52 protein-coding genes and 1 pseudogene (2 of these 53 cut by a window edge) are annotated in these 57,671 nt (G+C 37.8%); 14 read left to right on the top strand and 39 right to left on the bottom strand.

All coding sequences use genetic code 11. The annotated features are described in order from the left end of the window. The 6 genes from IC621_RS12135 to IC621_RS12110 form a co-directional block, all read right to left on the bottom strand. Positions 1-783 carry the 5' portion of a sigma 54-interacting transcriptional regulator gene (locus IC621_RS12135; protein ID WP_191158574.1) on the bottom strand. 1,302 nt of this gene lie to the left of the window's left edge, so 783 of the gene's 2,085 nt are visible here — the first part of the coding sequence; its start codon is at positions 781-783; the stop codon falls past the left edge of the window. A 346-nt stretch (positions 784-1,129) separates the two neighbouring features. Then, the gene (locus IC621_RS12130; RefSeq protein WP_191158573.1) at positions 1,130-3,196 is read right to left on the bottom strand and encodes a (Fe-S)-binding protein; all 2,067 of its coding nucleotides are present in this window, start codon (positions 3,194-3,196) and stop codon (positions 1,130-1,132) included. Positions 3,197-3,434: 238 nt separating this feature from the next. Beyond that, positions 3,435-3,647 (bottom strand): aspartyl-phosphate phosphatase Spo0E family protein, encoded by a 213-nt coding sequence (locus tag IC621_RS12125; protein WP_191158572.1) that lies wholly within the window; start codon positions 3,645-3,647, stop codon positions 3,435-3,437. A 126-nt stretch (positions 3,648-3,773) separates the two neighbouring features. After that, the gene (locus tag IC621_RS12120; protein ID WP_191158571.1) at positions 3,774-4,634 is read right to left on the bottom strand and encodes a hydroxymethylglutaryl-CoA lyase; all 861 of its coding nucleotides are present in this window, start codon (positions 4,632-4,634) and stop codon (positions 3,774-3,776) included. Positions 4,635-4,650: 16 nt separating this feature from the next. Further along, positions 4,651-5,811, bottom strand: a complete 1,161-nt coding sequence (locus IC621_RS12115) for an acyl-CoA dehydrogenase family protein (protein WP_191158570.1) — start codon at positions 5,809-5,811, stop codon at positions 4,651-4,653. Positions 5,812-6,073: 262 nt separating this feature from the next. Next, the gene (locus IC621_RS12110) at positions 6,074-6,856 is read right to left on the bottom strand and encodes an enoyl-CoA hydratase/isomerase family protein (protein WP_191158569.1); all 783 of its coding nucleotides are present in this window, start codon (positions 6,854-6,856) and stop codon (positions 6,074-6,076) included. A gap of 1,073 nt (positions 6,857-7,929) precedes the next feature. On the opposite strand from IC621_RS12110, the gene IC621_RS12105 reads away from it, so the two are divergent. Further along, positions 7,930-8,199 (top strand): hypothetical protein, encoded by a 270-nt coding sequence (locus IC621_RS12105; RefSeq protein WP_191158568.1) that lies wholly within the window; start codon positions 7,930-7,932, stop codon positions 8,197-8,199. Positions 8,200-9,114: 915 nt separating this feature from the next. On the opposite strand, the gene IC621_RS27010 is transcribed toward IC621_RS12105, so the two are convergent. Further along, positions 9,115-10,254 carry a (R)-mandelonitrile lyase gene (locus tag IC621_RS27010; RefSeq protein ID WP_191158567.1) on the bottom strand — a complete coding sequence of 380 codons (1,140 nt, stop codon included), beginning with the start codon at positions 10,252-10,254 and terminating at the stop codon, positions 9,115-9,117. 373 nt (positions 10,255-10,627) lie between these two features. On the opposite strand from IC621_RS27010, the pseudogene IC621_RS12095 reads away from it, so the two are divergent. Beyond that, positions 10,628-11,170: pseudogene (locus IC621_RS12095) on the top strand (TetR/AcrR family transcriptional regulator). A 145-nt stretch (positions 11,171-11,315) separates the two neighbouring features. Here the strand turns inward: IC621_RS12095 and IC621_RS12090 are convergent. The 3 genes from IC621_RS12090 to IC621_RS12080 form a co-directional block, all read right to left on the bottom strand. Beyond that, complete coding sequence (locus IC621_RS12090; protein WP_191158566.1) at positions 11,316-12,278, bottom strand: cyclophilin-like fold protein; 963 nt, start codon at positions 12,276-12,278, stop codon at positions 11,316-11,318. A 310-nt stretch (positions 12,279-12,588) separates the two neighbouring features. Continuing rightward, positions 12,589-12,744, bottom strand: coding sequence for a hypothetical protein (locus tag IC621_RS12085; RefSeq protein WP_191158565.1), 156 nt, complete (start codon positions 12,742-12,744; stop codon positions 12,589-12,591). A 248-nt stretch (positions 12,745-12,992) separates the two neighbouring features. Next, positions 12,993-13,391, bottom strand: a complete 399-nt coding sequence (locus IC621_RS12080) for a cupin domain-containing protein (RefSeq protein WP_191158564.1) — start codon at positions 13,389-13,391, stop codon at positions 12,993-12,995. Between the two features lie 423 nt (positions 13,392-13,814). On the opposite strand from IC621_RS12080, the gene IC621_RS12075 reads away from it, so the two are divergent. Next, positions 13,815-14,363 (top strand): TetR/AcrR family transcriptional regulator, encoded by a 549-nt coding sequence (locus tag IC621_RS12075; protein WP_191158563.1) that lies wholly within the window; start codon positions 13,815-13,817, stop codon positions 14,361-14,363. A 249-nt stretch (positions 14,364-14,612) separates the two neighbouring features. On the opposite strand, the gene coaD is transcribed toward IC621_RS12075, so the two are convergent. Together coaD and rsmD are read right to left on the bottom strand one after the other, a co-directional pair. Then, complete coding sequence (coaD, locus tag IC621_RS12070; RefSeq protein WP_191158562.1) at positions 14,613-15,095, bottom strand: pantetheine-phosphate adenylyltransferase; 483 nt, start codon at positions 15,093-15,095, stop codon at positions 14,613-14,615. Beyond that, positions 15,095-15,667 carry a 16S rRNA (guanine(966)-N(2))-methyltransferase RsmD gene (gene rsmD / locus IC621_RS12065; RefSeq protein WP_191158561.1) on the bottom strand — a complete coding sequence of 191 codons (573 nt, stop codon included), beginning with the start codon at positions 15,665-15,667 and terminating at the stop codon, positions 15,095-15,097. Before rsmD ends, coaD begins: the two co-directional genes overlap by 1 nt. Positions 15,668-16,402: 735 nt before the next feature. Between rsmD and IC621_RS12060 the strand changes: the two genes are divergently transcribed. Further along, positions 16,403-16,792: a DUF7147 family protein gene (locus tag IC621_RS12060; RefSeq protein WP_191158560.1), complete on the top strand. Its 390-nt coding sequence runs from the start codon at positions 16,403-16,405 to the stop codon at positions 16,790-16,792. A gap of 136 nt (positions 16,793-16,928) precedes the next feature. Here the strand turns inward: IC621_RS12060 and IC621_RS12055 are convergent, their stop codons facing one another. After that, entirely contained in the window at positions 16,929-17,201 is a 273-nt protein-coding gene (locus IC621_RS12055; protein ID WP_191158559.1) for a YlbG family protein, read from the bottom strand. A gap of 91 nt (positions 17,202-17,292) precedes the next feature. Here IC621_RS12055 and IC621_RS12050 point away from each other — a divergent pair, with 91 nt between their 5' ends. After that, the gene (locus IC621_RS12050) at positions 17,293-17,613 is read left to right on the top strand and encodes a hypothetical protein (RefSeq protein WP_191158558.1); all 321 of its coding nucleotides are present in this window, start codon (positions 17,293-17,295) and stop codon (positions 17,611-17,613) included. Between the two features lie 438 nt (positions 17,614-18,051). On the opposite strand, the gene IC621_RS12045 is transcribed toward IC621_RS12050, so the two are convergent. From IC621_RS12045 to IC621_RS12030, 4 genes are all read right to left on the bottom strand, one after another. Beyond that, positions 18,052-18,498, bottom strand: coding sequence for a YlbF family regulator (locus IC621_RS12045; RefSeq protein WP_191158610.1), 447 nt, complete (start codon positions 18,496-18,498; stop codon positions 18,052-18,054). Between the two features lie 68 nt (positions 18,499-18,566). Next, positions 18,567-18,983 carry a hypothetical protein gene (locus IC621_RS12040; protein WP_191158557.1) on the bottom strand — a complete coding sequence of 139 codons (417 nt, stop codon included), beginning with the start codon at positions 18,981-18,983 and terminating at the stop codon, positions 18,567-18,569. A gap of 255 nt (positions 18,984-19,238) precedes the next feature. Beyond that, complete coding sequence (locus tag IC621_RS12035; RefSeq protein WP_191158556.1) at positions 19,239-19,478, bottom strand: YlbE-like family protein; 240 nt, start codon at positions 19,476-19,478, stop codon at positions 19,239-19,241. Between the two features lie 8 nt (positions 19,479-19,486). Then, complete coding sequence (locus IC621_RS12030) at positions 19,487-19,882, bottom strand: YlbD family protein (RefSeq protein WP_191158555.1); 396 nt, start codon at positions 19,880-19,882, stop codon at positions 19,487-19,489. A gap of 178 nt (positions 19,883-20,060) precedes the next feature. Between IC621_RS12030 and IC621_RS12025 the strand changes: the two genes are divergently transcribed. Then, a complete protein-coding gene (locus IC621_RS12025) occupies positions 20,061-20,549 on the top strand; it encodes a PaaI family thioesterase (RefSeq protein WP_191158554.1) in 489 nt (162 codons plus the stop codon). Positions 20,550-20,913: 364 nt separating this feature from the next. Here the strand turns inward: IC621_RS12025 and IC621_RS12020 are convergent, their stop codons facing one another. Next, the gene (locus tag IC621_RS12020; RefSeq protein WP_191158609.1) at positions 20,914-21,972 is read right to left on the bottom strand and encodes a CAP domain-containing protein; all 1,059 of its coding nucleotides are present in this window, start codon (positions 21,970-21,972) and stop codon (positions 20,914-20,916) included. Positions 21,973-22,602: 630 nt separating this feature from the next. On the opposite strand from IC621_RS12020, the gene IC621_RS12015 reads away from it, so the two are divergent. Then, the gene (locus tag IC621_RS12015) at positions 22,603-22,959 is read left to right on the top strand and encodes a YugN family protein (RefSeq protein ID WP_191158553.1); all 357 of its coding nucleotides are present in this window, start codon (positions 22,603-22,605) and stop codon (positions 22,957-22,959) included. Positions 22,960-23,799: 840 nt separating this feature from the next. Here the strand turns inward: IC621_RS12015 and IC621_RS12010 are convergent. The 7 genes from IC621_RS12010 to cyoE all read right to left on the bottom strand — a co-directional run bounded on the left by IC621_RS12010 (position 23,800) and on the right by cyoE (position 30,783). Further along, positions 23,800-24,267 carry a DUF420 domain-containing protein gene (locus tag IC621_RS12010; protein ID WP_191158552.1) on the bottom strand — a complete coding sequence of 156 codons (468 nt, stop codon included), beginning with the start codon at positions 24,265-24,267 and terminating at the stop codon, positions 23,800-23,802. A gap of 35 nt (positions 24,268-24,302) precedes the next feature. Beyond that, complete coding sequence (gene ctaG, locus IC621_RS12005) at positions 24,303-25,208, bottom strand: cytochrome c oxidase assembly factor CtaG (RefSeq protein WP_191158551.1); 906 nt, start codon at positions 25,206-25,208, stop codon at positions 24,303-24,305. 434 nt (positions 25,209-25,642) lie between these two features. Further along, a complete protein-coding gene (gene ctaF / locus IC621_RS12000) occupies positions 25,643-25,975 on the bottom strand; it encodes a cytochrome c oxidase subunit IVB (protein WP_191158550.1) in 333 nt (110 codons plus the stop codon). A 4-nt stretch (positions 25,976-25,979) separates the two neighbouring features. Next, positions 25,980-26,603, bottom strand: coding sequence for a cytochrome c oxidase subunit III (ctaE, locus tag IC621_RS11995; protein ID WP_191158549.1), 624 nt, complete (start codon positions 26,601-26,603; stop codon positions 25,980-25,982). After that, a complete protein-coding gene (gene ctaD, locus IC621_RS11990; RefSeq protein WP_191158548.1) occupies positions 26,603-28,474 on the bottom strand; it encodes a cytochrome c oxidase subunit I in 1,872 nt (623 codons plus the stop codon). The genes ctaE and ctaD overlap by 1 nt, the downstream gene beginning before the upstream one ends. A 34-nt stretch (positions 28,475-28,508) precedes the next feature. Then, on the bottom strand, positions 28,509-29,591 hold the full coding sequence (gene coxB, locus IC621_RS11985) for a cytochrome c oxidase subunit II (RefSeq protein WP_191158547.1): 1,083 nt from the start codon (positions 29,589-29,591) through the stop codon (positions 28,509-28,511). 262 nt (positions 29,592-29,853) lie between these two features. Next, a complete protein-coding gene (cyoE, locus tag IC621_RS11980; RefSeq protein ID WP_191158546.1) occupies positions 29,854-30,783 on the bottom strand; it encodes a heme o synthase in 930 nt (309 codons plus the stop codon). A 986-nt stretch (positions 30,784-31,769) separates the two neighbouring features. On the opposite strand from cyoE, the gene IC621_RS11975 reads away from it, so the two are divergent. Continuing rightward, positions 31,770-32,678 (top strand): COX15/CtaA family protein, encoded by a 909-nt coding sequence (locus IC621_RS11975; RefSeq protein ID WP_191158545.1) that lies wholly within the window; start codon positions 31,770-31,772, stop codon positions 32,676-32,678. Between the two features lie 337 nt (positions 32,679-33,015). Here the strand turns inward: IC621_RS11975 and pyc are convergent, their stop codons facing one another. The 4 genes from pyc to glsA form a co-directional block, all read right to left on the bottom strand. Further along, a complete protein-coding gene (gene pyc / locus IC621_RS11970) occupies positions 33,016-36,456 on the bottom strand; it encodes a pyruvate carboxylase (protein WP_191158544.1) in 3,441 nt (1,146 codons plus the stop codon). A 69-nt stretch (positions 36,457-36,525) separates the two neighbouring features. Continuing rightward, complete coding sequence (locus tag IC621_RS11965; protein WP_191158543.1) at positions 36,526-37,734, bottom strand: FtsW/RodA/SpoVE family cell cycle protein; 1,209 nt, start codon at positions 37,732-37,734, stop codon at positions 36,526-36,528. A 267-nt stretch (positions 37,735-38,001) separates the two neighbouring features. Then, a complete protein-coding gene (locus IC621_RS11960) occupies positions 38,002-38,283 on the bottom strand; it encodes a YlaN family protein (protein ID WP_191158542.1) in 282 nt (93 codons plus the stop codon). Between the two features lie 516 nt (positions 38,284-38,799). Continuing rightward, positions 38,800-39,729 (bottom strand): glutaminase A, encoded by a 930-nt coding sequence (gene glsA, locus IC621_RS11955; RefSeq protein ID WP_191158541.1) that lies wholly within the window; start codon positions 39,727-39,729, stop codon positions 38,800-38,802. Between the two features lie 92 nt (positions 39,730-39,821). On the opposite strand from glsA, the gene IC621_RS11950 reads away from it, so the two are divergent. After that, positions 39,822-40,325, top strand: coding sequence for a molybdopterin-binding protein (locus IC621_RS11950; protein ID WP_191158540.1), 504 nt, complete (start codon positions 39,822-39,824; stop codon positions 40,323-40,325). Between the two features lie 451 nt (positions 40,326-40,776). Here the strand turns inward: IC621_RS11950 and IC621_RS11945 are convergent, their stop codons facing one another. Further along, positions 40,777-42,105, bottom strand: a complete 1,329-nt coding sequence (locus IC621_RS11945) for a PhoH family protein (RefSeq protein WP_191158608.1) — start codon at positions 42,103-42,105, stop codon at positions 40,777-40,779. 206 nt (positions 42,106-42,311) lie between these two features. On the opposite strand from IC621_RS11945, the gene IC621_RS11940 reads away from it, so the two are divergent. After that, positions 42,312-42,923: a YhcN/YlaJ family sporulation lipoprotein gene (locus IC621_RS11940; RefSeq protein ID WP_191158539.1), complete on the top strand. Its 612-nt coding sequence runs from the start codon at positions 42,312-42,314 to the stop codon at positions 42,921-42,923. A 33-nt stretch (positions 42,924-42,956) separates the two neighbouring features. Here IC621_RS11940 and IC621_RS11935 read toward each other — a convergent pair whose 3' ends face one another. Then, complete coding sequence (locus IC621_RS11935) at positions 42,957-43,412, bottom strand: pyridoxamine 5'-phosphate oxidase family protein (protein ID WP_191158538.1); 456 nt, start codon at positions 43,410-43,412, stop codon at positions 42,957-42,959. Between the two features lie 160 nt (positions 43,413-43,572). Here IC621_RS11935 and IC621_RS11930 point away from each other — a divergent pair, with 160 nt between their 5' ends. Beyond that, positions 43,573-43,773: a YlaI family protein gene (locus tag IC621_RS11930; protein WP_191158537.1), complete on the top strand. Its 201-nt coding sequence runs from the start codon at positions 43,573-43,575 to the stop codon at positions 43,771-43,773. A gap of 1,372 nt (positions 43,774-45,145) precedes the next feature. Here IC621_RS11930 and IC621_RS11925 read toward each other — a convergent pair. From IC621_RS11925 to typA, 3 genes are read right to left on the bottom strand one after another with little or no spacing between them, the layout of a single operon-like run. Continuing rightward, entirely contained in the window at positions 45,146-45,448 is a 303-nt protein-coding gene (locus IC621_RS11925) for a hypothetical protein (RefSeq protein WP_191158536.1), read from the bottom strand. Beyond that, positions 45,445-45,762, bottom strand: coding sequence for a YlaH-like family protein (locus tag IC621_RS11920; protein ID WP_191158535.1), 318 nt, complete (start codon positions 45,760-45,762; stop codon positions 45,445-45,447). The genes IC621_RS11925 and IC621_RS11920 overlap by 4 nt, the downstream gene beginning before the upstream one ends. A 42-nt stretch (positions 45,763-45,804) precedes the next feature. Next, positions 45,805-47,649 (bottom strand): translational GTPase TypA, encoded by a 1,845-nt coding sequence (typA, locus tag IC621_RS11915; RefSeq protein ID WP_191158534.1) that lies wholly within the window; start codon positions 47,647-47,649, stop codon positions 45,805-45,807. A 190-nt stretch (positions 47,650-47,839) separates the two neighbouring features. Between typA and IC621_RS11910 the strand changes: the two genes are divergently transcribed. Continuing rightward, the gene (locus IC621_RS11910; protein WP_191158533.1) at positions 47,840-48,025 is read left to right on the top strand and encodes a YlaF family protein; all 186 of its coding nucleotides are present in this window, start codon (positions 47,840-47,842) and stop codon (positions 48,023-48,025) included. A 529-nt stretch (positions 48,026-48,554) separates the two neighbouring features. Here IC621_RS11910 and IC621_RS11905 read toward each other — a convergent pair. From IC621_RS11905 to IC621_RS11895, 3 genes are read right to left on the bottom strand one after another with little or no spacing between them, the layout of a single operon-like run. Continuing rightward, positions 48,555-48,800 carry a hypothetical protein gene (locus IC621_RS11905; RefSeq protein WP_191158532.1) on the bottom strand — a complete coding sequence of 82 codons (246 nt, stop codon included), beginning with the start codon at positions 48,798-48,800 and terminating at the stop codon, positions 48,555-48,557. A 27-nt stretch (positions 48,801-48,827) separates the two neighbouring features. Continuing rightward, positions 48,828-49,085 carry a hypothetical protein gene (locus IC621_RS11900; RefSeq protein WP_191158531.1) on the bottom strand — a complete coding sequence of 86 codons (258 nt, stop codon included), beginning with the start codon at positions 49,083-49,085 and terminating at the stop codon, positions 48,828-48,830. A 41-nt stretch (positions 49,086-49,126) separates the two neighbouring features. After that, positions 49,127-53,311 carry a cation-translocating P-type ATPase gene (locus IC621_RS11895; protein WP_191158530.1) on the bottom strand — a complete coding sequence of 1,395 codons (4,185 nt, stop codon included), beginning with the start codon at positions 53,309-53,311 and terminating at the stop codon, positions 49,127-49,129. Positions 53,312-53,472: 161 nt separating this feature from the next. Between IC621_RS11895 and IC621_RS11890 the strand changes: the two genes are divergently transcribed. After that, the gene (locus IC621_RS11890; RefSeq protein ID WP_191158529.1) at positions 53,473-53,907 is read left to right on the top strand and encodes a hypothetical protein; all 435 of its coding nucleotides are present in this window, start codon (positions 53,473-53,475) and stop codon (positions 53,905-53,907) included. A gap of 162 nt (positions 53,908-54,069) precedes the next feature. Here IC621_RS11890 and IC621_RS11885 read toward each other — a convergent pair whose 3' ends face one another. After that, positions 54,070-54,360, bottom strand: coding sequence for a glycine zipper domain-containing protein (locus IC621_RS11885; RefSeq protein ID WP_191158528.1), 291 nt, complete (start codon positions 54,358-54,360; stop codon positions 54,070-54,072). Positions 54,361-54,788: 428 nt separating this feature from the next. On the opposite strand from IC621_RS11885, the gene IC621_RS11880 reads away from it, so the two are divergent. Further along, on the top strand, positions 54,789-56,891 hold the full coding sequence (locus tag IC621_RS11880; RefSeq protein WP_191158527.1) for an RNA degradosome polyphosphate kinase: 2,103 nt from the start codon (positions 54,789-54,791) through the stop codon (positions 56,889-56,891). Between the two features lie 301 nt (positions 56,892-57,192). On the opposite strand, the gene IC621_RS11875 is transcribed toward IC621_RS11880, so the two are convergent. Continuing rightward, positions 57,193-57,671: the 3' portion of an enoyl-CoA hydratase gene (locus tag IC621_RS11875; RefSeq protein WP_191158526.1), read on the bottom strand. The gene runs 328 nt beyond the window's last position; the window shows 479 of its 807 coding nt (coding positions 329-807); its start codon lies off the right edge, out of view — the gene reads right to left on this strand; the stop codon is at positions 57,193-57,195.

Genomic DNA, 57,671 nt, shown 5'->3' with positions numbered 1-57,671 from the left:
ATCGGTAATGATAATTCCATCATAGGAAGCACTAATAATGGCTTCCAATTGCTGGTTTAGTTTGCGAACAGAGTCTAGTTCATCCGATATATTCTCAAGCTCCGAAATATCCTGAAAAATGGAGACGACGCCGTTAATGTCTTTCCCTTCCATAATGGGTGTTCGCGTTGCAATGCTTTTTCTATTTCCAACCTCATACTTTTTGGCGACCTGTGCTTCTCCTGTCCGCAGGACTTCCAGCACCCCATTAAAAACAACCACATCCGTTACGAAGCGACCGATAGCATCTTCTTTTTTTACGCCTGTTATCTTTTCTGCTGCCGGATTATGAGATGTATATATTCCATTTTTATCAATAGATACAATTCCAACTGGGGCATGTTCGAAAACAGCCTCCAATTCCTTCAAGCGACATTGGAGCATATTGATATAGGCATCTTTTAATTGTGTTTCGCTGATGATTCCAACTATTGATTTATATTTATTTTGAACTAAATAATAAGCTTTTTTATTATTAATTAATGTATAGATGTCATCCGTCTCAGAAACTAAGAGATAATCTTGGTTCAATAATAATTGTGAAATTTCATTTACACCTTTCGAAATTGCACTCATTACGGTGTCCCTGGCCAAAATACCAATTATCTGATCATGAATACTATATACAGGAAGACCATCCAGGCTAGAATGTTCAAATAATGGCACGATTTCTGTTACATGTTGATTCTCCTTTATTCGAAAAGAAGTTTTCACAGCAATTTCCTTACTTATCTTCCTTTTCAATCCGGACACCTCCAAATAGACTTTTACCCTTTAATCGGAATTATGTTTAATAGATTGTCGATTCTGAAAGATGCTTACCCAACCATTGATGAACATAAATTCCCCTTCCTTTCCCCGCAACGCAAGAAAGGAGCTTTTTCTTAATTTTATAAGGTAACCGCTTTCAATTCAATCTTAAATAACTTAATAAAAAAAGAAAACAAACATCATATGAAAAAACAAAAGCTCAGCTATACATATACTGAGCATTAAATGACATGAAATTCTAAAATAATAGACTTTTTAAAAAAATAATAGTCTTGCTGCTATAGACTTGTTTTCCTCCCACCCATAGGAATACTAGATTTCACATAAGGGATTTTTCTACAATTTCGGCGATATCCAGTGTTTTGACTTCCTCTTCCACTTCTTTTGCTTTTGTTCCATCGCCCAGCATGGTTAAGCAATATGGACAGTTGCTTCCAATCGTTGACGGTTTCAAACGGAGAGCTTGTTCTGTACGCTCTACATTCACGCGCTTCCCTTGGGTTTCTTCCATCCACATCATACCACCTCCGGCACCGCAGCACATTGCATCTTCGCGGTTGCGTTCCATTTCAAGGACTAGTACTCCAGGAATAGCCTTAAGAATTTGACGTGGAATGTCAAATATTCCATTATATCGTCCCAGATAACAAGAATCGTGATAAGCTATCGCTTCCTTGACTTCTTTTCTCGGTATGATTCGCCCCTCTTGAATCAATTGATAAATGATTTCAGTATGGTGGTAAACTTCTGCCTCCAAACCGAATTCCGGATACTCATTTTTAAACGTGTTGTAGGCATGCGGATCAATCGTTACAATCTTATTTACTTCGCAGGCTTGGAAATTGGCGATATTCTCTTGGGCTAACTGCTGGAACAGGAACTCATTCCCCATCCGGCGCGCCGTATCTCCCGAGTTACGCTCATCGTTACCTAAGATAGCAAACTTCACGCCTGCAAGATTCATAATTTTGGCAAAAGATTGCGCGATCTTTTGACTTCGCTTATCAAACGAACCCATCGATCCAACCCAGAACAAGTATTCGAATTCTTCCACTTCAGTAACCGTTGGCACCTCGATATCGTCCCGCTCTTCACGCCATTTGATGCGTTCTTTCCGGTTCATTCCCCATGGGTTGCTTTGGCGCTCAATGTTTTGAAAATAACGGGTAGCTTCGTGAGGCATGTTGCCTTCAGTCATGATTAAATAACGCCTCATATCAATGATTTTGTCCACATGTTCGTTAGCCACCGGACACTGATCTTCACAATTCCGGCATGTCGTACAAGCCCATAATTCCTCTTCAGTGATCACATCGCCAATCAAGTTTGGAGTTTCTATGGTGGCTGCCAACTCAGGTGATGCCGCCTGAAGCGCCCATTGATTCGCTTTTGCTTTCTTAAAGGCAAAATCAGGCATCCAAGGCGACCGGGAAGTGACCGCGGCTCCTTTTTCCGTCAAGTGATCCCTCATCTTAACGATGAGATCCATCGGAGACAATGTCTTCCCCGTGCCTGTAGCTGGACACATGTTCGTGCATCGTCCGCATTCTACACATGCATATAGATCGATCAACTGCTGCTGGGTAAAATCCTCTATTTTTCCGACACCGTATTCCTCGACTTCTTCGTCCTCGAAATCAATCTTTCTTAATTTTCCTACAGGTCCGACTTTCTTGAAAAAGACATTGAATAGAGCGAATAGCTCGTGCGCTTGCTTTGACTGCGGTACGAATACCATGAATGCTAATACGGTCACCATGTGTACCCACCAAAATACATAGAACAATACGGTTCCTGCCGTCGTTCCGATGCCGGAGAATATCACTGCAATCACTCCGGAGAAAGGAGCATAGACGAAATCCGGTTTGTGCCCGAGCATCAATGTTTCGAAGCCCAACGCAAGCAGGATGGATAAAGTTAACGTGGTCAGAGCGATATAAACAAAGGCAGCTTTGACATCTCGCTTGGATTGTAACCGCTTCAGCTTTTCAATATAACGGCGATAAGAAGCATACAGCACAGCGCACAACATGAGGAAGGTGGTCCACTCCTGCAAAAGAGTGAAATATTTGTGCGCGTCACCAAAAGGAAATTCATAACCCTTAATAAATCCCTTGATAATAATTTCTATGAGTCCGATTTGGATAATTATAAAACCGTAAAATAAAATTAAATGCATAAAACCGCTTTTCTTGTCCTTAAACAGCTTTCGCTGACCGAACACATTGATTAGTACAGCATTCAATCGCTCTTTAAGGTTCGGTGCTAAGGCTTCCTTCTTGCCAAGCTTTACAAATAAATATCGGCTGTAAACGATATGGGTAAACAAATATAAGGCATATCCAGTAACAGTTAGAAAGGCGATAAAATTGAGTAATACCAACATGGTTGTGACCCTCGCTTTTTTTAAAATAATCAATTACACCATTAACAAAATTATAAGAACACTTCATGATTCAGCGATAAAACGAAATGTCCAGAAATAAAAAGACATTTATTTTTCAAGTGTCAAACTCGCATTATACCTTTCAAAATTTTTGATTAAATAAAAAATTAGTTGTTTAATTTCGGGTAGTAACAAGGAGATAAATACAAAAAATCTGATAATAAAATTGTTTACTATGTTAATTTTTATATGATTTATTGTCATTCAATAACATGTTTTTATTTTCATTTTTAATAGAAAGTTTTTGATAAATCGTGATGAGTTGGTCTAATTTCTGACTGTAAAAAATGGTGTCAAGACTATTTAACCCCGTTTCTTCAGCAATATGGTTCAATTCTTTTTTCAGTTGGTTAATTCTATCACCTAATTCACCTATATCTATAAAAATCATTACACATTCCCCTAATCACCGATAATCCTTAACTGTTATAAACAATTTATTCTCATTTTTAAACGTCCTTATTTGAAATTAAACAACTATTTTTGAAATCAACAGCCTCATGCGGAATTAATTAACTTAATCTCGGCTGGAAAGGGATTTGGCAAAGTGGCTGACTTCTTGCAATCCTTGAACATCAATTCCTATTTCGCAACCCATGCTTGATAGCATTTGTGCCAATTCTTCCGTAGCGACATTCCCCGTAGCACCCGGTGAATACGGACAGCCGCCAAGCCCACCCACAGCACTGTCGAACTTGGCGATTCCAGCCTGCATGGCTGCCAGAACATTTGCTAAAGCCATCTTTTTGGTGTCATGGAAATGTCCTGTAAAAACTGTATTTGGAAATAACTCCCTCAATCTTAAAAAACGTTCATACACCATTTTAGGATCCGCCTGTCCGTTGGTGTCTCCAATCACAATTTCATCCGCACCGAGCTTTACAAATCGTTCACAAACCCCTAGCACCTCATTGAAACTCACTTCCCCTTGATAAGGACATGAGAATGACATGGATATATAGGCACGAATAAAAATGCCATTTTCCTTTGCTTTGGCAAACATTGGATTGCATTCATCCAACGATTCCTCGGTCGTTTTATTAATATTCTTCTTATTAAAAGCGGAGCTGGCCCCAATAAACACGGCGATTTGCGGTACTTTCGCTTCAATGGCTCGTTTCAAAGCTTTCATGTTCGGCGTCAAGGCAATGTAGGTAATTCCTAATTGATTACAGTAGTTTACTATTTCATTGGCATCGGCCATCTGCGGCACCCACTTCGGATGAACAAAAGAGGTTGTTTCCATTCGTGCAAAGCCTAACCTCGCCAGCTTTTGGATCAGCTCTTTCTTTTTTTCCGTAGGAACCAGAACGGGCTCATTCTGTAAGCCGTCACGCGGTCCTACCTCGATTAGTTCAATTTGCTTTGGAAAAAGCATAGGATACTCCCCCTAATTAATAAGATCTCGGCATTCCCAGCACGTGCTCTCCTATATAGGACAAGATCATATTGGTAGAAATCGGAGCTACCTGATATAACCTGGTTTCTTTAAATTTCCGCTCGACATCGTACTCCTCGGCAAATCCAAAGCCGCCATGGGTTTGAAGTGCCGCATTAGCCGATTCCCAAGAAGCATCCGCTGCAAGCAGCTTTGCCATATTTGCCTCCGCGCCGCATTTCTTTCCTGAATCAAACAGCTCTGCTGCACGAAAACGCATTAAATCAGCTGCTTCAAGGTTGATATGTGCTTTGGCAATCGGAAATTGAATTCCCTGATTTTGCCCGATAGGCCTTTTGAAAACGGTCCGCTCTTTCGCATAATTGACTGCCCTTTCAATAAACCAACGGCCATCCCCAATACATTCAGCAGCAATCAAAATCCGCTCGGCATTCATACCATCCAAGATATAAGAAAATCCTTTTCCTTCTTCACCAATCAAGTTTTCAGCCGGAACCTCCAAATCTTCAATGAACAGCTCTGTTGTGGCATGGTTCATCATGGTACGGATCGGCTTTATCGTCAAGCCTTTTCCTATAGCCTCACGAAGGTCAACCAGCAATACGGACAATCCTTCCGTTTTCTTTTTCACTTGGTCAAGCGGTGTCGTACGTACAAGCAGAAGCATCAGATCGGAATATTCCGCCCGGGAGATGAATACCTTTTGACCATTGACGATATACTTATCCCCATTGCGAACGGCTGTTGTTTTCAATTGCGTCGTATCGCTTCCCGTGTTCGGTTCCGTTACCCCAAACGCTTGCAGTCGAAGAGAACCGTCTGCAATCTTTGGCAAATAGGTTCGCTTCTGCACATCGGAACCATGCCGAAGCAGTGTACCCATGGTGTACATTTGCGCATGACAGGCCCCTGAATTCCCGCCGGAACGATTAATTTCCTCCAAGATAATCGAAGCCTCAGTAATCCCCAGTTCTGAGCCGCCATATTGTTCTGGAATAAGAGCGGATAGAAAGCCTGCTTTCGTTATTACGTTGACAAATTCCTCCGGATACTCACGCTTAGCGTCCAATTCACGCCAATAGGAATCCGGATAGTCCTGGCAAACCGCACGCACACTATGTCTTAATTCTTCATGAAAAGTATTATCCATCATCATTCTTCCCCCTGTTCAATTAAATAGTTTCCTATTGTTTCAATCTCAATTGATTAATAGTTTAAGAATTTTGCAAAAAATTGTTTCACATATTTTTACATGTAGACTTCGGTTTACTAAATTTCTTCGTTAATCCGATGGACTTGCTTGTCCATCTACAAGCCTTGAAGGATCTTGAAGGCTTCGGTTAGCATCTCATTAGCTTTTGCGTGATTCGATTAATCATTTCAATTGGTAAGCTTGTTCTAAAAGCAATGCGATCTCCTTATCTACCAACAAAACTAGGAGGACGTTTTTCTACAAAAGCACGAACTCCTTCTAAACGATCTTCCGTATCCACACAGCGATTGTAATAAACAATTTCTTGTCCTCTCGCCTCTTTATCATTCATGCCAAACAGCTGATCAACCGATGATTTACAGCTTCGAACGGCTATAGGAGCATTTCCGGCGATAATTTCCGCAAGTTCTAATGCCTGGGTATACAAATCCGAAGCTCCTGTTAACCGATTGAGCAGTCCAGCCCGATCGGCCTCCTCTGCTGTAACGAATTTTCCCGTGCAGAGCCACTCTTTTGCCCGATGAACCCCAATACGTTTAGGAAGAAGTCTTGATCCCCCGCAACCAGGCATAATTCCGCGAGTCACTTCCGGAAGACCAAAGATGGCTGTTCTTGCAGCTACTATCATGTCGCAATTCAACACCATTTCAAATCCTCCGGCCAAAGCAAAGCCATCTACAACCGCAATTACGGGTTGCGGCATATCGGCAATCGCGTTGAACATATTCTCAAACAATTTATGTTGATTGCGCCATTCCGTTTCCGTCATTCCATTTCGTTCCTTTAGATCGGCACCGGAACAAAATGCCTTTGGATTAGAAGAAGTAAGAAGAACAACACGCACATCACTTTCTGCTATATTTCGAAAAATATCTAAGAGCTGTTCGGCTATTTCTGTTGTAAAAGCATTTCGTGCTTCCGGGCGATCCAATACGATCTGTGCAATCGTTCCGTCTTGCCCTATCTTATTCCATCGTATAAACGACATCTTTAACACTCCTTTGTTTTCAGTATCGTTTTGAAGTATTTTTATTTTAATAATTTCAAATAGTTATGCGTGATTCTCCTCCTGCTTAGTTTGTTTTGTAAATAATATAAGCAAATATCATGCCAACGAAATTCTATCGGTTTAAATGATAGCTACTAGTACTAAATTCAATAAATATTGGCATATAAATCTATAGACATTCTAAAATGCAGGATATTTTTCATGCATTATGGATGCATTTTTACATCATTAATGTGAAATAGCATGATACTAAAATTTCTACATACCAACCGAACCTGCTCCAGTAGCTATACGTTTATCCTATTTTTGCTTCGCGCGAAATTAATATAAAAGGGAGATCCTTTTTCAATTAATAGAAGCGTAACAGAAATTGGAAGAACACTTTTGCTAGAATTACAAGCGGGTGACTCAGCAGCTTTCATTGTTGAGAGTGTATCTGGTTTTGCTTTCTTAAATGAGACGAATTTAACAGTTATGAAGATTAGTGATTAAATATAAAGCATCGTTCACTTGTCATCTCCTTCCATGATAGCTAGTAAAAAAATAGTCTTTTTAATTTTCTAAAAGTCGATTAATTTCAAAATCGGCTTTTTTGTTTTTTGCTTTCACTAATACAAATGGTGTCATAATGGTTTGATATTACTTCTAAATACAGGATTTTGGTTACCTTTATGGCTACAACGAAAAAAATATAAAATTAGTATTGCAAAACAAAAGACGAATTGCTACATAAGGAGATATAGAAAAAGATAATAGTAAAACCACTGATATATAAGGGTTTTATAGTTTAATAAGTTGCATGAGCTATGCAACCTATTAGTAGCATCAACCATGCAATCTATTTGCAATTGAATATAATATAATTGCAATATCTTATGAACAAAAAAATACCATAGAGAACAAATAGCAGCTGCGAAAGAAGAAAAGAAAAAAGGATACCAAAAAGTCTTTTTTATTTGTGGAGTCTTACTGGCAAAACTAGACTAGGGCAGTCCAAACTTATTTTTAATAATCAGAATAAAATATAACAAATAATTATAGGAGGTGTGAAAATGGGGGTACGTCGCTGTGAATTTTGCGAGAATGCTGATCTTTTAGATGGTATCGATTCTTCGCAATTTCTACGTTCGGATCAATCAGGTGTATTAAATGGAGATTTAACAGTTAATGGATTTCTAAAAGTAAATGGTAACTTTATTCAATTTCCTACTACTAATTTTTCTTGTAACGCTACTACAGCAGGTGCTGTTCGTTATGATCCAGGTCTAGGTAAATTACTACTCTGCAATGGAACAAATTTTGAAGTAATCAGTAGTTCTTAAGTTATAATTAAAAGGTGTTAAAGGGAAACAAGAGATTGGGTGCCTAAATAAAATGTACCCTACCAGAATCGGCACGACCCATAATCCCTTTATCAACTAAACTATTAACTAATGGACTTATTTTATACAAAGAGCCAAACCTGTGGTGCGTATGGGTTTGGCTCTTTTCTTTACTTCCTCATAAAATTGACATTATATTAACTAAAAATGCATTAAGTATTCATGTGATTCTTTGGAAGTTTGTTCAAATAACAGTGCAGGATTGTTGATCTAGATACAACCTTCAGAACCATAAAAAATGGAGAGTGAAAGTGAAGGTACTATATTTTTCGTTGGCAGTTTTGTTAATTTCGTTTTTGGTTGTTTATCGTTATACGTATTTATCTTATGGATGGTATGTTTTATGTATGTTGCAGAAGTGTTTGGGTGGATATTGGACCCTACATTAGATGAAAGATTGCTCCTAGTTTTCTTAATCCTTTCCATTTTTGCGAGCTTAATCTATTTTCCTGGATATTTACTAACATCCATTAATGGAAAAAGACCGAGCTTAAAAAAACACATTATGTTTTATTTGCTCCTGTTGTTTTTTATACTCGGTCTTCTATTGTTTTTTGGCGTAAAAACTGGAAGGCTATGTTTAACAAGCAGCATCATAAAAAGATCTTTTTATGATGCTGCTAATGCTTATTATGTGAACAGTATTTGTATAAAGTATTCATGTGATACCTGAAGATCCTCTTTACTGTCAGCCATGTGCAAATAATCGATAGGATAATCAAACTTCCAAATTTGACTCGTAGTGGGGCATTTTGGCCAGTCCCTTCGAAAAAGGGAGCTAAGCTGTATCTCTTGAATGTCAAGGGGTTACCTCTTTGCAGGGGCCGTTAATTATGACTATCTAAGCATCGTGTCTTATTTTTCTCTATTGCTTAAAACCTTCTCTAATAGTTCATCGGCATTTTTGGCTTCTTTCTTACCAACTTCGTCTTTGAGAACGGATATCAGGTCTTTCATCTGGTCCTCAGTCAACCCGACATTAAACCCGATGTTAAAATGAGACTCCAGTTGGGAGTTGACGCCCTCCATATTGGCCAGAGCCGCAATGGTTGCGATTTCCCTGCTCTTGAAATCTAGGTTGTCGCGTCCGAAAATGTCACCGAACAGGTGTCCTTTCAAAAACTGATCTATGGCTGGGGCGAATGTAAATAACTCCCCCGTAACCGGCTCTCCTACCAGTCTTGTTTGAATTTCCTCTCCAAGTTCGATGCTGCTTTTGTTGGTAGGCATAGGGCTTGCTTCCTTACCAAGCTCGTCCTTTATGCCTTTCGCTTCCCGTTCTTCCAGGACGGCCATAAAAGTGTTAATAGCATTCAGGCTACGAGGGAATCCTGCATAAGCATACATCTGCACGAGGATTTCCTTAATTTCATTGATGGTCAAACCAGCATCCAAGCCTTCGTTTAGGGCTTTTTCTAATTGTTTCAACTCACCACTCGCAGTAAATGCCGAAATAGAAACCATTTTTTCTTGTCTATCGTTTAAGCCTTGATTTTCATTTTCCATATTATATTGTTCATCGGTAACCTTTTCCAACCATTCAACGCCTTTGCCATCCCGCACTCCCGTAAGAGCAATATGCGTCATTGCATCGGTTGGTGAGGCTCCATGCCAATGCTTGACGCCAGGGGGACACCAAACCACATCGCCTGCCCGGATCTCCTCAATCGGACCACCCTCCTCCTGTACCAGACCAACGCCTTCTGTAACGATCAGTCTCTGCCCTGTCGGGTGGGTGTGCCATGCGGACCGGGCTCCTGGCTCGAACGTGACATAAGCACCAGAATAGGGTGCCGAATCGTTTTCAGAGAATAGAGGGTTAACACGTACATTTCCGGTAAAATATTCGTCCTGTCCTTTGAATGAATCCTTCGAATCGCTTCGAGTGATTGTTTGTGAATTTTCGTTTGCTTCGACGGCCATTACCTGGCTTGTATAACCGCTCGCTGAAGCGAGCAGAGAAATTGACAAAATCATCGCTATAAGTTTCTTCATTTTTTTCTCCTTTCGATTATTTCATAGTTTGAAAAGTTTTGTGAGAAGAATTCATCAAATGTTGTAGTTTATCCTATTTTGTAAAGGTTTTATAAATTCTTAATAGGTTACCACCACCTTTCAATTTAATCCAAAGTATAGATACAGATTTACTCTTCCTCTTTGTTTAGATTCTGAATCAAACATAATTAAACTTTGATACATTAGTCGGCTTACCTATAATTAATAAACACTGAAATAATAATGAACATCTGTATATAATTATAAATTGAAACAGAATGCTTTCAATAGTTAAATGAACATAATATGTTCACTAGTGAACAAATCAATTAAAATTGTTAATTATCTATAAGGAAATTTGGTGAATCTCACAATGTCTAAAGTAGATAGAAGAATACTCAAATCTCAAGCAGCGATAAAAAAAGCTGTTATTGAACTGATGTCTGAAAATAAATTTGATGACATTACGATATAGAATATTTCCGACAAGGCAAATGTTAGCCGGGGTACATCTATCTTCATTATTTAGAGAAATTTGCTCTGAAGGAAAAGCTCATTGAAGAACTTATTATTGAAATGCAGGAAATCTGAAATCGGCATTTGAAATTGAATATATAGGTGCAAATCTGCACTGGTTCAAACACCTTGAAAGTAATTATTTATTCTTTTCGACGATGTTAGCGAGGAAAGGAGCCCATTCTTTTCGTAGCAGTTCCCCCGAGTATCTTATCGAAGAGTTCATGGGTGAAGTAGATAAAACAGAAGAAAAAAATCAAGATTAAATGAAGATGGGATTCTTCCATTTATTGTGACGTCTTATTTAAGAATTGTGGAAAAGTGGTTTACGAATGGAGTACCTTATCCACCTCTTGTCATGGAAGAACAGGTAGGGATTTTGTTAGAGAGGAATCTATAATCAGAATCGATTGTTTTTTGGTAATTTGCTTATTTTAACAACTATTCAGTTTATATTGAGATTTAAGTTTTGAATATTGTTCTAATAAAAAAAAACAGAGCAGTGTTAGCACACTGCCCCTGAAAAAAGGAACCCCGTCCCGTTATTATTCTGCAATTTTAATCTGCATTTCTACTGAGCTATCCATTGTATCAAAAACAGACATGTCAGATGTAATTTTACCAAGGATCATTAGCCCAGATGGCGCCTCCTCCGGTTCATCAAAATACACAGCAAATAAATCGCCCGGTGTCCAGAAAGCCAAATCTCCAATCTCATAGCCTTCCTGTAAATTTTCTGTTTCTGTAGGTGGTTCCTCTAATGATCCGTAATATTCATGCTCACCCATACGTGTCATAGATACGGTTGTGGGAAGGGAATCCTTAAATTCCTGTGCAGCCTTGCTATCATTCAATTCAGCTGTAATTACGGTATCTCCTACGGTAATTGTAATATTGGTTTTTTCTCCTGTTATAGTTTCTGTTTCAGGAAGGGTACCGATTGTAGTAAGCCAAGAATCCAGTTCCTGATTCAGTTCGTCCTCTTCATACGAAGATACATTGGACAGACCAAAACTCTCGTGTAATGTCGCACCCTCGACCTGCGCCTCAAAATCCGCAGCATAATTGCCCGGATTACCGGAGTCAGTCCAAAAGCCTGCGACCTCTTTGCCTCCGAAATCCACCTGCTCCAAAAAGCTCATGACAGGGGGAGCTACCGTACTTGTCCATACCGGACCGCCCACTAAGATCACATCATAGGCGGATACATCCGGTAATTCTCCAGCAAGCTCTGGCAGATTCCCGGATTCCCGTTCCTGTTCCGCACGGTCGGAGGTTTCATTGATGTCAGAGGGGTACGGCTCAACGACCTCAATTTTATATAAATCGCCGTCTGTCTTTTCCTGTAAACGCTGAGCGATGCCCTCTGTTGTACCGGAATAAGAGTAATACACTACCAAAACATCAGTAGTATCGGAATCTGTCTCTTCCTTAGATGTTCTGTTTTCGGAACTGTGATTATTACTTCCGCAAGCGGCTAAAGTAAAAACCATTAAGGCCGAAATCAAGAATGCAAAAGTTCTTTTCATTTTTTATACCCAGTCCTTTCGCTTCGTTCAAAGTATATTTTGAATGGAAGCGTAATTCATACCAATTGCCGATCGAGTAATTTAGTTGTTGTCATCATTAACAAGCATTTTTAGACACGCTTGATCCGTTGTTTGCCATGGAAAAATAACACTTACTCTAGGAAATTCTTCTTTTTCATATCTCTATTAACAAAAATTAGGTTTGACCTTTGTAGACAGTTTACTTCAATTTTTCATTGAAGAATGTCACTAACTTGTTGACCGCCTGCTCAACGTAATCAGGTTTATCTTACATGGATCCTTTGACGAAGAATAATTCTTTATCACTTTTCGCCATTTCATTAGCTTGTTCACTAAAGTATCTGGTGTCTGCTTCAGAGCCTGCAATCAATAAGATCGGCTGTGTTAATAGCTTGTCGATTTGATCAAAGGCCGTGAATGCCATAATTTTATCGTTACTTGTCAGAAGCATCTAATTGGTTGAACGTGGATGCTGTGCTCGTGAAGTACGATAATCATCATATCCTTCACGCATTAAGTTAGGTGTATTTTCGTACATACGTTACATAGACTGGTTCAGCTCCATTTGCTTGGTTATTTTTTAAAATATAACGGCTGCATTTAAAACAATGCCTAATAGGATTCTTTTTAATCTCGTAATAATCACACATATTTTTAAAATTTAAATTCATGTTATTTTAAATTTTTATATTCTTCATCCGTTACGGATTCTAACCAATCCGTTTCACCCGGTGTCATTGCTAAGTGCACAAACCAACTGTCTTTTGTCGCACCATGCCAATGTTTTACATGCGGCGGAATATTCACCACATCCCCTGTTGTGAGTAACTGAGCTGGTTTTCCTTCTTCTTGATACCAACCCTCACCACCAGTAACTAATAAAACTTGCCCAATTTTATGAGAGTGCCAGTTATTACGAGCACCTGGTGCAAAGGTTACATTCCCGATTGATGCATTGAGTGGCGTCTCATCGGTAAACACCATTTGTAAGTATGCATCCCCGATAAAGTTTCCTTCAACTTTTACTCCCAATGGGAAAATTGTGCTGTTGCTTAATTCTTCATTTGCCATATTTTATTCCCCTCACATAATAAATTTAGTTCTTACCCCACAGTCTAGTTAACTTCGTTTCAGCCATATTTCGGTCTATCGTACATGGCAATGACAATATCTTATTTTCATCGACATCTTCGGGTACGGTACGTTGTTCTATTGCAAAAGCAATGCTCTCAGAATCGATCGCACCTTTGTAAATTTCGTGATTAAATGCAGGTTTTAGTTCCAAATTTGTAATTGTTTCATTACTTTTATCACTCCAATGTTAAGTAAAATTGATGTTCACAAAAATAAACATTGATACTTTAATGAACAACTGTATATAATTATAAACAGATACATGCTGTTTTCAATGTTTAAATGAACACAATATGTACATTAGTAAACAAATCAATTAAAATTGTTAATTAACTTTAAGAAAGTTTGGTGACTCATAAAATGTCTAAAGAGGATAGAAGAATAGCAAAATCTCAAGAAGCGATAAAAAAAGCTGTGATTGAACTGATGTCTGAAAAAAATTTTGATGACATTACGATACAAGATATTTCCGACAGGGCTAATGTTAGTCGAGGAACGATCTATCTTCATTATGTGGATAAATTTGATCTGCTGGATAAGCTGATTGAAGAACATATCAACAAACTACAGGAAATCTGCAAATCGGTATCTGAAATGAATTATAAAGAGGCAAATCTTCCTTGGTTCGAATACCTTGAAGAGAATTATCTATTCTTTTCAACGATGTTAGCAAGTAAAAAAGGAGCACCTTCTTTTCGTAGTCAGTTCCATGGGTTTCTCATGGAAGAGTTCAAGGGGGAAGTGAATATAAAAGCAGGAATAAATTACGGATTAAGTGAGGATATTATTCTTCAATTTATTGTGACGTCTCACGTAGGGATAGTGGAATGGTGGATTAAAAATGAAATGCCTTATCCGCCTCGTTTCATGGCAGAACAGGTGGGGATTTTGTTAGAGAGGAATCTTTAATAACTCCCATAAAAACATCCTTCAATTTTGTAAGGTAGGAAGATACGTTAACTATGAATAATTAATTGAATTAGGAAGCTCTCCCACCTACTCATTGGGAAACACCATTCACATTCCTAGAAGTGGGAGTCTTTTGTCGGGAAATGATAAATAAATTCATATTGTTCTTAAGGAATTTTGGTGATTCTCAGAAGCTATTGAAGCAATACATAAGTAAGTGCAGAGACCAAATCGTCTCTGCACGCTTTTTCAATCTGCATATTTTTCTCTTAAAGCAGTTTCTACTTCATAAGGGACAAGCTCTGAAATCTCCCCATGATACTTTGCAATTTCTTTTACTATACTTGAACTTAAAAAGGAATACTGGTTATTTGTCATCATAAAGAATGTTTCGATTTTTTCGTCAAGCACTCTGTTCATAGATGTAATCTGCATTTCATATTCAAAGTCAGAAACGGCACGGAGCCCTCTTAGAATAGCACTAGCGTTTTTGCTTTGAGCATAATCAACAAGTAATCCTTTAAACATTTCAACTTCTACATTTGGAATGCTGCTTGTGACTTGCTTTATTAAATCACATCGTTCATCTACTGTAAATAAGGGGTTTTTTGATGAATTGTTTAATACACATATGTAGACCTTATCAAAAACTTTTGCACCTCTTTTAATTATATCAAGATGTCCGTATGTTATCGGATCAAAACTCCCTGGACATACCGCAATACTTGCCATCATTCATCCTCCATCCCGTTATGACGGTAACCATAAATAGAAATAGTTGAAATACCGTATGTTTCACATTTTACTTTTCTTAAGTTTCCAATTTGATCATCCATTATTACGACGTGATCATGTTCTGCTACCACCATTCCATCATTTAAGAGCAAGCCTTTGTCATCAATCACTTTTATAAACGCTTTCATTTTTTGTTCCTTATAGGGCGGATCTAAAAAAACGAAAGAAAACTTCAATTCACGTTTCACGACCGCTTTTAGGGCACGCTCTGCATCATTGCGGTAAACTTCTGCCCTTTCACTTAGTCCGCAAATTTGAAGGTTTTTATGTATTGTTTGGATGGCCTTTCCATCTTTATCTACAAAAATACATTGATCGATTCCCCGACTCAAAGCTTCTATTCCAAGACCTCCGCTGCCTCCAAATAGATCAAGCGCTGCTCCTCCAGTAAAATAAGGCCCGACCATATTAAAAATGGCTTCCTTCACTTTATCAGTGGTAGGTCTTGTCGAAGTACCCGGCACTGCTTGCAAAGCTCTCCCCTTACAAGTTCCTGAAACAACTCTCATACTTTAATTCACCACAACTTTACAAAATTCCAGTTTTTTTAGCAAAACTATCGTACCATACAGATACTAAAGGGACAAGGAGTAGAAATCATTAATCTACCTTTGGTGTAAAGAACGAAATCAAGTGCTTATTGATCAGATCGACACCCGTAAAGATAGGGATTTTTTCCTTTCTTTTAGATGGAACTTGTGCCTATCAGTATAGTTGGACAACAATAGCCCGCGTTGATGCGTTAGATTTAATAAAAAAGGAAGGAGATGGTTCTTTTTTCGTCATCTGTGTATATGAGCTGTGATCTTGGTAAATAATGACTAGTAACAACATCTTTTCGTTGATGTTGTTGCCAACCGCGGAGAAGACTTACGTTTCCCCATAAGTTCTTCCTCCGGTTTCTCCTCTCCCTTTGCCTTCTTACTTTAAAGAAACCTTTAAGGTATAGAAGGACCCTGCAGGAAATCCTGCGGGGTTTTTTTATTTTTATTTTATGCTGTTTTCGTAAACTTTGTTGCGATGATTTCAATACGAATGGTGCTTCTTGAAGTGAGAGGTGAGATTTAAAGCAATCGGCGATTCACCGATTGCCATTAATTCAATATTCCTTAATATCTAAAAGCAACAATCTTTTAGAAAAAGTGCCTTATTTTAAAAGGGAATAAAATAACGGAATAACATGGCTTATGCGATGTATTCGTGATAAATTAAACAGGTATAACAATGTGGAAGGAGAAAAAACGGTGATTCAACGCTTCATAGAATTAGGAGAAGGTTATTCGGATTTGTACGAATTAATCGAGACTGCAAAGAATAATAAGCATAGAGTAACCCATTTGCTCGCATTAAAAACTGTAAAAAACAACAAACCTTTTGTATCACTTGTTGTGATTATGAAACCTACAAATCCTGGAGATTTCCAAGCACTTTATTTTTGCAGAGAGGGCATTCCTGACCCCGGGTTTATTAAAAATAAACGGTATCAATTATTCGAAGAACTTGCAAACGAACTCCGAAAAACAATCATTAGTTTAGAAGTAAAGCCATCCAACATGTTCAATGAACTTCAGCTTTATTATCAATATTTAATTGGAATCTTGAGATTAAATCATTATTTGCCAGATTTAAGATAGAGAAACAACTAGGGCAGAATATAAAATAATCTAGGGTCGCCACTCTTATCAAGCGTCCCTAGATATTTACTCTTAGAAGAAACTCCAGTTTTTCAACTTTATTGTATCTAGTGTACATGACATTGGAGGGTACAGCTTATAAACCCATTTTGTAATCATATTCTTTTGCTTTGTCAATTTTTGATTCGAACTCAAGCTTTATATAAGGTTTATAAGATGGCTCAACGTGTTTTATAAAAGAGTAGGTGGAAAGCTTCTCAATGGTTTGATCAACTGACTCCATCCCGCAATATAAGACAACGTATTTTAAACGCTTAGAAACATGATGAATATTACCAAAACGGCGCAGCATCTTAACATTTTTTAATGAATGCATCCAAATTATTATTCCTTGTCGTTGACCAAACATAAATACCACCCTTTACACCAATTCAATCAAATTTTAACAGTTTTTTGAAAGATCCACAATATATAATATATGCCGAAAGGAGTCTAAACTTTTGGATTTAGCTTCCGTTTGGGAAATATTTCTGTTTGAATTACAAAAACATCCTCTTATTAATCAATGCTTTACAAAGAAAATAGCTGGAATCCCTTTTTTATACGTTTTCCATAAAGAACACCTTACCCAGAATGAATTAGAAAAGCAGCTTAAGGCTTCCGCAAAAATTGCTATGACCGGAAAAAAAATCACCTCTGAAACCACTTTTGTAAGAAATGATGGCATTCAATTTGTCTATAGACACAGATTTTTTGTTCCGCAAGAAAAAATGTTCTGCTGTGGGAATATGTGTATAGACTGTATTCGGTTAATGAAATGATGAATAAAAACCGCATGGTTTTAGTATAAAATTAGCCTCATTGACAGGCTTTTTACTTTAAGGAATGCCCGATGGAGCTCGGTACAGAATAATGATCATTCACTTTTTCACGTAAACGATTAAAGCAAACTTTCGATTTAAGAAGATTTGTATGTTCCATTTATTCTCTATACGAGCCAGATACAAAAAATTTGGTCAAACACCTTCCCAATGCTGGTGATTTGAGACAGATTTTACGTTTACGTGCCATGACAAAGAGTTTGGTGTCCGGCTCTCAATATTCTCCTAGTATGTATGTTCATCGAAACGATCAGTTTAAAATATTGGTTTCCAATCCATGTAAGATACCACAGTCAAAGTTTGTGGCAGGATGAAATTATCTTTCAAAAAAAGTTGCCCCCTCAATGTGAAAACTTCGAGGGGGCAACCTCTTATTTATTAGGCACTGCATCCACAGCTTCCACCAGTCCCGCAGCCACCGCTGCATGCACTCATGGAGTCAAAGAATGGATTTCCAGTAGGCACTTTTATATGCTCAGACACGGCTTTTCCAAGTTCAATGCTCACTTCATCGAGAATCGATTGAAGCTCTTTTTCAGCTTTCTTGAAAGCAGCGATATGCTCATTTAAATCTAACTCACGCTTTACTTCACGCATTTCCTTCGTAAGTTTTTTATAATCAGGATGGTATTTTCCAAACCTTTGAACATCTTCATAGAGCTCTTTCGTTTTCGCAAAGTTTGCAATCATCTTTTGCACTGTTTTATCAGTTTTTATTATATGTGAACAACGGCGGTATTCGTCTGCTTCATCTGTTTGTAAAATGAGCCCTGCAAGACCCTCTGCCTTGTCTAGAATATCGACGCTTTCGATTGTAGCAAAAATCAATCACCTGCACCTCCTCATTCATTTTACCATGAAGTCAATGAGTATGAAAATAATGGAGTCTCCTCTTAAATTGTAACATGAATGGTTTGCTTTATTTTATTTTGTTTTGAATGGTTAGAAACCATTTCAATCGTTATTTGGTGGTCTCCCCTGGAAAGGTCTTTTATAAAAAATGCGGCTGTGTGAATTTTATCCTTTATTTTGCCATCAACATAAAGCTGAAGATAGCCATGGTCTTTTCCTCTTTTTGATAAAGAAAAGTTAGGAATGAAACATTCAATATAAACATTTCTGCCTTTAACATGATGTTTAATATGCATTTGTGAAGCTTTTTTTTCCTGCTGCATCGTCGTAATCGCTTCTAATTGTCCATTTGGTGTGTGTAGTGAATTGGCTTTTATATGTCCCTCAGGTCTTGGTTTGTCATTCGTACATCCTGCTAAAAGTACAAGAATAGTAAAAAGATAAAAAAGTGTCTTCATTCTATCATCCTCCTTTGACTGCTTATAGTGTTTGCTTTTTGTTGTAAAATCATGAATAAAGGATGAACGGATGAAAACAACGAATTTCTTTAATTCTAATTATCTCCTAATGTTATTCGATTTTACAAAAATGAATCTTTAAAGCATTGGGGATATCTTTTTCCCGCACCTACCTTTAAGCTCAGCTGCATAAGATCTTACCTGATTAAGAGCGGGAAAAAGAAAAGGACTGAAACAAGTCAGCCCCTTTGTATATTAATCCTGATGCTTCATTGCGTGAAACATACCGACCATCATATTTGCCATCTGAATGGAATTCGAGAATTGGGCTACCTTATGAGGGATTGTTTTCTGGTATTGATTCATCATTGAAACCTGAAACGATTTTGTATCTTTAGGATTTCTAGAAAGTTTTCGATACCAATACGGATTTTCTCGAATGAATTTCTTTAAATCTTTATCTGCTTCAATAAAATCGATTACTTCTTTTCTCATATCCTCACCTAATCTTTTCTAAACGAGAATGGATGACTTGACTGGCTGCCGCTTTTAGGAGTAGTGCCCTGGCCAATTCCGAATTGTGATAATAAATTTTGGAAGGTTGTTATAGTATTGCTGACTTGATGGATGTGGTGGTTCATTTGATTTGCATCCATGTTTTTTATGGCGTTCATCATAGATGAAAGAAAGGCTGCCTTATTTTCAGCTTCCTCTTGAGTTTGCTTAGAACCTTCTTCAACATAAGGCTTCCAAATCGAATCATTCTCTCCTAATAAAACCCAATTTTCGTAAACCTCTTGCCATTGTTTATGGCCGCCTCTAACTTCTTGTACTAATTTGGGGTGACGTTTAACAAACTCCTTAAATTCGACAATGGACGGATGTAATGTTTTAGTCATATTTTTTTGCTCCTCTCCGCTACATTTGCCTACTATATTCTACCCTTTTACCCATTGTATGGTTCGCCCATTTTTCTTCCCCATATGTTCCTTGAAAAAAGAAAAGCTTAGGGCGCTATAATAGTAAGAAATTGTGATACCATTAAATTACCTTATATAGAAAGGAACACAGAACGTCATGGCGGATAAACGAAAAGAAAAGATATTTCAATGGATAAATGAGTTAAACGAAAGTGAATTGCAAGACTTTGAGTTTATTATAGAGGGATTAAATCAACGCAAACAAAGGAAAAGTGGCTCGTATATTGGGGCATTGCTTCATGCAGAAAGTGAATTTAAGGATGATATCTTTACGATAAGAATCCCAAATTCTGCGCTTATCCAAAATTCTTTAAATATTGTGCATGGAGGCATTACAGCTACTCTTTTAGATTCAGCTATGGGCTCATTAGCATTTCAATACCTTCCAAGTGATTATGCAGCCGTAACAACAGAAATGAAAATAAACTATGTAGCACCAGGTATCGGAAAGGAATTAGTTTGTAATGCCTCTCTTATACATAAAGGAACCAAAACTATCGTAACAGAAGGAAAGGTATTTAGAGATGATGGTCAGCTTATAGCCCATAGTACTGCAAGTTTTTTTATTATCAAAAGGAGGGCTTGAAATTTAATTAAAATCAACAAAAAGCAAAAGGTGCTAGTCCTTCGACGCCAAAAGGGGTCTCGACAAAGTCCAAGTCGAGTTCGGGATTGTGGCATTAGCCCACAATCTACTGAAGGTAGCAGGCATTCACCTCGGTACTGCCTTGAAACACAGAAATAACAAAAAAACAGATCAGGAAAAACGAGTTGTTTTCCTGATCTGCTTTTTTTAGGGACTTATCGGACAGCCCCTATTGGCGATAGAATTTTGGCCACAGGCTGACAAGCCGCTTGAGCCAGACTTCCACTTATATGAATGGGTTAATAGCTGAGCCATAAAAAAACAGCGTCTGTCATGAATCTTATCAGACGCTTACAGTTCGAGCTTAACTATCCCATTTCTTAATGAAATTTTGGGTATAGTGAGTTTCGTACACTCCCACACCTAAGTGTGTAAAGTCTTGATTAAGAAGTGCTTCCCGATGACCTTTACTATTGAGCCAGCCTTCCACAGCAGCAATCCCATCCGTGTACTGTGCTGCTATATTTTCACCAGCCATTTGATAGGTGACTTGCCCACGGTCTAACCGGTCAGCAAGCGTCCCTTGACTAGGTGATTCGTGGGAAAAATAGCTATTAGCATTCATATCTTCACTATGCTTGTAGGCAACATTTGCAGTCTCCTCATCCCATTCTACAGATGGCAGATCATGCTTTTTGCGGATAACATTTGTGATATCCAGAATTTGCCGTTCAGCCCCTTCTTCAATTTCCATCCACTCTTCTCTAGTTTTTTCTGAAGGCTTAATTAATTCTCCTCGATAGACCACTTCATATTGCCGCTGCATGACAAACGTTTCAACATCTGATGCTCTTATACTTGACAATGTTCCATCGAACTTATCAATGTATAACTGAACATACGCTTGTCCTAATTTAATCGTCGGTCTTGTATTCATATCCTGCTCAGAAAACTCAAATCTATATGAGTTTCCTTCATATTCAATACTGATATTTGGTGTAATGGTTGTGATTTTGTATATATCACTGATAGACTGCCCGATTTTGAAAGGCTTGACCTTTGTATCAAACCCATTGGCATAAACACTTACCACCTTACCCTTTTTTACCCCTATTTGAACATACTGATCGGCATTCTTGTTATATATCCACCAGTCAAAATCATATGCAGATGGGTCAACCCTGCTTGGTTCACCTAAGCGGGTTTTTATTGAATCGGATGACTCCCCGATTAAAGCTAACAGGCCATCTTCTGGTAAGTCTAAATCCTGTTCCCCTTTTTCACTGGCAATTTGAACATCTTCTTCCTCTGATTGACTTTGTTGTTTCTGTTGAGCATTTTCATCTGGGCTAAATTGAATAAAAACCGTATAAGTGCCAAAAATTATTAGTAAAATGAAGACAATTCTAAAAATACTTCTCAGTTTGGTCCCCTCCGTAAACAAACTGTTTCAATTAGTTACTTCAATTATATGAATGGTTAAAATAACTATACCTTTTCTACTACAATTCAGAAAGGTTAACATGATAGTCTGCTGCTATTAAAACAAAGATATTCTGTTTGTTCAATAATCAGTACTCATTACCCATGATAGTGGAAGATAGCCGGTTTGACAATAAATATCAACCATCATTTGCATAAGAATAGCTCAAAAGGTGTTAGTCTATTGGAGTCAAGTATAAGAATAGTCTAACCATTTTACAGACGAGCTTATAAGCTCAGGGGATCCATAGCCGGTTGCGTGGGACAAACATTTAGTCAGGCAAAAACTAGATGTTTACACAAAACTTTTTGAGGAGTAGTTTGAGAAATTAAGGGTATACGCAATGAGAGTGGACTATGACGATAGCCCAATTTCACACTTATACCTGCTTGCCAAATTAATACTCTCATTATCCCAATATTATTCTACCTTAAAAACTTTATTTCTTTATTATTGTATTTGTTTGCATTGCAACTTCTCTCTGTTCGTTTTATTATAAGTAGGAAGAGCTTTTATATATGAATGCGCTTAAATCGTACTGTAATTTGCCGTTTTAGGAGGGAATACATAATGAAATTTGAAGGTACAGGTATTGAAGGACTTACTGCTGACCTGTTACGTCTTGACGAAATTATGGAAGAATTAGGTCTTGTTAGAGCAGGACAATGGGATTATGAACGGGTAACCTATGATCGTAAATTTGAAGCTAAGGGAGAAGTTTTCTACCTTCGTGTCCAAGGTTTCGCAGTTGAAGGTGATGTAGGAAGACGCGATGCTGTCATAAAGCTTCTAACTCCCCTTCTAGGAAAGTATTATTATCCACACGGTGTGGAGTATGGAGAAGACGAAAATTTCCCTTCCCAAATTATTAATACTTCCCAATCGTTGCTGGTCCAAGTAAAAGAAGAACTCAGCAAATTGCAATAGTCAAAGCGGCAAAAGTTCATCATGAGCTTTTGCTTTTTACATTCTCATTTTAACTTTCTTTCCGAACCTCACCAAATAAACATGTTCCTCTTCTCTTAACAGGCAGTAAAATTCCCATTGATGGAAGGTACAAATCTTTTGCCGGATTGACCCTGAGACTTAAGGGCTGATGGCTCGTGGAGCTAGATAACACCAAACATACTCCAACACATATACTCTTAAATCTTTATCAGTAAGAAAACGCTTCGTGTCTTTCAAGAGGGGATCGAAGTTGGAAAGTGAATGAAATCATGGAAAGTGCTGATTTCTTTTTATGAAAATGAATTTAAAGGATTTGATTGGGCTATTTTCCTTTTATCTATACTCTTTGACTAGTTCTTTAGGATGTTTCGCTTCATTTTGGTCACATTTCAAACGATTTATGATTATTCATTCAATAAACAAACGCTATTTGCACTCGGGTCGCCTATCAATCGTTCAACTTATCTTCGATTTTTCCCCTTATATCTTCGATTTTTCAAATTTATCTCCGAAATCGGCAGACTTATCTTCGAAAATTTCAATATATCGATTATTCGACATATATCAACAAAACTGATTAGTGTGCAGAATAGCTGTATTTTTTTAAACCTCCAAAAATGGGATTCCATTCACATTCTGATCTTAGACCGAAAAGCGCAAGGCGCTAGTCCTTATGCCTGCCGGAACTAGGAAGTCCTGTACGCCTGCGCTGGACAACGATTAATTAACTTTAATGCGTTATACTTTAATCGGCTTAGACTTTCTGAAACTATAAAAAAGGTGTTACAGAAAGGAAACTCTGCAACACCTTGTAAAAAATTAGTAGCCAAGAATCGCTCTAATGACAGACGTTTTTTCACCGCCGGTATAGAATACGTAAAGTAATAAATAGACAGCAACACCCGTTATCGCTGTAAAAAACCAAATGATACTTGTAATGGGGCCCAGCCTCCGGTGTCTAGATAATTTATTATTGTAGCCCGTAAGGAGAGTTACAATCCCAAATACAGCTCCAACAGTTGCTAAAAAAATATGAAAAATCAAAAACACCGTATAATAGACCTTAAGAGTTTCCGGACCACCAAAAGCCGTGTTTCCTACAAAAATCGTCCTAGACACATAAACTATAAAAAAGATTAGGGCAAATATAGCTGCTAGAAACATCGTTTTTTTATGAGATTCTATTTTTCTTTGCTTAATTAGGTACCAGCCAATAGCAACAAAAACAGCACTCAACACGATAAAGGCTGTACTAATAGTTGGTAATATAGGCAATGATATGTTCATTTATAGCTACCTCTCTTAACGTATAGTCCATCCCGTTATTTCACTGGTTCAGGATTGTACCCACCCGCAGCCTCAAGCTCTTCTTTTTCTTTTTCAGAGCGGACCCACTGAAAAAAGAGCATACCAAGTACGGTACCATATACAATTTCTTGAATGATTTTCATTAAAACGCCGCCTAGCTGCTGGTCATCAACCAGCGGAAGAGTATTAAACATTTCAGGACCAGTCAAGCTTAAATTTGCCATCATATCACCAGGTACGCATAATTGCATAGCATTCACCCACATTTGCGGATCAGAGTATGTAGCATATAAGGGGGTATCTGCAAAAATAATAAGTGCACAAGCTGGAGTCAATAAAACTCCATCAGCAAATATGTACCCAAGCTTTTTAATGCCGTTCAATTGTATCCAACCTGGCAGAGTATTTAACAGGGGCCACCACATGGCAAATGAAGCAACAAATATGGCTGTCGTTATGATTGAATGATAGACAGCATCCGTTTTGACAAAATCAAATATTAAAGGTATATGGTAGAAGGAGAAAATACCATTAAATACGATTAGCGCGATGATCGGTTTCGTTAGGAAGGAGAATACATGTTTTACTACAGGCAAACTTAAGATTGCTTTCCACAGCCAATCTGGAATACCCTTAATAAGTAAAATGGGAACAACTAAGTATAATAAGGCCATTTGGGTCATGTGAGCACTAAAAATAATATGTCCTAATAGATCAAGGGGACTTCCTTTTGTTACATACAAAAGCAGAACAGCAGAAACAAAAATCGATTTTTGTTTAGTTGATACTTTCCCGCTTTCTTGAAAGCGATTTCTCCATCTGCCAATAACTAAAAAATAGAAGACTGTTATTAGTATAAGCGCGAGGGCATAATAAGGGCTCCACAATGCACGAAAACCAAAAATATCTAAATTTTCCAAATGAATTCACTCCTTAAGAGCTGATGTTGCACACTCAGGTTACATTATACACCTCTTGTAAAGCGGTATCAATGAACGTTCTATGACAAAAGACTAAACAAAACAATCTAAAATTGCTAGCAGGTACTATGAAAGAGAGGCATTAGACATCTTGTCCATACTAGGGCAAGTAAAAGGCTAGTCTCCTTAGGCAGGTTTAGCGCAGGTATAGCGAAGGTATAGCTTGTAACCGGTTATGATGACCATTATCGGAGCAAAATCCAAAATTGGGAATCATTCGGCGGGTATGATGACCGAAATCGGAACAAAATCCGAAATCGGGAATCATACTCTTACTGATCGGCAAGCTGTGCGCTTCAGACATTAATCCATTATTAAGTAGAAAATTCTGTTAACATAACAAAAGCAGCCTGCTTAAGGCTGCTTTTGTTATGTTACCACCAAATAATTGTCACGAATGTTAGGACAGTAATTGCTGCTACCCCTATCCCAGAATAAAGGAACAATTTTACAGCTTCGTGTCCTTTATTGTTCATATGCATAAAATAATACAATTGAAAAATAACTTGAATGACAGCAAGCAGAATAATAAAAGGTGCCTTAAACCATTCTCCCACGCCATCATAACCGACCGCAATAAATGCTACGATCGTTAGAAAGATCATCAATGCAAATGAGATGACCTGCATTTTCATGTCTTCAGCATTTTTTTTGCGGCGGTAAGCTATATCTACTTTAGGGTTTCCTGTATTTTGATTACTCGCCATCAGTTTATCCCACCATTCCCATTAAGTATACAACTGTGAAAATGAACACCCAAACAACATCGATAAAGTGCCAGTATAAACTTGCAACATAATATTTAGGTGCGTTGTATAAATTAAGACCGCGTTTAGCATTTCTAATCATTAGTGTTAAGATCCAAAGAAGACCAAATGCAACGTGAAGTCCATGTGTTCCTACCAATGTGTAAAAAGCAGAACCAAGCGCAGAGCTTGTAATTGTAAATTTATATTCATGACTATAATGATTAAATTCATAAATCTCCAATGCCAAGAAAGCAGCACCAAGCAGAAGAGTAATACCTAACCACAGCTGCATTTGCTTAAAATTAAAGTTCTTCATATGATACATTGCGTAAACACTTGTTAAGCTACTTGTTAAAAGCAGCATTGTTGCAGCAAATACAAGCGGTATTTCAAATAATTCTTGAGTAGTCGCTCCGCCAGCATCGGAATCTCTTAAAGCAAGAAATGTTGCAAAGAGAGAGGCGAAAAGGACGGTCTCTCCTCCTAAAAACAACCAAAAGCCTAAGAACTTATTTTTCCCTTCGAGGGTTGCTTTTTCAGGCGATGCCGGAAAGGTTTCAGCTGTGAATTTTTCTTCAGCGTGCATTATGCCTTAACCCCCTTGTCGTCATCTTCATTTAAAATATCTTCTTTATGAATATGATAGCCGTGGTCATCTATAACAGATCTGAAGAACATCGCTGCAAATGTAATGATGAATCCGATTATAATGACTGGGACTCCCCATCCAAAGTCTTCTCTGTACATTAAACCAAATGCTGCTATGAATAATCCCAATGACATAATGAAAGGTAAGATTGAACCGTTCGGCATATGAATATCCCCAATTGGTTCAGCAGGCGTCATGCCTTTTTTACCAGCCATTTTTTCTACCCAAAGTGCATCAAGGCCACGTACTAATGGTGTTTGCTTAAAGTTGTACTCAGGTGTTGGAGTCTCTACAGCCCACTCAAGAGTACGACCGTCTTTCCAAGGATCTCTGCCAGCTGGTTTTCCTTTTATAGCTGTCACAACAATGTTGTAAAAAAGAACGATTGTACCAGCAGCCATAAATGCGGCACCGATCGAGCTTACAAAGTTCCCCATTTCAAGACCTTGACCTGGCAAGAATGTAAAGATACGACGCGGCATCCCCATTAGTCCTAAGAAATGCTGAATAAAGAATGTTAAATGGAAACCGGTAAAGAAAAGAACAAATGTAATTTTACCTAACGTTTCATTCAACATACGGTTATAAATTAAAGGCCACCAATAATGTGTTGCAGCAAATAAGGCAAAGACTAATCCGCCGACTATTACATAATGAAAGTGAGCGACAACAAAATACGTATCATGATACTGATAGTCAGCAGCTGCACTTGCCAGCATAACTCCAGTTACGCCTCCCATTACGAAGGTAGGAACAAAGGATACAGCCCAAATCATTGGGGTTGTAAACTTCATGCTACCTCCCCACATTGTGAATAGCCAGTTAAAGATTTTAATACCGGTTGGTACAGCAATTGCCATTGTTGCTACAGCAAAAATAGCATTAGCAATCGGACCTAAACCTGTTGTAAACATGTGGTGAGCCCAAACCATAAATCCTAAGAAACCAATTAATACTGTTGCAAATACCATGGAAGAGTATCCAAACAATCTCTTTTTTGAGAAAGCCGGAATAATATCTGAGAAAATACCGAACGCCGGTAAAATTAAGATATACACTTCCGGGTGACCGAAAATCCAGAATAAATGCTCCCAAATAATTGAATTCCCACCCATTGCCGGGTTAAAGAAGTGTGTACCAAAAAGCCGATCAAACATCATTAGCGCAATGCCTACCGTTAATGGAGGGAAAGCAAATAAAATAAGGGCAGATGCGACAAATGTTGTCCAAGTGAACAATGGCATACGCATGTAAGTCATACCTGGAGCGCGCATGTTAATAATGGTGACGAGGAAGTTAATCCCTGCTATTAATGTACCCAAACCGGAAATCTGCAAACCGAGCAGGTAAAAATCTACCCCGTGACCAGGTGACTCCAATGATAGTGATGCATAAGAAGTCCATCCAGCATCAGGAGCTCCTCCTAAAAACCAGCTTAAATTTAGGAATACTCCTCCAAAGAAGAATAACCAAAAACCTAAAGAGTTTAGGAACGGGAACGCAACATCACGTGCACCAATTTGTAATGGAACTACTGCGTTCATAAATGCGAAAATAAGTGGCATCGCAGCTAGGAAAATCATCGTTGTACCGTGCATCGTTAATATTTCGTTATAAAGACCTGCACTTACGAAATCATTATTCGGTACAGCCAGCTGGATGCGGATTACCATTGCTTCTAATCCTCCAACAAGGAAGAAAAAGCCGCCAGATAGAAGGTAAAGAATGGCGATTTTTTTATGGTCAACGGTTGTTAAGTAGTCCCATAAGGTCGCCCCTGCACCTTTCTTCTTCGATAACGTACTCACAGTGTTACCTCCCTTTTACTTCGATAAAGACGCTTTATTTCTCTTCAAGTTTTAAACCTTTTAAGTATTCGGTTAATGCATCCACTTCTCCATCTTCAAGCTCTGGATAAGTATTTGTCATTTTATTGCCAGGCTTATAAGCTTCTGGATCCTTTAACCACTTCCGAATATTTTCTTCGTTATGCTCTAAGATACCGGCAACACGTGAACGTTCACCGAAAGTGGCAAGGTTTGGACCCTTACGCGCTTGCTCTGGACGCTCATCAACCGGATTAACCGCATGGCAGCCAATACAGCCTTTTTCTTCAAAAAGCTGTTCACCCTGCTGAGCCATATCTCCTTCTGCAGTTGCTTTATACTCTTTCATTCCTTTAACCCAAGAATTGAACTCATCTTTAGAAAGAGTTTCCACTTTAAAGTCCATTAATGCATGTGAAGGTCCGCAAAGTTCAGCACATTTTCCATAGAAATAATCTTCATTTTCAAGATCTGAACGTTCTGAATCAAATTGCAACCAGAACTTATTAATATTTTCAGTATTTGTATCCATCTTTCCTCCGATAGCTGGAATCCAGAAAGAATGTTTAACATCAGAAGCCTTTAGATTAAAATAAACCTTTTCATCTGTTGGAACGACTAAATCCTGACTGGTTATAATTCCATGGTCTGGATACTCAAATTCCCACCAGTAAAGGTTTGCTCTTACATTAATGACAAGGGCATCTTCTGGCTTTCGATTTTCTTTATCCATTGCTCTAGTATCAGCAAGATCAAAGGTTGCCGCAACAACCGGAACAGCTAATACAATTAAAAGCAAAATTGGAATAACTGTCCAGATAACCTCCAGCTTATGACTTCCTTCAACCTGCTCAGGAATTTTGTCTTCATCCCCTTTGCGCCGGCGGAATTTAACGACTACATAAACGAAAATAATCGTTACAACAGCGACTACAACAACCATCATAATTGTGCTTAATATCATGATTGAGTACTGCATATCGGCTACTTCACCCGCAGGCTGAAGCGTAGATAAAAATGGTTCCCCACAGCCAGCTAGAACAAGCGTCATGAGTGCAAAAACAGTAAACAGACGCCATTTGGTCAGCCAATTTTTCATAGCTTAATCAAACCCCTCTTTCAGTAATTTAATTCCTTGCCTTCGAATTTAAAAAATTCTTGTATGATAACTCTTTTAAATTCTGCTCTCCTGCAATCTGACAGTTTGTTTCTTTGGAAAAATCAGTTATGAATGCGCTTTTAACGCTTTGTAAAAAAAAATCAAACTTATGTAGCCAAGGTTTTACTCCGTATTACAAAATAGATGTTTTACCTTGCAAAAATAGTTTACAGAAAAGCAGGTGTTCAAAAGAATTTCAAACCTAATGAATTGTGAAAATAACCATTGCAACAAACATGATTGTTAGATAATTTAACGAGTAAATAAACATCCATTTCGCCCATTTTAGGTCATCCTTCATTTTAAAACCATATATTGCTAAAACAAGCCACCCAATGTTTAATGCTGTTGCTAAAATAAGAAAAGGCATCCCTAATTGGAACAAATAGAAGGGTAACGGGAGTAAACACACGACCCATACCATCATTTGTCGTTTTGTAATAGCGAATCCATATACAGAAGGCAGCATTGGGATTTTGGCTGCTTTATACTCTTCACTTCTTTTCATAGCTAATGCAAGAAAATGAGGCGGCTGCCAAATGAACATCATTAAAAATAAGACCCATGGAACAATACTTAAGCTTCCTTCTACTGCAGCCCAGCCGATTAACGGCGGAACAGCGCCTGAGATACTGCCAATTACGGTATTTATAGTATAAAGACGTTTCGACCACATCGTATATAAAAAAACATATGTAACAACCCCAATTAATCCTATAAAGGCTGCTGTGACCGTCGTCATTAACAATATACTTAAACCAAGAGAAGTAAATAAAATTCCAAGCCATAGAACATGGACAGGATTAACCTTCCCAGTTACAGTTGGACGATTCTTCGTTCGTTCCATTAAATGATCAATGTCACGATCATAATAATTATTTATCGCACATGAACCGGCTATAATCAGGGAAGAACCGATCAACGTATACAATACAATATCCAGGCTCGAGATAAATCCTTTGCCTGAAAAATAAAGGGCCAGCCACAAACCGGTGAAGGTCGTGATCATATTCGAATTAACAATTCCTACTTTTATTAATGCTAAAAAGTCTTTAAGTGCAGTTGTTTGAGGAATGTCATGAGGCTTTGTTCCATTCAGCGCTGCTTCATTAGCAGCTCTTGAATCTGCCATTTATTTACCTCCTTTGCCGTCCACTTGTGGTCAATTGTTATCTTGGTTTGAATCGTTTCTATAGTGGTAACCTTGACACCATAATGAAGACCTGTCTGTACAATATTCTAACAATTCAATCATACAAGATTACAGACTTTATGAAAACGCCCTCTGTATATTAAACCATAATTCGACAACTTTTTGTGAACAAATTATGAATATTATTTGTCGAAATTGTGAAGGGTATTACCTTTATCCTTTGCTACTCTGGCTTAAATTAAACAACATATATCATAAAGCAAACACATGAAGGATATAAATGCATAAGTCGGTAGTCTTTAGTCGACAAACTATTCGGGCTCGGGCGACTGGAAGGTTGTTCTTTAACCTTCTCTGGCAGATTGGCCCTAAGGTCTAATGGCGCATGGACGGTATAGGCAGCACGCCCTTATGCATTCATGCATTAGGACAACCTGTCCGCCTGCGCTAAACATCTATAGCTGGCTTTATCACATTCATACATTAATTAATTAATTTAAACTCCTTCTGATCTGATGAAAATCTCATGGTGCTTTATCCAATCTTGGAGGAAAACCAAAAGATCCTGATGAAACTTCGGATTATACCTTTCGGTTAGTAGACTTGTGTCTTCCAGAATCATGTGGGGTGCTCGAGTAGAGGCACAACATCTATATAATATGGTACTATATTACTTAGTTTAAACTTTATTAAAAAAAGTCTCTTTTATTTTACTTACACTAACATTTCTAGCAAATTCTAATGGAATATTCAACCTTTTTTCTTTAAATGAATTCATTTTAAGGAAAAAAATGTTTTTATAAGAGAAAAGGGGTTTTGATTAGTTTCCAATTAATATGTTGAAATTATGTCTATCAACTATTATAACTTTGTGAACTTTTAGCGTTTTGAGTTGTATTTTCTTCGATAATTCCTTAAAATTTTTTAGGAATTGTTACTATTATAAAGAATTGAAGGTGAACAATTTGCAACATGCATTAAAATGGTTTGCAGTGCTCACTACGATCATCATGTTATTTGTTTTAATTGGCGGAGCACTTGTAACGAAAACAGGATCTGGTGCAGGTTGTGGAGAGTCATGGCCTTTATGTCACGGGCAGCTGCTGCCGAAGGATATTACACCAGAACTTATTATAGAGCTCAGCCACAGATTGGTCAGCGGGGTTGCTGGTTTTGTCGTATTAATATTAGCTGTTTGGTCTTGGAAAGCAATTGGCCATATACGAGAGACAAAACTTTTATCACTATTATCAGTGTTTTTTTTAATTTTACAGGCTCTAATTGGGGCTGGAGCAGTCATGTGGGGACAATCAGATAGCATCATGGCACTTCACTTCGGAATATCCTTAATATCATTTGCTTCCGTTTTGCTTTTAACCTTACTTATTTTTGAGGTAGATAAAAAGTTTGATGCCCATGCTATTCGAATCGATAAGCATATGAAGTTTCATATGATCGGGATCATTGTTTATAGTTATATAGTTGTGTACACAGGTGCATACGTCAGACATAAAGGGGCCAGCCTAGCATGTCCCAACTGGCCGTTATGCAGCAGGAGAACGTACGGGCTTCCGGCCACATTCCATGAATGGGTGCAGATGGGTCACCGCATTGCTGCCGGATTGATTTTCATATGGATTTTAATAGCGACGATTCGCGCAATAAAACATCATAAACATCAAAAAGTCGTTTATTGGGGCTGGATTATTGCTTTTATTCTTATCTGTATACAGGTTACAACTGGCGCACTAGTCGTGCTTACTGGTTTAAATCTATTCGTTTCATTAGCACATGCCTTTATTATTGCTTGTTTATTTGGAGTATTGAGCTATTTTATCCTTCTTATTTCTAGAGAAAAAAATAACAGTCAATAAGCTCAAATCTTATCGATAAATAAAGCTATTCGGCAATTAGATTGTCTTTCAGCATGGTTGAATGATTAGATTTTGCCCTTGACGTGATACTCCTGATGATAAAATCGAAAATTTATGCACGAAAAGCGCAAGGCGCTAGTTCTTCGGAGACAAGCATTCGGGCGAGCCGGCTGGAAGCTTGTTCTTTAACCTTCTCGGCGGACTTGTGACCTCAGGCGGGCTAGGCACTGCAGCTGGACAATGAAATGAAACCAAAAAAATCACCCTTTCCTTGAAAGATACGATCAATCAAAGGATAAGGTGATTTTTTCTATTATTCATTTATTATCCGTCTAAGCTATTCCATTTCAATAAGGAGATCTCCTGTTTGAATAGCTTCTCCATTTGATACAAAGATGTCTTTAATTTGGCCTGTGTAAGGGGCTTGAACAGTAGTTTCCATTTTCATTGCTTCTGTAATGATCAAATGGTCTCCTTTATCTACCTTTTCCCCTTTTTCAACAAGAACTTTAATAACAGTTCCAGGCATTGAAGCACCTATATGTTTTTGGTTTGCTCGGTCAGCTTTCATTTTTACCGCGACAGATGACTTGATGCTCTCATCTTTAATAATGACTTCACGCGGCTGCCCATTTAATTCAAAATAAACAACCCTTGTCCCATCAGTCTGAGCTTCACCTACGGAGACAAGCTTAACGATTAACGTTTTCCCTTGTTCAATCTCTACTTCTATTTCTTCACCCAGTCTCATTCCATATAAAAAAGTTGGGGTGTCTAAAACTGACACATTTCCTAGTGCTTCACAGGTTTTAGTATAGTCTGTGAAAACCTTTGGATAAAGAGCATAAGCAATTGCTTCATGGCTTGTAACTGGTCGATTCAACTGTTGGTATAAATCTTCTTTCAATGCTGTAAAGTTTACAGGTTCTAATAGTTCCCCTGGTCTGACACCAATCGGCTCTCTCCCTTTTAAAATAATACGCTGCAATTCTTTAGGGAATCCTCCATGCGGCTGGCCTAAGTAGCCTTCAAAGAGTTCAATAACAGAATCAGGATAATCAAGTGTTTCTCCTCTTTCATATATCTCTTCTTCAGTTAAATTATTTTGCACCATGAATAGAGCCATGTCACCCACTACTTTTGAGGAAGGTGTTACTTTGACAATATCGCCAAACATATCGTTCACGCGGCGATACATTTTTTTCACCTCATTCCAGCGGTCTCCAAGGCCTACAGCTTTTGCTTGCTGCTGAAGATTACTATACTGTCCACCAGGCATTTCGTGCACGTATATTTCCGTATGTGGAGCGATCATACCACTTTCAAATTCAGAATAGTATTTTCGAACGCTCTCCCAATATTGAGATAACTTTTCAAGTGCATTAATTTCAACCTGCGGCTGCCGCTCATTTCCTGCAAGCGCGTAATACAATGAATTTGCACTTGGCTGAGAGGTTAACCCTGCCATTGAACTCAATGCCACATCTACAACATCTACACCTGCTTCAATCGCTTTTGCATACATATAAATACCGTTTCCGCTTGTATCATGTGTGTGCAGATGAATTGGTATATTGATTGTTTCTTTTAAAGCTGATATTAAGTCGTAAGCAGCTTCAGGCTTAAGCAATCCGGCCATATCTTTAATACCTAAAATATGAGCACCTGAATTTTCAAGCTCCTTCGCCATCTCTTTGTAATAATTTAAATCATATTTTCTTCTGCTGGGATCTAATATATCTCCTGTATAACAAACAGTTGCTTCGGCAAGCTTGCCAGATTCTCTTACAGCATCAATTGCTTGCGTCATACCTTTGATCCAATTTAAGCTATCAAAAATACGGAAAACATCGATTCCCGCTTGAGCTGATTTTTCTACGAATTCCTTGATGACATTATCAGGATAGTTCTTATAGCCCACTGCATTGGAAGCACGCAGAAGCATCTGAAGCAAAAGGTTTGGAACCTTTTCACGAACTGTTAATAAACGGTCCCAAGGATCTTCTTTCAAGAAACGGTAAGACACATCAAACGTTGCTCCTCCCCACATCTCTAGTGAGAATAGATTTGGCAGGAGTCTGGCTGTCGGCTCTGCTATATTTTTTATATCATTTGTTCGCACACGTGTAGCAAGCAATGATTGATGGGCATCTCTAAATGTAGTATCAGTAAGGAGAACTTGTTTTTGTTCTTTTAACCAGTGGACAAGTCCTTCTGCTCCCTGCTCATCAAGAATTTGCTTTGTGCCGCGAGGATAGGGCTCCGATAATTTCACCTTTGGAACATGGGCCTTTTCAAAGACAGGCTTTTTCTTCTTACCAATGCCAGGAAAGCCATTTACTGTTACATTCCCTATGTAAGTAAGCATTTTTGTTCCGCGGTCTTTTCTCTTCGGGAAAACAAATAGTTCTGGTGAAGAATCAATAAAGGAAGTATCATATTCACCATTTAAAAAGTTTTTGTGTTTTACAACATTTTCCAAGAATGGAATGTTCGTTTTAATACCTCTTATTCTAAATTCTCTCAAGTTTCTGACCATTTTTGAAGCAGCTTGGTCAAACGTTAATGCCCATGTAGAAAGCTTAACTAAAAGAGAATCATAATGCGGTGTTATGACAGCTCCTTGGAATCCATTGCCTGCGTCAAGACGGACACCAAAGCCCCCGCCGGAACGATAGGCCATGATCTTACCGGTATCAGGCATAAAATTATTTAAAGGATCTTCAGTTGTTACACGTGATTGAATGGCGAACCCGTTCGTTCTAATTTGAGATTGCTCCGGAATTCCTACAACATCTCCATGAAGATCATGTCCATCTGCTACAAGAATCTGGGTTTGAACAATATCAACACCTGTTATCAATTCTGTAATGGTATGCTCAACCTGAACACGAGGATTAACCTCAATAAAATAAAATTCGTTATTTGCAACTAAAAATTCTACAGTACCCGCATTTAAGTACTTCACATTTTCCATTAACTGCACTGCTGCCTCGCAAATTGCTTCCCTTAATTCGTTATTCAGAGAAACACTTGGGGCAATTTCTACTACCTTTTGATGCCTTCTTTGAATGGAGCAATCCCTTTCATAAAGATGAATAATATTCCCTTGATTATCTCCAATGATTTGAACTTCAATATGCTTAGGGTTTTCAATTAACTTTTCTACGTATACTTCATCATTTCCAAATGCAGCTTTTGCCTCAGACTTTGCCCGCTCGTAAGACTCTTTAACGCCTGCCTCACTTCTGACGATTCTCATTCCTCTGCCGCCGCCGCCAAGTGATGCTTTAATAATAAATGGATAGCCATGGTCTTTTCCAAATTGAACAACTTCTTCCAGGCTATCGACTGGTCCAGGGCTGCCTGGGATAACTGGAATACCAGCAAGTTCAGCTTGGTGTCTGGCTTTTACTTTATCTCCAAACATATCAAGATGAGTGGAAGTAGGCCCTATAAAAATAATGCCTTCTTCCTCACAGCGGCGAGCAAAATGAATATTTTCAGATAAAAATCCATAACCAGGATGAATCGCATCCACATCATTTGCTTTTGCTATCTCGATAATCCCTTCATAGTCCAAATAAGCATCAATTGGCTTTTTCCCTTCACCTACTAAATACGCTTCGTCCGCTTTGTATCGATGAAAAGAGCCTGCATCTTCTTTTGAATATACAGCAACAGTTCGGATATCAAGCTCTGTACAAGCACGAAATACACGAATGGCGATTTCACCGCGGTTAGCTACTAAAATTTTTTCGATTTTTTTCTGCGTCATAGTACTCTCCCTCTTATGCTGGATTTTTTAATAGTATAACACATTTAAATATAGTATAGCATATTTAAATTAATAAGAAACCGGCTTTTGTTTAATAGCTTTCACTGGTATATGTTCTTCATTCATTTCTTTATTATAAGTTTCCCGATAATTGACAAACATTGAAATATTAACAAGAACACCCATTGAAATTAACAAAAGACTTAGGGATGAACCACCATAGCTAATAAAGGGCAATGTTACTCCGGTAATTGGGATTAATCCTGTCAAACCTCCCAAATTAATGCCGGCTTGAATAGCAATCATACTTGAAATCCCAACAGCAAGCAAAGATCCAAATACATCCTCGCATTTTCTAGAAATATAAAAGCCTTTAAATATAATAAATCCCAATAAAGATAGGGTAAAAACAACACCAAAAATTCCCAATTCTTCTGAAATGATCGCCATAATAAAATCTGTATGTGACTCAGGCAGGTAACCCGCCTTTTGAACACTTTCTCCTAAACCTACTCCGGTTAGTCCGCCTGATCCAATTGCATAATAGGAATTGACGAGTTGATACCCAGAACTCCCTTCCGTTTCAAAGGGATCTGTAAAGCCTGTTAAACGGCTCATACGATACGGTGAAAATATGGAATCAGAAAAAATGAACAGCAACGGACTAATAATAACAAAACCAATTATCACCAGCAGAATAAGTTTCATTAAGCTTTTGCCATTCATTCCAGAACATGCGGCAACTGCTAATGAAATCATTCCAATAATAGCAGCTGTTCCAAAATCCGGCTGCACAGCTACAAGCAGGCAAATGAGAAAGGTAAAAACGAGCGGCGGCAGCAATCCGACTCCAAGCTTATTTATGTATGATTGTTTTTTCTCATAAACGGCTGCCAAATATAAAATAACACTTAATTTCACATACTCACCTGGCTGCATGCTTGCTCCAAATAATTTTAGCCAGCTGTTCGCTCCTCCTGCCATATGTCCAAACACGAACAAGGAAACTAATAAACAAAAAGATCCAAGTACTGCCAGCTTTAAAAATTTATTATTTATATAGGCTCTGTAAGGAATGACCATCACAAATAAAAAAGCTGCTGAACCTATTAAAAACCATTGCAGCTGTCTTTGAAAGAAAAAACTAGGGTCCTGCCCATACCTAGAAACTGCGGTGACAGAACTCGAACTGTACACCATCACTAATCCAAATCCACATAATAAAAAAATCGCTAGAATTAGAGAATAATCATACGATTTTAAAATTTTTTTTATCATTGCACCCGCACCTTTTTTTGTTCATGAAGTTTTATCTTAGCTGAATCCATTTTACAATATTTTTGTGAAGGTTCTCAAATATTCACGTGACACAAGAAGTGTAATCTATATTCAATTTATTACATATCTATTCTCAGGTCTACTGTTCTGACAACTATCGTATCAGGGAATCGGACATATCTCAATAAATGTTATCATAATACTGCTCCAATCCCAAAATAAAAAACTCAAACCATTGATATACATAATAGTTTGAGTTCTAGATTGTTATTTTTTTGTGAAAGCTTCGTGCAGGGCTGAAAGCTCACGTTCAAGGGTTTCCAGCAGGGCTTTTCCTTCACGTTCCTCTATCAAACCCAGCCTTACAGCGAAATCAATTTCACGGGACAAGCCGAACATTTGTGTATCAAGAACCTCTTCATAAAGAGGACATTGCGGCATCGTTAAGTTATCCATCTGCACTTGGATAAGTTTCATTATTTTTTCAGCATCGGCCTTTAGTAGGGCAAAAGCCTTTTCTTGATGATCAATAGCAATCTCAGAAGCCAAATGAATCCCTCCGTTCCCCGAACGATTACCTACCTTTTCTCTATTAATATTAAAGGTTTTTCACTAAAAATGCAAGAAAAAACTAAGGACAACAAGGTCTTCTGCTCCCTTATTTACTTAATCTAAAGGAAGGTCAGGTTGCTTTTTTGATACAGACTTTAGCAAAATATCCTTCATACTAGTTGAAAGCAGCAGGCATTCGTCCTTTTGATTTGTATATCCCCATCCCTCTTCAAACGATTTGCGGCATTTTAAAAACCTTTTGAAAGTTCGGATCTAGGATTTGAATAAATCAGCGAAAGTGCTGATTTATTTTTATTTAATAACACCCTATACTATTTAATCTTTTAAGTGAACTTTAACACAGTAGTTTAGGCATTCGGCGGCTCGCCGATTGCTACTAGTCTGACCTCTTACTGCTCACTTCTAGAAATGGAAGTTCGGATCCGGGAAGTGAAACAATCGGAGATACAGCGATTGCCCTCTTTAACTTTCTTTAATCATACGACAAATCTCCTAAAAGATGCTTAACTCATACTTTTCAGATAGCAATTCCAGCAATCGAATCCCTGAAATACTGTTGCCTTTTTCATCAAGTGCTGGCCCGAAGATGCCAATTCCAAATTGATATGGAGAAACCCCCATTATCCCTCCGGAAACACCACTTTTAGCGGGAATTCCAATTTTTATTGCAAACTCTCCACTAGCATTATACATCCCGCAGGTTGTCATGAATGTTTTACAAATTCTTGCAATATCCTTTGAAATGATTTTTTCCTCTGTTTCTGGATGAATACCATCTAATGCAAAAACAGCACCAATTTTCGCTAAATCCAAACTATGCATTTTAATCGAACACTGTTTTGTATAAATATCCATGAGTTCTTCGACAGAACCCTCGATAATTCCATGCTGCTTCATAAAATAGCAAAGTGCTCGGTTAAGCCAGCTTGTTTCAAATTCTGACCTTGCTACTTCTTCACAGTAATGAATTGCCTGGTTATTCGTTAATTGCTGAATAAATTGAAGCAAGCGCTCAAACTTTTCCTCATTCGACTTCCCCACGATCATACTTGTTACAGCAAGTGCTCCTGCGTTTATCATAGGATTTAGAGGCTTTGATGGATTGATCGTTTCCAGCTTGACAATTGAGTTAAATGGGTCACCTGTCGGTTCCATCCCAACCTTGGTGAATACATAGTCTTTTCCATAGTCCTTTAGTACAAGTGCCAATGCCAGGACTTTAGATATACTTTGAAGGGTAAAAAGCTTTTCCACATTGCCTGCATACGTACATGTATTGTCAACATGATAAACAGCTACAGACAAGTCATCTCGGTCTGCCTTAGATAGTGCAGGTATATAATCAGCAACATGACCATACGATGTAACTTTTTTAGCTTCTGTTACCAAATTTAATAGTTCATCATTTGTTTTACATCCCATCCTATCCCCCCTAAAAGCATTTTTTCCTATTATTCCCCGAATGTGACAAAATCATAGAAAGCGCTTATACTTTTAGAGGAGGAGGATTAATTATGGAATCGATTGTGATCATAAAAGGAAACGTAAAGCATGTTATTACATTAGATCCGGGAGTTTGGATTTTTGATGACCGGAAAGTAGATTTGACTACATATTTTGATCAACATCCTTTAGACACTAAAGACGATCAATTGGAGGCTTATACACGTGAAGTGTCAAAGCATTGGGAACGTGAAATCCGCGAAGGTGCGATATACCCGCCCACATTAAAAACAGAAAGAAAGTTTGAAAAGGAAAAAGTTTTAAATGGGACATTCGGGATCTCATTAGGTCCATTTCTTAAAAATGCCGAGCCTAAAGAAGATGCAAAATTTGTTGTTTTTCAAACACAGAAAGAAGCTATAAAAATTCCGATAACTGATGCAGAAAACATGATTTTAGGCTTTAGTAAATCTGGCAAGCCGTTACTTGAAGATGGTCCAATCCATGCCTATTACCATGATGGACGAAACAAGTTAAACCCTATTACACATATTAGAGAAATTAAAGTGATTTAGGTGATTACAAGCCATGGGTGGAATATATGAAATCAGCGGAAGAGCTGATTTCTTTTTTTATTCAGCTAAAAAAATGTAAGTTAATTAAAGTATTAACGGATAAAAAGTGGGATCAATGTCCAGCTCCGAGAGCCATCGACCCTTAGGTCTCAGGGTCAAGCCGTCAAGAAGATTAAAGAACAACCTTCTTGACGGCTCGCCTTGTGCTTGTCGCCGATAGGACTATCCCTCTGCGCTTTTCGTTCCATCCACCCACAGTGCTTTAAGATCTAACCATTAAATTGTAACAAGGTTAGCGAAAACCCCTTTTATAATCGCTCTTTTCTAGCTATGAACTTTATAAGAGGCATTTGAAATTATAGAAATCGGTGAGTCGCTGATTGCTTCAAGTCTCACCTCAGGAGATACTTAAATTTCGAATAAATAAACTTTGTTTAAATAGCACCATCCTTTATAGAAGATCGGCAGCCAGCTGGGCAAGGCCGGAACGTTCGCCCTTTACTAATCGAACATGACCGGCAATTTGCTGTTCTTTAAACTTCTCTACCACATATGTCAGGCCATTATTATATTCATCTAAATAAGGATGATCAATTTGCTCAGGGTCTCCCATCAAAACAATTTTGCTTCGTTCTCCTACTCTTGTTAATATTGTTTTTACTTCATGCTTTGTCAGGTTTTGGGCCTCATCAATGATAATAAATTGATCTGGAATGCTTCTCCCCCTTATATATGTCAAGGCTTCTACCTCAATTGATCCCATACCAGCTAAGATAGCGTCCAGCTCACCAGGTTTTTTAGCATTAAATAAATATTCTAAATTATCATAAATTGGCTGCATCCATGGTCTTAGCTTTTCCTCTTTCTCACCTGGAAGATATCCAATATCCTTCCCAACTGGGACAATAGGCCTTGCAACAAGAAGTTTTTTATAGCTCTTTAGATCCTCTGTCTGCAGAAGGCCTGCGGCTAACGCCAATAACGTTTTTCCTGTCCCTGCCTTTCCAATTAAAGTAACAAGTGGCACATCGGTTCGAAGAAGAAGCTCCATAGCCATTGTTTGCTGAACATTTCTTGGGCGAATTCCCCAAATATGATCATTATCAAATACAAGCCTTTTCACTTTTTGCTTTGTTTTTTCTACTATCCCGATTGCAGATGCAGAACCACCAAGCGCATCTTTCATAACAATAAATTGATTTGGATAAAAGGGATGGTTCGTAACTTCTGACAGCTTTAATTCATCTTTTTCATAAAAGCGGTTAAGGTTATCACCGCTTATGTACAGTTCTAGAAAGCCGCTGTAAATATGATCAATTTCAACAACGCGGTCGCTCAAAAAATCTTCGGCTACAAGTCCGATTGCATCTGCCTTTACACGGACTAATGCATCTTTACTGACGAGAATGACTTGTCTGCCTTTTTCATTTGTTTGTTCTTCTAGAGAGAGATTTTTTGCAACAGCCAGAATGCGATTATCATTTGTTTTCTCAACAAAAATTTCTTGTAATTGGTGAAAGGAACGGTGATTTAATTCAATTCGCAGGTGCCCTCCATTTGGAAGAGGAATTTTCTCATGTAATTTCCCCGTTTCTCTTAACCCATCTATAATTTTCGATACCTGTCTAGCATTCCTTCCAATTTCATCCATATATCTTTTTTTAGAATCGACTTCCTCTAATACAACAGCGGGAATAACGACTTCATTGTCATCAAAAGAAAAAAGTGAATTCGGATCCTGCAATAATACATTAGTATCTAGAACGTATACTTTGCTCAGTTTTTTCGCCTCCTACTCAGATGTAATTAAGGATATTCCAAATGTTAACAAAAACCCATTGTTCACATATATTTTCCTCCTAGGTGAAGGCATGAAACCAAGTTGTATTTGAAGCGTTGCTAAAATATATGAAAAGGTGAATAAAGATAGAAGGTTAATTAGACAATAAAAATAAAAGGTTGAACTATAAAAAGGAGTGACAATTCATGCGATACTTCTTCTTTATCCTATTATCTGCCGCCTTATTGCTCTCGGCTTGCAACAACAACGAAGGGGCAAAAGGTGAGGTTGCTGATGAATATGATACAAAACCAATCGCCGTAAAAGATAGTGTGAATGATCCTGTTGACAGAAAAACAGGTCAGGAAATCTCAAAGCACCTCGTCGAACTATCCAATCGAATCAAAGGTGTGAATGATGCTAATGCTGTAGTCCTTGGACCGTATGCTGTTGTAGGGATAGATGTCAATCAAGACCTTGATCGCAGCAAAGTTGAGTCGATTAAGTATTCTGTTGCGGAAAGCCTAAGGCATGATCCACATGGTGCAAATGCAGTCGTCATTGCAGATGCGGATACGAATAAACGTCTTCAGGCAATGGGAAATGAAATCCAGCAAGGACGTCCAATTGCCGGTATTCTTGATGAGCTGGCCGCTATTGTTGGCAGAGTGATGCCTGAAGCACCTAGTGACTTGATTGATAACCAAGAACAGCAGCCTACAGAGCAAGATAATGATCAGCTACCAAAAGGTGAACAACAAAAGTTGGACAAAGAGCAGCAGGACCAATCAAATAATTATTTAAAAAAGCAAAAATAAATTCATTAGAAAAAAGCTTAGTTCCCAGAGTAACTAAGCTTTTTTCATCGCACTGAGCACTTGCTGATCCAGCTTGGCAGCAGCGCGCTCATCATATGTTTTTTCATATTGCGGATCAACAGATATTTTTGACCCATAAAACATAACATCACGTACTTCAGATATGTTCACTTCAATAAGGGCTAATTTTAATGGAACTTCATCTAGTTTTTCAATTTTAAGATGAGCATTTCCAATAATAGAATATGTAGATTCATTTGCAATAACATTAATAACAGTTGAAGGATGCTTCTTAATATTTTCAACAATTCGAGATCGCAGGTCAATAGCAAAATACACTCGCTCAGTATCTGGAGCATATACCCATGAAATCGATGTTACATTTGGGCCCCCAGTTTCATGATCAACAGTTGCCACTGTAACAAATCGTTCTTTTTGAAGAGCTTGATATAATGGTTCAATTAAAGACGTTTCTACCTTATTTGCCAATCTCATCCCTCCACTTCGGTAAGATACTTCTATCATACCTTTTTTCCTTCTTTAATCCAACTTTTTTGTGAAAATGATTACACAACTCCGCCATAAGGTTTTTAAGTACTTGTTATGCTATACTTTTATGGAAGCTGACTTGTAAATGAGGTGTGAAATTTTGAGAGTTAAATGTGTTTTATGCGATAAAATTGATACGATAGATGATGAAACCCTGGAAGCAAAACGCTTGCGCAATCGGCCAATCCATACTTATATGTGCGGTCCATGTAATAACAGGATCGAAATAAAGACAAACGAACGGATCAAAACAGGAAACTTTCGGCTTTATCGTGATAAAAAAACAGAAGATCATTGGTGATAAAAATCCATTACATTTTCATTTGAATTCCTTGAATTAAATCCCTTAATCCTTGATGCTGCAGACAATACATCAAGGATTTCTCCTGAAATTTCTTCTCTCAATTTCAAACGCTTTCTCCTTTCAACTTCAAAAAGACTGAATTTGAATCTTTTAGAGGAAGTGCTTAAGTTATCTGGAATGATTATAATACGCTTTCATTTGGATATGTAAAACCTTAAAAAAACAGACAATGTTTTTCCTCTTGTTAGCAAAGACTGCCATATGTAAAATAATGTAAATAAATATAAAACTTCTTATAGGCAATAAGAAAAACGCTACGCGTTTTTCTGAAGGGGTGAGGTCGGAGGTGGGAATTGATGAAATCAGCGAAAGAGCTGATTTTTTTATACACTTTAACTAGTTCTTTAAGGTGCTCGCGTCATTTTGGCCATATTTCAAACGATTTCTGTTTGTTCATTCCATAACAAATAGCTTTTTGCTCTTGATCACCCACCAATCGTTTACTTATCTTCGATTTTTCCCCTTATATCTTCGAAATCTGAAATTTATCTACGAAATCGGCAGACTTATCTTCGAAAATTTCAAAATATCGATTATTCGACATAAATCATCAAATCTAAGTAGTGTACAGATTACAAATATTGTTATTAAACCGCCAATAATGAGATAACATATAAATTCTGATATTATAACAAAGCCAAACCCCTACATAAGGGTTTGACTTTGTTCATTTATTTATGCATACTTTTATACCCCGTTAATACATCAACGTTTTTATTTCTTGAGGAAACCTTTCAATTACATAAAAAAAGCTCATTTTATACAAATGAAAAAGGACATTTCTTCTATGCCCTGTTCCCGGTATTGGCCCCACCTACGCCAGATACTATGACGGCCACACATGCCATCCAACCTATTATTACTATAACAGAAATCGCTTACATTTTCAAAAATTAATAGAAAACAAATTTCGACATAAATGGCACTCCACCTTTCTTTGGCCCACCTAGAGGGGACTACTTATTAACATGGAATACCAATCCTATTTACAACTTAAAAGATGAATGTCATTCAATTTTCCATTTCTATGAGCCGGATTGAATTTTTTCGAGGGAATGTTTTCTGGCGTTTACCGAGATGAGCGAGACTTCCCGCTTACGAGCGGGTTCTCGGATGTTGGTTGCCAGTTCTCCACTTTTTCGGATCGGGTTCCTGCAAGTGTAAGCCAAAGATGAGCGAGCTTTCCATGAGAGGGTTTCTATGTGAACCAGATGGTCTGGATATGAACTATTTATTCAAACTAGCCCAAATTTATCGAGCTGCAAATTTTAAGCTGGCTTTCTTTTACAACCAACAAAAAAACTGACCATCAATCTTGATCAGTTTTTTCGTTATAATTTTTAAATTTCTCAGGCTCTTCCTTCATTTGGTCAATCATGACATCAATTAAATCCACTGGAAATTGATATTGCTGCTCCGCGCCTTTTTTTAAAAAGTGAATGGTATACATCACTTCATCTCTCATGATTTCTTTGACAACCACGTCATGTTCTTCTTTTAATATGTCTTGAAAGAGCTGAGCTGTTTCTGCTGCTGCCAAGTCATCGGGCCTACTATCTGCCACAACTTGAATACTGAGCCAGTTGTATAAAGCATCTTGCAAACTCCTCATGAAATGGTTCGCTCTTCTTTTTTTGCACGATGGAGGCGAATTTTGTAAATAATCAAGATTAAGGCTGCCACTACAAGGCCTTCGGCTACAGGCAAAAAGATGCCTAAAAAGGTTAAGACCGTACAACCAAGTGCAAGAAATAAATAGATTAAAGCAGATTTTAGAATAGGCAGCTTCTTTGCAAAGCCCAATTTATAAACAATGATGGATAAGCCTAAAATCGTGAAGTAAAGTAACCACATTCCTAAGTCTGCATTCTCTTGGACACGGTAAAGACTCGCAAAAAAAGATAAACGTTCTGAAACATTATCCATTTAGACTCCTCCTTTGTTTCCATGATAGAACTTAGAAACGTATTAAGATAGTCCTGCTAGCTTTTTCTTTTTCGCTGCTTTTTCACGTTCGTTTTTGTCTAAAATTTTCTTTCTTAAGCGAATGGATTCAGGAGTTATTTCACAGTATTCATCTTCATTCAAATACTCGAGAGATTCTTCCAATGACATAATCCGTGGTTTTTTCATACCAGTTGTTTGTTCTTTTGTAGCTGAACGAATATTTGTTTGCTGCTTCATTTTACAAATATTTACAACTAGATCATTTTCACGGTTATGCTCGCCTACAATCATACCTTGATAAACTTCTGTTCCTGGTTCAACAAATATGACCCCGCGATCTTCAACACCTTGAATTCCGTAAGAGGTGGATTTTCCGTTTTCCATAGAAATCAGCACACCTTGACGACGCCCGCCAACTTGGCCAGACTGCATAGGAGCATAGTTATCAAACGTATGATTGATAATGCCATATCCTCTTGTTAACGACAAAAACTCTGTGCTGTACCCAATTAATCCACGAGAAGGAACATGGAATATTAAACGAACTTGGCCGTTTCCATTGTTAATCATATCAAGCATTTCACCTTTGCGGGCTCCAACTGATTCCATAACGGCTCCAGTGTATTCCTCAGGCACATCGATTTGAACTCGTTCAACTGGTTCAGACCGAACACCATTGATTTCTTTTACAATAACCTCTGGCTTAGACACCTGCAGCTCATAGCCTTCACGTCTCATATTTTCAATTAAAATCGATAAATGAAGCTCACCGCGCCCCGAAACCACCCAAGCATCAGGTGAATCAGTAGGGTCAACTCGCAGGCTGACATCTGTTTGCAGCTGCTGCATCAAACGTTCTTCGATTTTTCTTGATGTAACAAATTTCCCTTCGCGGCCAGCAAAAGGACTGTTGTTGACAAGGAAAGTCATCTGTAAGGTTGGTTCGTCAATCCGAAGAACAGGCAGAGCATCCTGATGATCAACTGGACAAACCGTTTCTCCGACATTGATGTCCTCCATACCTGAAACTGCGATTAAGTCGCCAGCATGAGCTTCTTCAATTTCAACTCTTTTTAAGCCTTGGAAGCCAAAGATCTTTGACACTCGGAAATTTTTCACAGAGCCGTCTAATTTCATAAGAGAGACCTGTTGACCTACTTTCATTGTTCCTCTAAATACACGGCCAATCCCAATACGGCCAACATAATCGTTATAATCAAGTAAAGCTACTTGGAATTGAAGCTGTTCATCCCTATTATCAACTGGTGCAGGGATATGCTTAACAATTGCTTCAAAAAGAGACTCCATGTTTTCTTCCTGGTTAGCTGGGTTTGGATCTGTAGAGGCAGTACCATTAATCGCTGATGCAAAAATAACAGGGAACTCAAGCTGCTCTTCATTAGCATCAAGCTCGATAAATAAGTCGATTACTTCATCAACCACTTCTTCCGGTCTTGCAAAGTCACGGTCAATTTTGTTTACCACTACAATCGGGTTCAAATTCTGTTCAAGAGCCTTTTTCAGAACAAACCTAGTTTGGGGCATACAGCCTTCATAGGCATCGACAACAAGTAAAACACCATCAACCATTTTCATGATCCGCTCTACTTCTCCGCCAAAGTCAGCATGACCAGGTGTATCCAGAATGTTAATACGTGTGTCTTTATAATTAATCGCCGTATTTTTTGCCAGGATGGTGATACCGCGTTCACGCTCTAAATCGTTTGAGTCCATTGCTCTTTCTGCAATTTGCTCATTCACACGGAAAGTCCCAGCCTGATGTAACAATTGATCAACCAATGTCGTTTTTCCATGGTCAACATGGGCAATAATCGCAATGTTTCGAAGATCGTTTCGAAGTTTCACAATTTCATCTCCTAAAAGTTTAAAATATAGTAAATCTTCCTTTCGGGTGAAAATAATCACTCAAAAGGTTAGATGAACAATTCCGGTTCTAACGGGATAAACCTACGATATTATAACATAAAGATTGTAGAAAAGCGGAATCTTTTTCTGTAAACTATTAGTAAGGTTAAATTTAAGGGGTTGTACAACAATGAAAATCGGAAATTGGTTCTTTCTTGTCCTTGCTTTTTTAGCAGCTGCCTGTATGGTAATGACTGGTGTTGCTGTTGGATTTCGAAGTGTTTTAGGCATTGTTTTATCGATTGTCGGCTTAATCATAGTTATGGGCTTCGGGTTTGTAATGAAAAAGAAAATGAGTGAACGAAATGGTTCATAATCCATAAAATGAATAATTCATCAGTGGGGGTTTCTTCATCCCCGACTGATGGCTAACTTTTTAGGTATGTAAAAAACGTTTCATTTTTTTGAAACATTTTCTTCAATTATAGAGATTTCCCTCCATTTCTATCAAATGATGCAAGGGATAACATAATAATGAGATATATATGGCGCATAACATTTTCAATTCCCCATAGATTTAGGGGGTGTAGTAAGGTAGCTTTCAATCAAGTAAGGAAAAGGCAATACCAAAAAGACGCTGCTCATTCATTTTGAAAAAAAGGTAGAGCGCCTAATTCTTGATCTATTGCAGTTTATTACATTGGATTATATTGCTTAGGGTCGAGCTTTTTACGAAAAGCTCCATCGTGAAATATTTTAAGAGCCTGTTTTTGAATAAAAATTGATCAAAACAGGCTCTTTTATATTTAGTTTACATCGGATAGGATTTTCACTTTCCATTAATCAATGATCATGTTGTATATTTGAATCCTCTTTAATCATGAAAGACAGATAGTGTCCCCGCTTTATATTTTGAAAAATCGGGTTAGCTTAGGTAATGGTATCAATTTAGATAAATTTAGATTGTTTTCATTCGCTTTACTTTTGATGCGTCCAAATAAGGTACTTAAAAACTCTTCCCATACAGCAGAAATTGTCTTTTTGTTATTTTCATTTTCCTTAAGCATTTGAATGGATAAATTCAACGCCTCATCTAAATGGAGTAATGATTGTTTCAACTGTTGAATGATTTGCCTATCTTTTTCAGACACACGCTCCCCTCCTCTCATCATTCCTATCTATTCCGCAATATCTTCAACCACTTCGTTGTACTCAATAACTAATTGGTTGTTTACATGTTTTTTCATTCGTTCAGCTTTTACCTCTGCCACCATGTCTTCAAGTCCTTCCTTGGCTGAAACAATGAAGAAACGCATTTCACGAGACACTTGTCCAACGAGTGGTTTTAATGTTTCTCTTGCAACAGGCAGCAACGTCGAAGCAGCCACTATAATGACCGAACCTACTATGAATCGATGAAGATTAGTTTGAAACATTCTGCTTCCTCCTTTTTAATTAATTTCCTAGGGTGAAATCTTTAGCCTGCCATAGCAAGTGGTTCCTTTTGTAACAATTTCTTTGGAGCTTGAATCACCTTAACCACAGATTTTGCAAGGAAGGCGGACATTCCTGCCACAAGGAAAATAGGGAGCCAACTTGTCAATGATAGTGCACTTGTTTTAAAAATTGTGTTTAAACCAGGAATATAGATTGTTGAAAGCAATGCGATGGACGATACGCCTACAGCACCGATTAAGAATCGGTCTTTTGACCAATCTTTTACAGATTCAGTTTGTCCTTCTTGTCTCCATGAAAATGTTTGAATGAGCTGTCCAACTACTAGAGCTGCAAAGGCTGTTGTCTGTGCTACAGCTATTGGGGCTCCCATTGACAGGCTGGTCACAAACAATCCTAATGAACCAATTCCTAACAAAAGTCCTCTAGTAATGACTTGTTGGTATAGTTCCTTATCTGCAATTTCTTGCCGTTTTCTTTCCTTCGTTTTGCTTCCAGGATTAACGGCAAGCACCATAGCTGGTAATGCATCCGTTATTAAATTCATAAGTAAAATCTGAATAGGAACGATTGGCAGCGGAAGGCCTGCAATAACAGCCGTACTTGTGACAATGATTTCGGCTAAATTTCCACATAATAAACATCCCAATGCTTTTCTAATATTACCAATGATAGTTCTGCCTTCTTTTACACCATCAACTATCGCACCAAAATGGTCTTCCTTAAGTACCATATCCGATGTTTCTTTCGTTAACTGAGTTCCTGACCGGCCCATTGCTATTCCAACATCTGCCTTCTTAATCGCTAGTGAATCATTGACGCCATCACCAGTCATTGCTACTATATACCCTTTATTCTGCAGCGTTGTTACGATTCGAAGCTTATGGTTTGGTGTTACGCGAGCATAAATTCGAATGTCATCTATTCTTCTCTCAAATTCCGAATCGGAAAGCTGATTCAGTTGTTCTCCAGTAAGCACTTGATCATGTGAATATCCAATACCAATTTGCTTTGCAATGGATAAAGCAGTAATTGGGTGATCTCCTGTGATCATAATTGGAGTGATATCTAAATTTATTGCTTCTCGAATGCTATCTTTCACTTCTTCTTTTGGAGGGTCAATCATTCCAACCATTCCAATGTAAGTTAACCCATTCTCCATCTCATTATGGCATTCTTCATCCTTTTTCAGCTTACGAAAAGCAAAACCTAAAACTCTATATGAATCTTCTGCATATTTTTCTGCTTGCTGTAAAATAGATTCCCTCATGATTTTAGTTAGCGGGACTTTTTTTCCATTTACCTGCACAGTTTTGCAATGTGAGATGATTTTTTCAATTGACCCCTTAGTAAAAACAAAACATTCCTTATCATTAGTTTTTTGACGGCATGCAACTGTCATCATTCCTCGATCTGAATCAAACGGGACCTCATATTCCCGCTTCCACTCTGATAAAGTTTCAGATAATGAAGGGTATTTCCTTGTTACAGTCAGCAAAGCCCCTTCTGTTGGATCTCCTTTCACGATCCATTTGCTGTTCTCTTGTTCTATTGTGGAGTTATTACATAATAACCCAATCTGCAGCAATTGATTTAAATCTTTATGAGCTTCAATTCTGCCATCATCTAACTGTATTTCTCCAATTGGGTTATATCCTTCACCGGTAACATTAAATTCTTGTTTATAAGTGGCTATCTTTTTGATAGTCATTTCATTTTTGGTCAAGGTTCCGGTTTTATCAGAGCAGATGACGTTAACCCTTCCTAGGGTTTCCAGTGCTGAAAGCTTTCTGGTTAAAGAGTCTTTCTTAGCCATTCGAAGAATCCCAGCAGTCAGAGCAATTGTGATGGTAACAGGCAATCCCTCTGGAATTGCTGAGGCTGTTAGAGCAAGAGACGTCGTCATCATATTTGTCAATGGTATTCCGCGTATTAAACCCGCTATAAACACAATTCCTCCAATCAGAAGTGCTCCTTTCATAAAAGCCTTGCTGATTTGAGTAACTTGCTTTTGTAATGGTGTTTCCTGTTCTTCATGATCAGAAAGCATCATAAAAAGCCGGCCAATTTCAGTTTGATTTCCTGTTTGAACGACAACTGCTTTTCCTTTCCCTCTCGTTATATGTGTTCCCATATACAACATGTTAGCGCGATCCGTAATTGGTATTTCCCTTTCAATTGGCTGCCTATTTTTCTGTACTGGCAATGATTCTCCAGTTAGCGTTGATTCATCGACTTCTAGATTCCATGCCTGTATGATTCGTAAATCTGCTGGGACGCGTTCTCCAGATTCAAGTTCAACGATATCTCCTGGCACAAGCTCCTCTGCAGAAACTTCATAAATTTCACCATTTCGAATGACTTTACATTTAGGAGGGACAAATTTGGTCATTGTCTGAACTGCCTGTTTTGCTTTTCGTTCCTGAAAAGTTCCAACTCCTGCATTTAATAATAAAATGGTTCCCATTGCTAAGCCGTCAAACAAATGACCAGTGAACATACTTATAAGAGCGGTTACTCCTAAAATAGCCATTGCGAATTCCTTAAATTGGCTGATATATGATTTAAACCAATGTTCACCTTGTTTTGCTTGAAGTTTATTTTTCCCGTAAGACTTTGTCCAAGTTTTTATCAATTTATCATTTAATCCAGATAAGGGGCTAGATTGAAAGCGCTCCACAATGTCTTCTGAAGTACATGCATGCCAATCCATTTCTGGCTGCTTCAATTCTTCTTTATCCCGGATTATTTTTTGCAGCATCATCTTTTCACTTCTATGCTTGGCATGAACTAAAAAACTTAATATTAAGGCGTCTCCTACCAATGCAAGTAAAGGGGCAGAAGCAAAAGCGGTTAATGCAATTGCTGGTCCAAATAAATTCCAAACCTTCGTAACCCTCATATGTTTCTGTGTAGTGTGTTTTAATTGCTGGACAATTTTTATCGTTTCAGATAATTCGTTTAGCTTGGCTGCTTCGATTGTCGGATAAAAAGAAGCAATTTTGCGTTCTTGCTTTGACTTTTCCCCATGAACAAATAAAACTTCTTCTCGCTTTTTATGTTTAATCTCTTCTAAAGTTAAAACATTTAGGTGAGGAAATGCCTCTTCTATTTTTTTACTATATCCGCCTTGAGAAAAGGCTATATTCGTGCCTTTAGGCAGCGTCTCAGTGAAGCCTGCAATTTCTTTATTCAAGGCGTCGTTCATTTTGGAGAAGAGGGCGTCATCTTCAAAAACAAAGGTATTGATCTGGGATAATTGATACATTGACCCGTTTTCAGGTTTCACCAATCCGCTTTCTTTTGCCAGCAATTCTGCCTGATTCCATGTATATTCAGCAGATACGATAGCTGGTCTCGGGTTCGCTGTTAATAAAACTCCCAGTGCAGCAATTGGGTTACGAGTAATAGCCAATGTTGTAATAGTAGCTACTATTCCTAACATTCCTGTCCTTTTCGTATATCGTTTGATTTCAGGTGAGACTGTAGGTTCATCCAGCCAGTTATCTCGGACCGCATCTCTTCTTTTCCAATTTAAATATTGAAGAAGCGAGAGTCCTGCTAAAACAACAAGGTTTTCTCGTACTAAAGCTAGTGCAAGAGAACTAGCACCTAATACAAAATCTACTAAAGCACCTTTTCGATTCCCTATTCTCTCGATTCCACGGCGAAAAAAAGGATATCCCGTTGCAACTGCAAATGCACTGCTCAAATAAAAAGGGACAGGATGGCGGGCTAATGCTGATCGCCCTAAAAAAAGCTGCTTCAAACCTAATGCACAAAATCCACCTACTGACAATGTTAATGGCAGAGGGGCATTTTCCTTAGGCTTAGATTGTTTAGGCATAGTATTGGTAAACGGCAGGACATTTGCTGCCTCTGAAGTTGCCGCAACTTGTTCTTCCGTATCGTGATCTTTTTCAGCTTCTGAGTTATCATCGTAATATTGATGATCACGTTTCCAAGCTACTTCTTCAAACTTCGTTAATAAAGGAAGCAGCTGATCAATTGATAGAATTTCTTCATTATAATGAAGAAGGATACATCCCCTGGAAACTGAAGTTTTAACTGATGTGACACCGTCAATGGTAGAAAAAATTTCTACAAATTTTTCAGCCCGTTCAGGATTTTCAAATATCCCATAAAGCTCCATCCGGAGTCTACCCGGAATGACATGGTAGTATCTTTTTTTCACTTCCGGAATCATAAAAGCACCCCCTTTGTGAATTTATTGTAAATTTTTATATAAACAATATTTTAGTCATTTAAAGAGGGTTTATACGTAAAAAACTCATATTATTTTGGATAAAATCATGGGCAGTGGTAATAATGTAAAGTAATTGTTAAATTTTATGGAGGTTATTATTAATGAAAAGATTTTTTTCACTTTCTAATCCATTAGGGATTGTCATTACAGCAGCAACATTGATCTTAACAGTTTCCCCTGAAGCGAGAAGAGGGACAAAGAAGCTCTTGGTTAAAGGCGTAGGTTCTGCCTTAGCATTAGGAGATCAAATCAAACATTTAACTACGGGTGCCAGATTACAATTATCCTCTTTAATGGAAGAAGCTAAACATGAAAAAGAAACAATGGAATTGCCGAATATGAAAGATGCTATGATGGAAATGACAGAGAGGGGAATGGAAAAATCAAAGGAAACGATTCATCAAGCAAAAGCGACCTTTGGCAGTATGTTTTCTGAACCTAATGATTCTCATTCAATGGACTCTTCTCCAATTAATGTAATGAATGATCATTCTCTTAAACAAAAGATGAGTGAGATAGAAAATCAATTACATTAACATCTAAATGATGAACTTCATATGCATCCTATCTAATTAATGAAGAAAAAAGGATAAGCAGCCTGAGTACAACTATTCAATGTGTTCAGGCTGTTCCTTTATTCGGGAAACGGGCAATTGGGTTTTTAACACAAAAAACTGACCCTATTCAGTCAGCAATTTTTATCTAATAATAACTTCTCCTATTTGGTGACCTAATTGACATCCGATTTGCCAACCTAATAGACCACCAATTAGTGAACCGAATAATGTCCCTATTCCTGGAAGAACACTTGAACCTATTGCTGCACCGAAAGATAATCCTGCAGCAAAACCACAACCACCCGCAATATTTTTTGTTGTAGCTTTACTGTATTGTCTCCAATTCATCTTCCCTCTTATTAAAGAAAACGTATCATCAATTTGAGATAAACCACCGGTTAAAACTCCTGACATTGTATTTGCCACTACCATTGTTTTCTTCACCTTCCTTTTTAGATAGATTGCCCCAAAATGTATAATTATAAAAGTGAGACTTCCTCCACTGGGAGGTTATATCTTCGCCCATTCTTAAGGCAGCTATCCCCCTTATCTTCTTAATCCCTCCGTAGGTTGAGATAATTGATTTACATAGGAACTTATCATTTATGTTTAAGACATAAATAACTCTCATTTTTTATTATGAATAGCAAAATTTTGTTTTAAAACAACTCCGGTATCAGATATTTTAATCAGTTAATTTCCACAACTTAGAAAAATCCTGCCTGAATATTAACTTTACATTCATTTCATACTACCTATAATAAATTAGCTTCTATCAAGTTTAATGACGGGAATTTGATTTTGTTATATAAGGTTTATGAAATTTTTATTACTAAATTTTATTAAGGATGGCATTTACAATGAAGGAAATTTCTAAATTGGATTCCACAAAAAAGTTAGAAGATTATTCATACTATAACAATCGTGAATTAAGTTGGTTAGCATTTAATCAACGGGTGTTGGAAGAGGCAATGGATGAAGGTAACCTGTTGTTAGAGAGGTTTAAATTTCTATCGATTTTCAGCTCTAATTTAGATGAATTTTTTATGGTTCGAGTAGCTGGTTTAAAAGATCAAGTCAAAGCAGGATTTAATAAGCCTGATAACAAAGTCGGCTTGATGCCAAAAGAACAATTAAAACGTATATCTGAAAAAACACATGAAATGATTGAATTACAATACCGGGCATTTAACGATTGTCTCCTCCCTGCACTAAAAGGAGAAGGCGTCTCCATCAAATCAATTGAAGAAGTAAATGAGGGGCAGCTTGCCTTTTTGGAAACACAATTTGATGAAGAGATCTTTCACGTTTTAACTCCAATGGCTATCGATGCCTATCACCCATTTCCAAAGTTGTTAAATAAAAGTCTAAATTTAGCAATTGTTATCAAGGAAAGCAGACAAAAAGGGATGCAAATTGGAAAGGAAAATGGAAAACTTGCAATCGTCCGTGTGCCTGCAGTGCTAGATCGTTTTGTAGAGTTGCCATGTCATCTTGATAAAAGGGAATTTATTTTATTAGAGGATGTTATAGCCCACTTTATCCATAAATTATTTAAAGGGTATGTATTGAAAAGTGTTACATCTTTTCGCATCACAAGAAATGCTGATCTAACGATTGATGAAGAAGGGGCAGGAGATTTGTTACAAGTTATCGAGAAAGAATTGAAGAAACGAAAATGGGGAGATGAAGTCCGCCTTGAAATACAAGGTCCCAATCACGATCAAAATGTATTAACCTACTTACAAGACGAACTTGAAATTCATGAGAATGACACATATGTAATTGAGGGCCCACTCGATTTAACCTTTTTATTCTCGTTCTATAAATGTATTCAAGAAACACATGAACATCTTGTAGATGAACTATTTATTCCGAGGATAACCCAAGATTTAGTATCTGATGACAATATTTTTGAACAAGTATTAAAACAAGATATCCTGCTTCATCATCCATATGATTCATTTGAACCTGTCATTGATTTTGTTTCCTGCGCGGCAGATGATCCATGTGTTTTAGCGATTAAGCAAACCTTATATCGTGTGAGTGGGGACTCCCCCATTATTAACGCATTGAAACGTGCCGCAGAAAATGGGAAGCAAGTAACTGTTTTAGTTGAGTTAAAAGCACGTTTTGATGAGGAAAACAATGTACAGTGGGCAAAAGAATTGGAACAGTCAGGCTGCCAAGTCATTTATGGTATGACAAACCTAAAAACTCATAGCAAAATAACTCATATTGTACGACGGAAAAAGGGACGAATTGAGCCGTTTGTTCATTTAGGTACAGGGAATTACAATGATGTCACATCAAAGCTTTATACAGACGTAGGTTTGATTACAGCAAATAGAAAAATCGGGATTGACGGAACAAATTTTTTTCACTATTTAAGCGGTTATATGGAAAAGCCTGCTTATCATTATTTGTCTGTGTCGCCTTTCGATATTCGCAAAGATTTTATTTCATTAATTAACGATGAGATTGAGTTCCAACACACCTGCAAAAATGGGCATATTATCGCAAAAATGAATTCATTAACAGATAAAACGTTAATTCAAAAGTTATATGAGGCTTCCAATGCCGGTGTGAAAATTGAGCTGATCGTAAGAGGTATTTGCTGCTTAAAACCCGGTATTAAAGGAGTTAGTGAAAACATTCATGTCCGCAGCATCCTAGGCCGTTTTTTAGAACATAGCCGAATCTACTATTTTCACCATAATGGTGAAGAAAAAATCTTTTGTTCGTCTGCTGATATGATGACACGGAATATGGAAAATCGAGTTGAAATTTTATTTCCAATCCTTGATTATCGTCTGAAAAAACGAATTCAAAAATGGATGTCCATTTGGTTGGCTGATAATGTAAAAGCTCGTGAACAAGATAAAGATGGCAATTATTATTATGTAGAACGTACAAAAGATGAACCGAAAATTAATAGCCAAATGGAAATTGTTCGATTTTAAGAAGCATCTATATTTTTCCAACGAATCATTTTATGAAGTAATTACTGTTCCAAAGTAAAACAAGTACTTTTGAAATTAGAATAAAATTAAACCTTACTAGTTAATTTAGTTCACAAAAAGGTCCTTTATTATGGAAAGTACAGGTGTTACCAGTCCAAATCCAACATAAAGGACAACACTATGAAATCTTCATTTTGTAAATGGGTTACACCCATCACTAAAAAAATAGTTCATGAACAGGTAAATGCTAAAAAGGTTGGATAAGTACACTAAGAAACTTGCAACAGTGGCTTTTATCAAGTTATTCTCCCAGCCACACAGGAGAACGCTTCTCTATGTAGGCCGCAACTCCTTCAGCAAAGTCCTTGCTTCCATAAACTTTAGAAATCACATCCATAAACTCTTGTTCAGAATGAATGATACCATTATTCCTGTTAAGTCTGCTTAGAGCCTCTTTCGTTGCATCGACAGTTAATGGGGCATTCTTACTAATTTGTGCGGCGATCTCCAGTACCTTATTAAAAAAGTCTTCTTCTTCAAAAATGGCAGTTAAAAACCCAATAGAATAGGCTTCTTCAGCAGAAACAAGCCTGGCAGTATAGAGCAGCTCCTTAGTGCGCATTGAACCTAATTCCTTGGCTAACCTTTGATAATTATCAAGACTAAGGCAGTTTCCAAGTGTCCGAGCCATAGGTGCTCCAAATTTTGCATTTGCTGTTGCGTAACGCAGGTCACAGACAGTTGAGATAATCATCCCCCCTCCAACCGCGTACCCATTAA

The organism is Metabacillus arenae (assembly GCF_014773385.1).
In the GTDB taxonomy this organism is placed as follows: domain Bacteria; phylum Bacillota; class Bacilli; order Bacillales; family Bacillaceae; genus Metabacillus_D; species Metabacillus_D arenae.
The sequence above is the reverse complement of the archived record's forward strand: the minus strand, read 5'-3'. Positions and strand labels throughout refer to the sequence as shown.

What these genes read in the sequence shown, in the direction of transcription:
- IC621_RS11895 (WP_191158530.1), bottom strand. Translation starts at nt 53,311, where the DNA reads ATGATTCCGGAAGTGAAAAAAAGATACTACCATGTCATTCCGGGTAGA.
- IC621_RS12015 (WP_191158553.1), top strand. Translation starts at nt 22,603, where the DNA reads ATGAAATTTGAAGGTACAGGTATTGAAGGACTTACTGCTGACCTGTTA.
- IC621_RS11965 (WP_191158543.1), bottom strand. Translation starts at nt 37,734, where the DNA reads ATGATAAAAAAAATTTTAAAATCGTATGATTATTCTCTAATTCTAGCG.
- IC621_RS11925 (WP_191158536.1), bottom strand. Translation starts at nt 45,448, where the DNA reads ATGAGGAGTTTGCAAGATGCTTTATACAACTGGCTCAGTATTCAAGTT.
- IC621_RS12030 (WP_191158555.1), bottom strand. Translation starts at nt 19,882, where the DNA reads ATGACTAAAACATTACATCCGTCCATTGTCGAATTTAAGGAGTTTGTT.
- cyoE (WP_191158546.1), bottom strand. Translation starts at nt 30,783, where the DNA reads ATGGCAGATTCAAGAGCTGCTAATGAAGCAGCGCTGAATGGAACAAAG.
- IC621_RS27010 (WP_191158567.1), bottom strand. Translation starts at nt 10,254, where the DNA reads ATGAAGAAACTTATAGCGATGATTTTGTCAATTTCTCTGCTCGCTTCA.
- IC621_RS12055 (WP_191158559.1), bottom strand. Translation starts at nt 17,201, where the DNA reads ATGTTTGGTCAACGACAAGGAATAATAATTTGGATGCATTCATTAAAA.
- glsA (WP_191158541.1), bottom strand. Translation starts at nt 39,729, where the DNA reads ATGGGATGTAAAACAAATGATGAACTATTAAATTTGGTAACAGAAGCT.
- coaD (WP_191158562.1), bottom strand. Translation starts at nt 15,095, where the DNA reads ATGGCAAGTATTGCGGTATGTCCAGGGAGTTTTGATCCGATAACATAC.
- IC621_RS12110 (WP_191158569.1), bottom strand. Translation starts at nt 6,856, where the DNA reads ATGTCGTTTATACGATGGAATAAGATAGGGCAAGACGGAACGATTGCA.
- IC621_RS12035 (WP_191158556.1), bottom strand. Translation starts at nt 19,478, where the DNA reads ATGAGAAAAGAAGTAATCGATTTTATTGAAGCAGATAAAGATTTAAAG.
- coxB (WP_191158547.1), bottom strand. Translation starts at nt 29,591, where the DNA reads ATGAAAAATTGGCTGACCAAATGGCGTCTGTTTACTGTTTTTGCACTC.
- IC621_RS12130 (WP_191158573.1), bottom strand. Translation starts at nt 3,196, where the DNA reads ATGTTGGTATTACTCAATTTTATCGCCTTTCTAACTGTTACTGGATAT.
- IC621_RS12075 (WP_191158563.1), top strand. Translation starts at nt 13,815, where the DNA reads ATGTCTAAAGAGGATAGAAGAATAGCAAAATCTCAAGAAGCGATAAAA.
- IC621_RS12120 (WP_191158571.1), bottom strand. Translation starts at nt 4,634, where the DNA reads ATGCTTTTTCCAAAGCAAATTGAACTAATCGAGGTAGGACCGCGTGAC.
- IC621_RS11950 (WP_191158540.1), top strand. Translation starts at nt 39,822, where the DNA reads ATGGAATCGATTGTGATCATAAAAGGAAACGTAAAGCATGTTATTACA.
- pyc (WP_191158544.1), bottom strand. Translation starts at nt 36,456, where the DNA reads ATGACGCAGAAAAAAATCGAAAAAATTTTAGTAGCTAACCGCGGTGAA.
- IC621_RS12115 (WP_191158570.1), bottom strand. Translation starts at nt 5,811, where the DNA reads ATGATGATGGATAATACTTTTCATGAAGAATTAAGACATAGTGTGCGT.
- ctaF (WP_191158550.1), bottom strand. Translation starts at nt 25,975, where the DNA reads ATGGCGAGTAATCAAAATACAGGAAACCCTAAAGTAGATATAGCTTAC.
- IC621_RS11890 (WP_191158529.1), top strand. Translation starts at nt 53,473, where the DNA reads ATGAAAAGATTTTTTTCACTTTCTAATCCATTAGGGATTGTCATTACA.
- rsmD (WP_191158561.1), bottom strand. Translation starts at nt 15,667, where the DNA reads ATGAGAGTTGTTTCAGGAACTTGTAAGGGGAGAGCTTTGCAAGCAGTG.
- IC621_RS11920 (WP_191158535.1), bottom strand. Translation starts at nt 45,762, where the DNA reads ATGGATAATGTTTCAGAACGTTTATCTTTTTTTGCGAGTCTTTACCGT.
- IC621_RS12010 (WP_191158552.1), bottom strand. Translation starts at nt 24,267, where the DNA reads ATGAACATATCATTGCCTATATTACCAACTATTAGTACAGCCTTTATC.
- ctaE (WP_191158549.1), bottom strand. Translation starts at nt 26,603, where the DNA reads ATGCACGCTGAAGAAAAATTCACAGCTGAAACCTTTCCGGCATCGCCT.
- IC621_RS12025 (WP_191158554.1), top strand. Translation starts at nt 20,061, where the DNA reads ATGGCGGATAAACGAAAAGAAAAGATATTTCAATGGATAAATGAGTTA.
- IC621_RS11880 (WP_191158527.1), top strand. Translation starts at nt 54,789, where the DNA reads ATGAAGGAAATTTCTAAATTGGATTCCACAAAAAAGTTAGAAGATTAT.
- IC621_RS11940 (WP_191158539.1), top strand. Translation starts at nt 42,312, where the DNA reads ATGCGATACTTCTTCTTTATCCTATTATCTGCCGCCTTATTGCTCTCG.
- IC621_RS12085 (WP_191158565.1), bottom strand. Translation starts at nt 12,744, where the DNA reads ATGGCATTCACGGCCTTTGATCAAATCGACAAGCTATTAACACAGCCG.
- IC621_RS12105 (WP_191158568.1), top strand. Translation starts at nt 7,930, where the DNA reads ATGGGGGTACGTCGCTGTGAATTTTGCGAGAATGCTGATCTTTTAGAT.
- IC621_RS11885 (WP_191158528.1), bottom strand. Translation starts at nt 54,360, where the DNA reads ATGGTAGTGGCAAATACAATGTCAGGAGTTTTAACCGGTGGTTTATCT.
- IC621_RS11910 (WP_191158533.1), top strand. Translation starts at nt 47,840, where the DNA reads ATGAAAATCGGAAATTGGTTCTTTCTTGTCCTTGCTTTTTTAGCAGCT.
- IC621_RS11900 (WP_191158531.1), bottom strand. Translation starts at nt 49,085, where the DNA reads ATGTTTCAAACTAATCTTCATCGATTCATAGTAGGTTCGGTCATTATA.
- IC621_RS12080 (WP_191158564.1), bottom strand. Translation starts at nt 13,391, where the DNA reads ATGGCAAATGAAGAATTAAGCAACAGCACAATTTTCCCATTGGGAGTA.
- IC621_RS12125 (WP_191158572.1), bottom strand. Translation starts at nt 3,647, where the DNA reads ATGATTTTTATAGATATAGGTGAATTAGGTGATAGAATTAACCAACTG.
- IC621_RS12040 (WP_191158557.1), bottom strand. Translation starts at nt 18,983, where the DNA reads ATGAAGACACTTTTTTATCTTTTTACTATTCTTGTACTTTTAGCAGGA.